General features: G+C 71.4%; 56 protein-coding genes (1 of these 56 cut by a window edge). 22 read left to right on the top strand and 34 right to left on the bottom strand.

Going from position 1 to position 55717, the window contains the following annotated elements; genetic code table 11:
* Positions 1-241, bottom strand: partial view of an alpha/beta hydrolase gene (locus tag VLK66_RS22675; RefSeq protein WP_325311770.1) — the beginning only. 650 nt of this gene lie to the left of the window's left edge; 241 of the gene's 891 nt are visible here — the first part of the coding sequence; its start codon is at positions 239-241; its stop codon lies beyond the left edge, outside the window.
* Positions 242-400: 159 nt separating this feature from the next.
* On the opposite strand from VLK66_RS22675, the gene VLK66_RS22670 reads away from it, so the two are divergent.
* Positions 401-982, top strand: coding sequence for a DsbA family oxidoreductase (locus tag VLK66_RS22670; RefSeq protein WP_325311769.1), 582 nt, complete (start codon positions 401-403; stop codon positions 980-982).
* A 46-nt stretch (positions 983-1028) separates the two neighbouring features.
* Positions 1029-1313 (top strand): hypothetical protein, encoded by a 285-nt coding sequence (locus VLK66_RS22665; protein WP_325311768.1) that lies wholly within the window; start codon positions 1029-1031, stop codon positions 1311-1313.
* Positions 1314-1388: 75 nt separating this feature from the next.
* On the opposite strand, the gene VLK66_RS22660 is transcribed toward VLK66_RS22665, so the two are convergent.
* Together VLK66_RS22660 and VLK66_RS22655 are read right to left on the bottom strand one after the other, a co-directional pair.
* Positions 1389-1766, bottom strand: coding sequence for a type II toxin-antitoxin system VapC family toxin (locus VLK66_RS22660; RefSeq protein ID WP_325311767.1), 378 nt, complete (start codon positions 1764-1766; stop codon positions 1389-1391).
* A complete protein-coding gene (locus VLK66_RS22655) occupies positions 1759-2337 on the bottom strand; it encodes a hypothetical protein (protein WP_325311766.1) in 579 nt (192 codons plus the stop codon). The genes VLK66_RS22660 and VLK66_RS22655 overlap by 8 nt, the downstream gene beginning before the upstream one ends.
* Before the next feature lie 219 nt (positions 2338-2556).
* Between VLK66_RS22655 and VLK66_RS22650 the strand changes: the two genes are divergently transcribed.
* Positions 2557-3555: a DUF6929 family protein gene (locus tag VLK66_RS22650; protein ID WP_325311765.1), complete on the top strand. Its 999-nt coding sequence runs from the start codon at positions 2557-2559 to the stop codon at positions 3553-3555.
* Positions 3556-3585: 30 nt separating this feature from the next.
* On the opposite strand, the gene VLK66_RS22645 is transcribed toward VLK66_RS22650, so the two are convergent.
* Genes VLK66_RS22645 through VLK66_RS22635 form a run of 4 tightly spaced genes read right to left on the bottom strand, consistent with a single transcriptional unit; the run spans position 3586 to position 5373 of the window.
* Entirely contained in the window at positions 3586-3819 is a 234-nt protein-coding gene (locus tag VLK66_RS22645) for a hypothetical protein (protein WP_325311764.1), read from the bottom strand.
* Positions 3816-4013: a BrnT family toxin gene (locus tag VLK66_RS28655; RefSeq protein ID WP_349260534.1), complete on the bottom strand. Its 198-nt coding sequence runs from the start codon at positions 4011-4013 to the stop codon at positions 3816-3818. The genes VLK66_RS22645 and VLK66_RS28655 overlap by 4 nt, the downstream gene beginning before the upstream one ends.
* A 6-nt stretch (positions 4014-4019) precedes the next feature.
* Positions 4020-4997 carry a slipin family protein gene (locus tag VLK66_RS22640; protein ID WP_325311763.1) on the bottom strand — a complete coding sequence of 326 codons (978 nt, stop codon included), beginning with the start codon at positions 4995-4997 and terminating at the stop codon, positions 4020-4022.
* Complete coding sequence (locus VLK66_RS22635) at positions 4987-5373, bottom strand: GntR family transcriptional regulator (RefSeq protein WP_325311762.1); 387 nt, start codon at positions 5371-5373, stop codon at positions 4987-4989. The genes VLK66_RS22640 and VLK66_RS22635 overlap by 11 nt, the downstream gene beginning before the upstream one ends.
* A 9-nt stretch (positions 5374-5382) precedes the next feature.
* Here VLK66_RS22635 and VLK66_RS22630 point away from each other — a divergent pair, with 9 nt between their 5' ends.
* Complete coding sequence (locus tag VLK66_RS22630) at positions 5383-6135, top strand: YdcF family protein (RefSeq protein ID WP_325311761.1); 753 nt, start codon at positions 5383-5385, stop codon at positions 6133-6135.
* Positions 6136-6254: 119 nt separating this feature from the next.
* Here the strand turns inward: VLK66_RS22630 and VLK66_RS22625 are convergent, their stop codons facing one another.
* From VLK66_RS22625 to glgX, 3 genes are read right to left on the bottom strand one after another with little or no spacing between them, the layout of a single operon-like run.
* Complete coding sequence (locus VLK66_RS22625; protein ID WP_325311760.1) at positions 6255-6737, bottom strand: metallophosphoesterase family protein; 483 nt, start codon at positions 6735-6737, stop codon at positions 6255-6257.
* Entirely contained in the window at positions 6734-8623 is a 1890-nt protein-coding gene (gene treZ, locus VLK66_RS22620) for a malto-oligosyltrehalose trehalohydrolase (protein ID WP_325311759.1), read from the bottom strand. The genes VLK66_RS22625 and treZ overlap by 4 nt, the downstream gene beginning before the upstream one ends.
* Positions 8623-10830, bottom strand: coding sequence for a glycogen debranching protein GlgX (gene glgX, locus VLK66_RS22615; protein WP_325311758.1), 2208 nt, complete (start codon positions 10828-10830; stop codon positions 8623-8625). Before glgX ends, treZ begins: the two co-directional genes overlap by 1 nt.
* A gap of 344 nt (positions 10831-11174) precedes the next feature.
* Here glgX and treY point away from each other — a divergent pair, with 344 nt between their 5' ends.
* Positions 11175-14072 (top strand): malto-oligosyltrehalose synthase, encoded by a 2898-nt coding sequence (gene treY / locus VLK66_RS22610; protein WP_325311757.1) that lies wholly within the window; start codon positions 11175-11177, stop codon positions 14070-14072.
* A gap of 11 nt (positions 14073-14083) precedes the next feature.
* Here the strand turns inward: treY and VLK66_RS22605 are convergent, their stop codons facing one another.
* The 17 genes from VLK66_RS22605 to VLK66_RS22525 all read right to left on the bottom strand — a co-directional run bounded on the left by VLK66_RS22605 (position 14084) and on the right by VLK66_RS22525 (position 28663).
* Positions 14084-14734: a hypothetical protein gene (locus VLK66_RS22605; RefSeq protein WP_325311756.1), complete on the bottom strand. Its 651-nt coding sequence runs from the start codon at positions 14732-14734 to the stop codon at positions 14084-14086.
* A 155-nt stretch (positions 14735-14889) separates the two neighbouring features.
* The gene (locus tag VLK66_RS22600; protein ID WP_325311755.1) at positions 14890-15063 is read right to left on the bottom strand and encodes a hypothetical protein; all 174 of its coding nucleotides are present in this window, start codon (positions 15061-15063) and stop codon (positions 14890-14892) included.
* A 125-nt stretch (positions 15064-15188) separates the two neighbouring features.
* On the bottom strand, positions 15189-16097 hold the full coding sequence (locus VLK66_RS22595) for an anti-sigma factor (RefSeq protein WP_325311754.1): 909 nt from the start codon (positions 16095-16097) through the stop codon (positions 15189-15191).
* Entirely contained in the window at positions 16094-16690 is a 597-nt protein-coding gene (locus VLK66_RS22590) for a sigma-70 family RNA polymerase sigma factor (RefSeq protein WP_325311753.1), read from the bottom strand. Before VLK66_RS22590 ends, VLK66_RS22595 begins: the two co-directional genes overlap by 4 nt.
* Before the next feature lie 387 nt (positions 16691-17077).
* Complete coding sequence (locus VLK66_RS22585; protein WP_325311752.1) at positions 17078-17479, bottom strand: DUF6702 family protein; 402 nt, start codon at positions 17477-17479, stop codon at positions 17078-17080.
* Between the two features lie 441 nt (positions 17480-17920).
* Positions 17921-18526, bottom strand: a complete 606-nt coding sequence (locus VLK66_RS22580; RefSeq protein ID WP_325311751.1) for a HupE/UreJ family protein — start codon at positions 18524-18526, stop codon at positions 17921-17923.
* Positions 18527-18535: 9 nt separating this feature from the next.
* Entirely contained in the window at positions 18536-19876 is a 1341-nt protein-coding gene (locus tag VLK66_RS22575) for a tetratricopeptide repeat protein (protein ID WP_325311750.1), read from the bottom strand.
* A 71-nt stretch (positions 19877-19947) separates the two neighbouring features.
* Positions 19948-21144: a hypothetical protein gene (locus VLK66_RS22570; protein ID WP_325311749.1), complete on the bottom strand. Its 1197-nt coding sequence runs from the start codon at positions 21142-21144 to the stop codon at positions 19948-19950.
* A gap of 219 nt (positions 21145-21363) precedes the next feature.
* Complete coding sequence (locus VLK66_RS22565; RefSeq protein ID WP_325311748.1) at positions 21364-21978, bottom strand: DUF4331 family protein; 615 nt, start codon at positions 21976-21978, stop codon at positions 21364-21366.
* A 29-nt stretch (positions 21979-22007) separates the two neighbouring features.
* Positions 22008-22796 (bottom strand): DUF4331 family protein, encoded by a 789-nt coding sequence (locus tag VLK66_RS22560; RefSeq protein WP_325311747.1) that lies wholly within the window; start codon positions 22794-22796, stop codon positions 22008-22010.
* A 505-nt stretch (positions 22797-23301) separates the two neighbouring features.
* Positions 23302-23616, bottom strand: a complete 315-nt coding sequence (locus VLK66_RS22555; protein WP_325311746.1) for a hypothetical protein — start codon at positions 23614-23616, stop codon at positions 23302-23304.
* The gene (cax, locus tag VLK66_RS22550) at positions 23613-24710 is read right to left on the bottom strand and encodes a calcium/proton exchanger (RefSeq protein ID WP_325311745.1); all 1098 of its coding nucleotides are present in this window, start codon (positions 24708-24710) and stop codon (positions 23613-23615) included. The genes VLK66_RS22555 and cax overlap by 4 nt, the downstream gene beginning before the upstream one ends.
* Positions 24711-25118: 408 nt before the next feature.
* Positions 25119-25526 carry a copper resistance CopC family protein gene (locus VLK66_RS22545; protein WP_325311744.1) on the bottom strand — a complete coding sequence of 136 codons (408 nt, stop codon included), beginning with the start codon at positions 25524-25526 and terminating at the stop codon, positions 25119-25121.
* Between the two features lie 64 nt (positions 25527-25590).
* On the bottom strand, positions 25591-25989 hold the full coding sequence (locus VLK66_RS22540) for a nuclear transport factor 2 family protein (RefSeq protein ID WP_325311743.1): 399 nt from the start codon (positions 25987-25989) through the stop codon (positions 25591-25593).
* A gap of 14 nt (positions 25990-26003) precedes the next feature.
* Positions 26004-27134 carry a DNA replication/repair protein RecF gene (gene recF / locus VLK66_RS22535; RefSeq protein ID WP_325311742.1) on the bottom strand — a complete coding sequence of 377 codons (1131 nt, stop codon included), beginning with the start codon at positions 27132-27134 and terminating at the stop codon, positions 26004-26006.
* A 43-nt stretch (positions 27135-27177) separates the two neighbouring features.
* Positions 27178-27780, bottom strand: coding sequence for a methylated-DNA--[protein]-cysteine S-methyltransferase (locus VLK66_RS22530; protein WP_325311741.1), 603 nt, complete (start codon positions 27778-27780; stop codon positions 27178-27180).
* A 97-nt stretch (positions 27781-27877) separates the two neighbouring features.
* Complete coding sequence (locus tag VLK66_RS22525) at positions 27878-28663, bottom strand: enoyl-CoA hydratase-related protein (RefSeq protein ID WP_325311740.1); 786 nt, start codon at positions 28661-28663, stop codon at positions 27878-27880.
* A gap of 199 nt (positions 28664-28862) precedes the next feature.
* Between VLK66_RS22525 and VLK66_RS22520 the strand changes: the two genes are divergently transcribed.
* Positions 28863-29087: a hypothetical protein gene (locus VLK66_RS22520; protein ID WP_325311739.1), complete on the top strand. Its 225-nt coding sequence runs from the start codon at positions 28863-28865 to the stop codon at positions 29085-29087.
* 116 nt (positions 29088-29203) lie between these two features.
* On the opposite strand, the gene VLK66_RS22515 is transcribed toward VLK66_RS22520, so the two are convergent.
* The 5 genes from VLK66_RS22515 to VLK66_RS22495 form a co-directional block, all read right to left on the bottom strand.
* Positions 29204-30109 (bottom strand): dihydrodipicolinate synthase family protein, encoded by a 906-nt coding sequence (locus VLK66_RS22515; protein ID WP_325311738.1) that lies wholly within the window; start codon positions 30107-30109, stop codon positions 29204-29206.
* Between the two features lie 167 nt (positions 30110-30276).
* A complete protein-coding gene (locus VLK66_RS22510) occupies positions 30277-31131 on the bottom strand; it encodes a HAMP domain-containing sensor histidine kinase (RefSeq protein WP_325311737.1) in 855 nt (284 codons plus the stop codon).
* 58 nt (positions 31132-31189) lie between these two features.
* A complete protein-coding gene (locus VLK66_RS22505; RefSeq protein WP_325311736.1) occupies positions 31190-31546 on the bottom strand; it encodes a hypothetical protein in 357 nt (118 codons plus the stop codon).
* Positions 31547-31920: 374 nt separating this feature from the next.
* Complete coding sequence (locus VLK66_RS22500; protein WP_325311735.1) at positions 31921-33723, bottom strand: stage II sporulation protein M; 1803 nt, start codon at positions 33721-33723, stop codon at positions 31921-31923.
* A gap of 79 nt (positions 33724-33802) precedes the next feature.
* On the bottom strand, positions 33803-35086 hold the full coding sequence (locus tag VLK66_RS22495) for an APC family permease (RefSeq protein ID WP_325311734.1): 1284 nt from the start codon (positions 35084-35086) through the stop codon (positions 33803-33805).
* 88 nt (positions 35087-35174) lie between these two features.
* Here VLK66_RS22495 and VLK66_RS22490 point away from each other — a divergent pair, with 88 nt between their 5' ends.
* The 9 genes from VLK66_RS22490 to VLK66_RS22450 all read left to right on the top strand — a co-directional run bounded on the left by VLK66_RS22490 (position 35175) and on the right by VLK66_RS22450 (position 44242).
* Positions 35175-36110: an MBL fold metallo-hydrolase gene (locus VLK66_RS22490; RefSeq protein ID WP_325311733.1), complete on the top strand. Its 936-nt coding sequence runs from the start codon at positions 35175-35177 to the stop codon at positions 36108-36110.
* A gap of 760 nt (positions 36111-36870) precedes the next feature.
* Positions 36871-37623 carry a TonB family protein gene (locus VLK66_RS22485; RefSeq protein ID WP_325311732.1) on the top strand — a complete coding sequence of 251 codons (753 nt, stop codon included), beginning with the start codon at positions 36871-36873 and terminating at the stop codon, positions 37621-37623.
* Between the two features lie 139 nt (positions 37624-37762).
* A complete protein-coding gene (locus tag VLK66_RS22480) occupies positions 37763-38467 on the top strand; it encodes a MotA/TolQ/ExbB proton channel family protein (RefSeq protein ID WP_325311731.1) in 705 nt (234 codons plus the stop codon).
* A 4-nt stretch (positions 38468-38471) separates the two neighbouring features.
* Complete coding sequence (locus VLK66_RS22475; RefSeq protein ID WP_325311730.1) at positions 38472-38951, top strand: biopolymer transporter ExbD; 480 nt, start codon at positions 38472-38474, stop codon at positions 38949-38951.
* Between the two features lie 12 nt (positions 38952-38963).
* Positions 38964-39422, top strand: coding sequence for a biopolymer transporter ExbD (locus tag VLK66_RS22470; protein ID WP_325311729.1), 459 nt, complete (start codon positions 38964-38966; stop codon positions 39420-39422).
* A gap of 179 nt (positions 39423-39601) precedes the next feature.
* On the top strand, positions 39602-40030 hold the full coding sequence (locus VLK66_RS22465; protein WP_325311728.1) for an ExbD/TolR family protein: 429 nt from the start codon (positions 39602-39604) through the stop codon (positions 40028-40030).
* 35 nt (positions 40031-40065) lie between these two features.
* Positions 40066-40479 carry a biopolymer transporter ExbD gene (locus VLK66_RS22460; RefSeq protein ID WP_325311727.1) on the top strand — a complete coding sequence of 138 codons (414 nt, stop codon included), beginning with the start codon at positions 40066-40068 and terminating at the stop codon, positions 40477-40479.
* A gap of 564 nt (positions 40480-41043) precedes the next feature.
* The gene (locus tag VLK66_RS22455) at positions 41044-42402 is read left to right on the top strand and encodes a dicarboxylate/amino acid:cation symporter (RefSeq protein ID WP_325311726.1); all 1359 of its coding nucleotides are present in this window, start codon (positions 41044-41046) and stop codon (positions 42400-42402) included.
* Between the two features lie 304 nt (positions 42403-42706).
* Positions 42707-44242: an amino acid permease gene (locus VLK66_RS22450; protein ID WP_325311725.1), complete on the top strand. Its 1536-nt coding sequence runs from the start codon at positions 42707-42709 to the stop codon at positions 44240-44242.
* 202 nt (positions 44243-44444) lie between these two features.
* On the opposite strand, the gene VLK66_RS22445 is transcribed toward VLK66_RS22450, so the two are convergent.
* The gene (locus tag VLK66_RS22445) at positions 44445-44597 is read right to left on the bottom strand and encodes a hypothetical protein (RefSeq protein ID WP_325311724.1); all 153 of its coding nucleotides are present in this window, start codon (positions 44595-44597) and stop codon (positions 44445-44447) included.
* A gap of 575 nt (positions 44598-45172) precedes the next feature.
* Here VLK66_RS22445 and VLK66_RS22440 point away from each other — a divergent pair.
* The 7 genes from VLK66_RS22440 to VLK66_RS22410 all read left to right on the top strand — a co-directional run bounded on the left by VLK66_RS22440 (position 45173) and on the right by VLK66_RS22410 (position 54208).
* Complete coding sequence (locus tag VLK66_RS22440; RefSeq protein ID WP_325311723.1) at positions 45173-45919, top strand: hypothetical protein; 747 nt, start codon at positions 45173-45175, stop codon at positions 45917-45919.
* Positions 45846-47273, top strand: a complete 1428-nt coding sequence (locus tag VLK66_RS22435; protein WP_325311722.1) for a hypothetical protein — start codon at positions 45846-45848, stop codon at positions 47271-47273. Before VLK66_RS22440 ends, VLK66_RS22435 begins: the two co-directional genes overlap by 74 nt.
* 60 nt (positions 47274-47333) lie before the next feature.
* Positions 47334-50666 carry an error-prone DNA polymerase gene (locus VLK66_RS22430; protein ID WP_325311721.1) on the top strand — a complete coding sequence of 1111 codons (3333 nt, stop codon included), beginning with the start codon at positions 47334-47336 and terminating at the stop codon, positions 50664-50666.
* A gap of 366 nt (positions 50667-51032) precedes the next feature.
* Positions 51033-51488 (top strand): hypothetical protein, encoded by a 456-nt coding sequence (locus VLK66_RS22425; RefSeq protein ID WP_325311720.1) that lies wholly within the window; start codon positions 51033-51035, stop codon positions 51486-51488.
* Complete coding sequence (locus VLK66_RS22420; protein WP_325311719.1) at positions 51472-51888, top strand: hypothetical protein; 417 nt, start codon at positions 51472-51474, stop codon at positions 51886-51888. Before VLK66_RS22425 ends, VLK66_RS22420 begins: the two co-directional genes overlap by 17 nt.
* A 99-nt stretch (positions 51889-51987) precedes the next feature.
* Positions 51988-53286 (top strand): amidohydrolase family protein, encoded by a 1299-nt coding sequence (locus tag VLK66_RS22415; RefSeq protein ID WP_325311718.1) that lies wholly within the window; start codon positions 51988-51990, stop codon positions 53284-53286.
* Positions 53287-53566: 280 nt separating this feature from the next.
* Positions 53567-54208 (top strand): hypothetical protein, encoded by a 642-nt coding sequence (locus VLK66_RS22410; RefSeq protein ID WP_325311717.1) that lies wholly within the window; start codon positions 53567-53569, stop codon positions 54206-54208.
* Between the two features lie 118 nt (positions 54209-54326).
* On the opposite strand, the gene VLK66_RS22405 is transcribed toward VLK66_RS22410, so the two are convergent.
* Positions 54327-55115, bottom strand: coding sequence for a double zinc ribbon domain-containing protein (locus VLK66_RS22405; protein WP_325311716.1), 789 nt, complete (start codon positions 55113-55115; stop codon positions 54327-54329).
* Positions 55116-55717 lie beyond the last annotated feature (602 nt).

Genomic DNA, 55717 nt, shown 5'->3' with positions numbered 1-55717 from the left:
CCAGGATGCTGACGCGGTAGCTGGCGGTGCCCTTCGGCTTTTCGGAGAGGTTGTACCCGCGCAGGTCCGGCGCGACCACGCGGAAGCCCGCCGCCGCCAGCGCGGGAATCTGCCGCCGCCACCCGTACCAGAACTCGGGGAAGCCGTGGAGCAGGATGACGAGCGGCCCGCTCCCCTGCTCCACCCAGTGCAGCCGCACGTTGTTGACCACCGCCTCGCGGTGCTCCCAGCTCTCCACCATCTCCCACCTCGCCCCGCAACGGATCCGCATAGCCCCGGAATGATACCGCGCGACGGGCAAGTGCGGGGCCGCGGCGTGCGCTTGCGTGCCCCGGCGCGGGGGGACAGATTGGGCGCGCCCGCTGACCCGACGAGTTCTCGAGCCTTTGTGACGTGGCGCATGGCGGCCGTGCCGGTGCTGGTGTTCTCGGACTTCACCTGTCCGTTCTGCCACGTCACCGAGGCCGCGCTCCGGCGCCTGGAAGCCGAGGGACTGGCCGCGCCGCGCTACGCCGCGTTCGAGCTGTACCCGGCCGACACCGCGCTCCCCGCCGCCCCGTCCGCTGACGACTGGGCCGCGGCGCGCCCGCTGGCGGAGGAACTGGGCGTGGGAATGGAAATGCCGCCCGCGGTGCCGCGCACGCGCAAGGCGCACGAGGCCGCGAAGCTCGCGGCGGAGAAGGGCGTGGGATGGGAAATGCGCGAGGCGATCTTCGCCGCGTACTTCCGCGACGGACGCGACGTGGGCCGCATCGACGTGCTGGTGGAGCTGGCCGCCGCGCTGGGGCTGGACGCCACGGAGACGAAGGTGGTGCTCGACGTGGATTCGCTGAGCGGCGCCGTGGCGGCCGACGAGGCGCTGGCGCGGCGGCTGGGGATCGCCGCGGTCCCTGCGCTGATCGTGGGCGGAGGCGCGGACGCGGAGCTGCTCACCGGCGCGCAGGCGTACGACGACCTGCGCGCGCTGCTGCAACGCAAGTGAAGCGGGGGCCGCGCGCCCTCCTGCCGAACGAGAGGAACGAAGAGCGATGTCCGACTACGAGCGGAGCACCGTGCTCCCCACCCGCGAGATCTTCGCGAAGGCCAGCCAGATCTTCACCGAGCGCGCCGAGCTGCAGCGCACCGAGGAGACCGCGCACCGCGTGACCTACACCGGCGGCGAGGGCACCGTGACGCTGGAGGCGCATCGCCACGGCCCCTCCACGGTCGTCACCGTACGCACCGACCGCCTGCGCACCTCGAAGGTGGACGGCGTCGTGCGCTACCTGCTGAACCAGCTCCCCTACCAGTGGGGCGACCCGCCGCGCGAGTGATCACCTGCGCGCCACCCAGGCGAACGGGGCGAGACCACCGCGGTCTCGCCCCGTTTTGTGTCGAAAGATCTTCGTTCACCGCTTCGTATACGGCGCGACTACATCAACGGCCGGGAAGTGCTTGCGATTGAGCGTCGCCAGCTTCAGGCCATGTTCCTGAGCGGTCGCCGCGATCAGCGCGTCCGGCACCTCGATGCGGATCGCCTTGCCGTGCTGCCGTCGGAACAGCCCACCGCGCACGGCAATCTCCTCCGTCACGGGAAGGTGCGGGAACGTTGCGAGAAGCGCGCGGAGCTTCTCCATCTCAGCATCGCGCGCACCCGAGTAAAGCTCCGCCACCGTAACGACGGACACCTGCGCGTTCATGCGTGTATCCACCCACGAGACTGCGTCGGGGTGGCCGCGCATGTAGTCGATCAAAACGTCCGTATCGATCAGGATCGGTTCACTCATCCGGCATCACTCGACGCAAGCGTCTGCGCCACCCCCGACGCAACTCTCTCACGTCCGGCACGTCGGAGCGGTCCTTCCACATTCCTACCGCAGCCTTTCTCGCGGCTGCGACCTCCTCGGGATCCGTGATGGTCGCCGGCACGACGGCAGGTGCTGCAAGGTACCCGCGGAGCGCGCAGGTGACGATCTCGTGCTCGGGTACCCCCCGCGTTACCGCGGCATCCCTCACCGCTTCCTCCAGTTGCGTCGGGATCACAGCTGTCCTGTGGTCCACGTCGTTTCTCCGGGCCGCCGAATCCGGCAGATCTTCGCGATCCTTCCACATTCCCCGCCCTGCCCGAAGCAGCGTCAAGCGATCCGGATCAGTGCGGCCCGTCCACATCCCCGCGGTTGACGCGACGATCTCGGCGACCTCGTCCGGGTCGGTGATCTCGGCGGGCTCGATGCCGTCCTCGAGGTAGCTCTCGATGGCGCGCGCGATGATGTCGGCCTCGGATTCGCCGAGCGCGGCCGCGTAGCTCGCCAGGGCGTCATCGAGCTGCTGGGGGATCTCGATCACTCGTTTGGCCATGGAATCCTCCGGGTTGCTTCCGAAATGTACAGAAGCACCCCGGATCGGAGAAGCGGGATGCGCCGCATCGCCACAACTCCGCCAGCGGGAGGACGATGTGATCGCGGCTGTCCCATCCGGCGCTGCGGGCCGCGGTGCTCGGCGTGCGGGACTCGCGCGCTCGTGCGATCTTCGATGCTCGTCACGACCGATCGCCATCTCCATTGCCCCGAACCGCTGATGACGACGCAGCCCACCGTCCGCGCGATTCTTGATCCAACGCTTGGTGCGCGGGTGGTGCGCTCGGTGCCGCTGCTGTATGCGGAGGGGGCGGACGCGGCGCTGGACCGCCCCGCGCACGTCCGCGCGGCGTCGGGGATGGCGCTCGTCGCGGGCCGGGTCGCCGTGGTGCAGGACGATGCCAACTTCGTCGCGCTGGTCGATCCGGAGACGGGGCGGGCGTCGGCGCTGACCCTGCCCGCCGGCGAGGGCGGCGCGCGGCAGTTCGACGACGAGCGCGGCAACAAGCGCTGGAAGCTGGACCTGGAATGCTGCGCGGTGCTGCGGGATGGAGATGGGCGCGAGGTGCTGGCCGCCTTCGGCTCCGGCTCCAGCCCCGAGCGCGAGCGGATCGTCCTCGTCCGCGGGATCGGATCGGGGGATGCGGAGATCGCGGTGGCCGGCGCGTCCGCGCTCTACGGCCGCCTCCGCGCGGAGACGGCGTTCGCCGGGAGCGAGCTGAACGTCGAGGGCGTGGCGCTCGCGGGCGGCGTGCTGCGCCTGTTCAACCGCGGCAACGGCGCGCCGCATGGAGATCTCCGGCCCGTCAACGCCACGTGCGAGATCGGCGCGGCCGCGCTCCTCGCCTTTCTCCGCGACCCCGCGCTCCCGCCGCCCGAGCCGCGCAACGTGACGCAGTACGAGCTGGGCGAGATCGGCGGCTTTCCGCTGACGTTCACGGACGCGGCCGCGTTCGGCGATGCCATCCTCTTCACCGCCGCCGCCGAGGACTCGCCGGACGCGACGCGCGACGGGCCGGTCGCCGGCAGCGCCATCGGCATCATCCGTGGCGGCGAGGCGCGCCTGTGCGTGGTGCGGAACGCGGACGGCAGCCGCTACGCCGGCAAGATCGAGGGCATCCTGCCGCACGCCCCGGGCCGCCTGTGGGCCGTCATCGACCGCGACGAGCCCGGCACCCCGTCGGAGCTGTCGGAGGTGGTGCTGGAGGGGGATTGGTAACTCAGAATGGAGAAAGCGCCTGCAGACCGATTATCCGACCGGAACCTGAGCCCGCTCACGGATGATTCCCGAGAGTGCCCGTAGCGCGGAATTGACGGACGTGGCATCGGGAAACACATCCGCGACGTCAGGGTCCAGGACCACGACTTTCGTATCCGCGGTGAAGTACCTGGCGTACTTGCCGCGGACGGCACCCTTCAGACTGTACTCCGGGAGGATCTCGTCGTCCGGGATCTCCTCGGGTTCAGAACCGGAAGTCTTCATAGAACTCTCTCCGTTCCGCGCCCGTCCGACGTACCGAACAGCACGAACCGTTCTTCCGCGAACGAGTGACGCGTATCGTCCACCGTCGCGGAGAGCGGATCGCGGAAAGCGGTCTCGGCCTCGGGAAACGAGACTCGGTGCTTTCGCAGGTTCGCCTCGGCCTTCTCCGGATCCCACTCGAATCCAAGCGACACCGACGATCACCCCTCGCCGAAGCCGTCGTCGCCGGGGGGGAGGGCGGCGGGGGCTTCGGGCTGCGTCTGCTGCTGGCGGGCGAGCGCGGCGGTGGCCATCACCCCGCTGGGGCCCATCGAATCGACGATGCTGCTGGGGATCACCATCATCCCCCCCTTCTGCTTCAGCCCCTCGTACAGGATGTTCATCTGCCGCAGCTGCAGCGCCACCGGGTTCTGCTCGTACGCGTGCGACGCCTCGGCGAACAGCTGCGCGATCTCCACCTCGGCCTGGCCCAGGATGATGCGCGCCTGCTTCTCGCGCGCGGCCTGCGCCTCGCGGCTCATGGCGTCCTGCAGCGCGGCCGGAATCACCACGTCGCGCATCTCCACGCTGTGCACCGTGACCCCCCACGGCGTGGAGCGCTGGTCGATGAGCGCCTGCAGCTCGGCCTCGATGCGCTCGCGGCCTCGCAGCAGCTCGGTCAGGCTGGTGCGCCCGATGATGTCGCGCAGCGCCGTCTGCGCCGCCCAGCTCACCGCCTGCACGTAGTCCTGCACCTCGAGCGCCGCCTTCTCGGGGTCGTGCACGGTCCAGAACAGCACCGCGTCCACATTCACCGGCACCGTGTCGGCGGTCAGCGTCTGCTCGGCGCTGAAGCTGGTGGTGATGGTGCGCTGGTCGATCCACGCGGCGATGTTGTCGACGAAGGGGACGATGGTGAAGACGCCGGGGCCGCGCAGCCCCACGTAGCGCCCCATCCGCAGCACCACCGCGCGCTCCCACTGCCGCCCGATCTTGGGGGCCATGCTGGCGAAGAGCCCCACCACGGCACCGGCGATGAGCCCCGCGGGGCTGTGCACGACCGCGGTGGCCGCCGCGCCCATGGCGGTGGGGATGAGCAGCGCCAGGGTGGAGAGGAAGTTCAGCCCCCCGCCCGCCGCGCGCTGCGTGGGGAGCGAGGCCTGGGTGGAGGTCACGGTCAGGTCGGTTCTAGGCGGCATCGGAGGATCGGCTCCTGCGTCGGCTGTCCAGGTGGATGATCACGTCGTCGAGCGAGAACCCCAGCGCGCTGGCCTGGCGCAGGAAGGTGTCCTCGAGCGCAGCGAGCTCGGCCAGCAGCTCCTCGCCGCGGATCTCGCCGGGCGACGCCTTCACTACGGCGCCCACCCCGGGGCGGGTTGCAAGCACCCCCTGCCGCTCCAGCTCGGCGTAGGCGCGGGCCACCGAGTTGGCGCCCACCTTCAGCTCCACGGCCAGCTGCCGCACCGTGGGCAGCGCCTCGCCCGCGTCCAGCAGCCCCGCGCCGATGGCGGAGCGGATCGTGCGGACGAGCTGCACCTCGGGCGGCGTGGGATCCGACGGATCGAAGTGGAACATCGGGATCGGGTGAGGGAAGTCCAACCACAGGTGTACATGCGCGTCCCCTGGCCTGTCAAGCAGAACCGCCGTCGGCCGCCCCCGGCCGATGCCGCTCCCGCATCGGCCGGAGACGCGTTCCCCCCGCGTCCCCGGCGGCGCGGGCGGAGGCTGCTCATCTCCCTCGCCGTCTTCTTCACCGTCGTCCTGCTCGCGTGGGTGCTGCGGGCGTGGATCCTCACCGGCGTGGGCCGCTTCCTGACCGTGCACGACCGGCTGGAGCGCGCGGACGCGATCTTCGTGTTTGGCGGAGATCCCGCCATCCGCCCGTTCGCCGCGGCCGAGCTCTACCGCCGCGGGTGGGCGCCGCGCGTGCTGGTGCCGGGGATGGAGACGGGGCGGCTGGCGGACATCGGGATGGTTCCGTCGCAGACGCAGCTCTTCACCGGCGTGCTGCGCCACGAGGGCGTTCCCGACTCCGTCGTGGCCGTGCTGGCGATGCCGGGCGGAACGACGAGCACGACCGACGACGTGGCCGTGCTGCGCGCGTGGCTGAAGCGGACGGGCGCGCGCCGGGTGATCGCCGTGACCACCGACTACCACACCCGCCGCGCGCGGTGGGCGCTCCGCCGCGGGCTGAAGGGAATGGACGTGCGGGTGATGATGGCCGGCGTCCCCGCCCGCGGCTTCGACGAGACCAGCTGGTGGCGCTCCGAGGCCGGGCTGGTGACGTACGTGAACGAGTACCTGAAGTTCGCGCGCTACGTGGTGGCGGGAGCCTGATCCCGAGCCGTCGGAACCGCAGGAAAAGATGGGGTCGCGGAGAGAAGCAGAGGAGCGGAGAGAGGTTCCTCCGTTACTCTGCTTCGCTGCGTGCTTCTTCGTTGGATGCGGCAGCCCGGCTACTTCCGCGGCGGATCGAGATCGACCAGGCGCGCCGTCACCTTGCCGCCGCCGATCTCCGCCAGGGCGACGGAGACGGGGTCGCGGAAGCGCTGGCGGCCGGCGCTGCCGGGGTTCACGGCCAGCGTGGCGCCCACCTGCTGGATGACCGGCCGGTGCGAGTGGCCGAAGACGGCGAGCGCGGCATCGGGATAGGCCGCGGCGACCCGCTCCGGCGTGGGCGAGCCGAGCTGCATCCCGTGCACGACCACGACGCGGGCGCCGCCGAGCTCGATCTCCGCCACCTCCGTCGTGCGCTTCCGCACGTCGAACCCGTCCACGTTCCCCCACACCGCGGTCACCGGCGCGATCGCCGCCAGCTCGTCGAGGATGCCGGGATCGCCGACGTCGCCCGCGTGGAGGATGTGCCCGACGCCCGCGAACACCTCGAAGACCTCGGCGCGCAGGAGGCCGTGCGTGTCGGAGATGATGCCGATCTTCATCGCTCCCCCACCAGCACCACCGCGCCCGGGCCGCGCATCTCCAGCCGTCCGCCGGACGAGAGGGTGGCGAGACCGCCCTCCATCTCCCCCCCGAAGCGCCCTTCCTCCGTTGCCAGATGGACATCCCACGCGGCACCGTCCGGCGCGCGCGTCTCCTCCCGCGAGGTGAGGTCGATGCTGACATCACCTTCGAACGCCGCGACCAGGAGGAGCGCGCTTCCGTCATCCCCCGTCCGCCGCAGGATGAGCGCGCCGTCCCCGACCGCGGCTGCGGCGAAGGACCGGCGGTCGCGGCGACGGAGGGCGGGGTGCGTGCGGCGGAGATGCAGGAGCGCGCGGTGCAGCGCCAGCATCCCCGTGTGCGGCATCCGGCCGCGCTCGTTCCAGTCCAGCTTGCTGCGCAGGAAGGTCTCCTCCGCCTGCGGGTCGGGGATGCGCTCGCGCACCGCGGGGTCGGCGAAGGCGGAGAACTTCCCGAACTCCTGCCGCCGCCCCTCCGTCACCCGCTTCCCCAGCTCCTCGGGATGGTCGGTGAAGTACTGGAACGGCGCGGAGGCGGCCCACTCCTGCCCCATCCACAGCATCGGCGTGTAGGGCGAGAGGAGGAGGACGGCGGCGGCGGCGCGCGTGGCGGCGAGCGGCGCGGCATCGTGCAGCCGGTCGCCCATGGCGCGGTTGCCCACCTGGTCGTGGTTCTGGATGCAGTGCACGAACGCCGTCGGCGGCAGCCCGTCCGCGGGTGTGCCGCGCGGCGTGCCGTGGTTGCGCGAGCGCTGGCCCTCGTACAGCCATCCCTTCCGCAGCGCGGTCGCCACCTCCTTCACCGTCCCGTCGTAGTCGGCGAAGTAGGCCTCGCGGTCGCCCGCGATCAGCCGGCGCACGGCGTGGTGGAAGTCGTCGGCCCACACGCCGGTGAACCCCCATCCCCCGTCCGCCCGCGGGGTGACCACGCGCCGCTCGTTGCGCTCGTCCTCGGCGATGAATTCGAAGCAGCGGCCGGGGGGAAGCGATTCGCGCACCCGCGTGACCATCTCCGCCAGCACGTGCACGGGGCTGTCGTCCACGATGGCGTGCGTGGCGTCCAGCCGCAGCCCGTCCACGTGGTACTCGTACGCCCAGTGCAGCGCGTTCTGGATCACGAACTCGCGCACCGGCGCGCTGCCGGGGCCGTCGAAGTTCACCGCGTCGCCCCACGGCGTCTTGTGGCGATCGGTGAAGTAGCGGCCGCTGGTAAAGGCGGGAAGGTAGTTCCCCTCGGGCCCCAGGTGGTTGTAGACCACGTCCAGGATCACCCCCAGCCCGCGCGCGTGCGCCGCGTCCACCAGCCGCCGCAGCCCCTCCGGCCCGCCGTAGCTGGCCTGCGGGGCGAACAGGTCCACCCCGTCGTACCCCCAGTTGCGCGCGCCGGGGAAGGAGGCCACGGGCATCAGCTCGATCGCCGTCACCCCCAGCTCCGCCAGATCGGCGAGCCGGGAGATGGCGGCGTCGAAGGTCCCCTCGGGGGTGAACGTCCCCACGTGCAGCTCGTAGATGACAAGATCTTCCGCCTCTACCCCCTGCCACCCCTCGTCCGTCCACGCGAACGCCGAGGGATCGACCACCTCGGACGGGTCGTGCACACCGCCGGGCTGCGCGCGCGAGGCGGGGTCGGGAAAGGCGTCGCCGCCGTCCAGGCGGTAGCGGTAGCGCGCGCCCGCGCCGGCGCCGCCCAGGGTGCACCCGAACCACCCGCCGTCCTCCGCCTCCAGCGGGTGCACGGCCTCCGCGTCCGGTCCGTAGAGGACGACATCGACGCGCTCGTGCCCCGGCGCCCAGACGCGGAATCCGGTTCCCGCATCGCTCACGTTGGCGCCGAACGGCAGGCGCCAGCGGGTGCCCTCTCCCATCAGCCCTCCCCCTGCATGGCCTGCAGCACCACCATCGAGCGTCCCTCCATGGTCAGCGACTCGCCGGGGGCGTAGCGGCGCGCCCCCTCCTCCATCTCCGGCTCGCCGGTGTCCAGCACCACCCGCCACCACTTCGCCCGTCCGAAGCCGGGGATGGTGAAGTCCATCGTCCCGCCGTCGGCGTTGAAGAGGAGGATGAAGTCGTCGTCGGTGATCTGCTCGCCGCGCTCGTTCCACTCCTCCATCGACCGCCCGCCCATCGCCATCCCGAAGCAGCGCACGAATCCGGCGTTCCACTCCTGGTCGGTCATCTCCTTGCCGTCGGGGCGGATCCAGGCCAGGTCCTTCACCTCGCTCCCGCGGATCTCGCGGCCGCGGAAGAACTTGCGGCGGCGGAAGGTGGGGTGGTCGCGGCGGATGCGGGCCACCTTGCGGGTGAACTCCAGCAGCGAGCGGTCGTCGTCGGACAGGTCCCAACCGGTCCAGGAGATCTCGTTGTCCTGGCAGTAGCCGTTGTTGTTGCCGAACTGCGTGCGCCCCAGCTCGTCGCCGCCGCAGATCATGGGCACCCCCTGCGACAGGAGGAGGGTGGCGATGAAGTTGCGCTTCTGCCGCTCGCGCTGGCGCAGGATGTCGGCGCGGTCGGTGGGGCCCTCCACGCCGAAGTTGTACGACAGGTTGTCGTCGCTCCCGTCGCGGTTCTCCTCGCCGTTGGCTTCGTTGTGCTTGTGGTTGTAGCTGACCAGGTCGTGCAGCGTGAACCCGTCGTGCGCGGTGATGAAGTTGATGCTGGCGTGCGGCCGCCGCCCGTCTTCCTCGTACAGGTCGCTGCTCCCGGTGAGCCGGTAGCCCAGCTCGCCCAGCGTGCCGGGGTCGCCCCGCCAGTACCCGCGCACGGTGTCGCGGTAGCGGCCGTTCCACTCCGCCCAGAGCACGGGAAAGTTGCCCACCTGGTATCCCCCCTCGCCCACGTCCCACGGCTCGGCGATCAGCTTCACCTGGCTGATGACCGGGTCCTGGTGGATGACGTCGAAGAAGGACGAGAGCCGGTCCACCTCGTGAAGCTCGCGCGCCAGCGTGGCCGCCAGGTCGAAGCGGAACCCGTCGACGTGCATCTCCTGGATCCAGTAGCGCAGGCTGTCCATCACCAGCTGCAGCGTCTGCGGGTGGCGCAGGTTCATGGAGTTGCCGGTGCCGGTGTAGTCCATGTACAGGCGCGGGTTGTCGCCCATCAGCCGGTAGTAGGTGGGGTTGTCGATCCCCTTGAACGACAGGGTGGGCCCCAGGTGGTTCCCCTCGGCGGTGTGGTTGTAGACCACGTCGAGGATGACCTCGATCCCCGCCTGGTGGAGGGTGCGCACCATCTCCTTGAACTCGCGCACCTGCTCGCCGTAGTCGCGGGCGCGGGCGTAGCGGCCGTCGGGGGAGAAGAAGTTCAGCGTGCTGTATCCCCAGTAGTTGCGCAGCCCCCGGTGGAGGAGAAAGGGCTCGTCGGCGATCTCGTGCACCGGCAGCAGCTCGATGGCGGTCACGCCGATGGACTTCAGGTGCTGCACGATCAGCGGGTGCCCCACGCCGCGGTAGGTGCCCCGCATCTCGGCGGGGATGCCGGGGTGGAGCTGCGTGAGCCCCTTCACGTGCGCCTCGTAGATCACCGTCTCGGCCCAGGGGATGTTGGGCGGCGCGTCGTCGCCCCAGTCGAACGCGTTGTCGACCACCACGCCCTTGGGCACGCCCCAGTCGTCGTGCTCGTCGTCCAGCACCCAGTCCTCGCCGGGCTGGTCGAACGGGTAGGCGTAGGGATGCGCCTCGAGCTGCACCGTTCCCGCCAGCGCGCGGGCGTAGGGGTCCACCAGGAGCTTGAAGGGGTTGCAGCGCTTTCCCCGCCCCACCTCGTACGGCCCGTTCACGCGGTAGCCGTAGAAGGTGCCCGGCCCGATCCCGGCCACGAACCCGTGCCACACGTACCCCGTGCGCTCGCGCAGCCGGAAGGTGCGCGTCGGCTCGCGGTCGTCGGGCCGCGCGTAGATGCAGAGCTCCACCTCCCACGCGAGCTCGGAGTACACGGCGAAGTTGGTTCCCTCGCCGTCCCACGTGGCGCCGAGGGGATACGGCTTCCCGGGCCACGCCGTGGCGGCGGACTCCAGGAAGCCCGGGACCTGAGGGTGCGACGGCTTTCTGCTGGTTCCGAAGGCTCCGAAATCCATCCGTGCGAGGGGCGAGAGGTGCGAAAGTGCGAAAGTGCGTGAGTGCGTGAGTGTGCGTCGGTCGCCGTGAGCCTCCGGCCTCGTGCCAGAGGTCTGCCGCCCCGGTTGCAGTTCTCCCCTCCCCCCGCGGAGCGGGCGGAGGGGCCGGGGGAGGGGGCCGGCTTGGCGGTCAGGATGCCGTCGCTCCGCGCCGAAGCCTCTTCTCGGGCCGAGGTCTCCCGATTCCCCCGTTCGGTTTGGGGGATGCGACGGCCGTGCGATCTGCCGCGCGGTGCGCCCGCTTCTTGCTCCCTCGCGCGGCGCCCGCGACCACCCGCGGGGCTAATCCACGGACGGAAATCCACGTGACGACACGCGAGAATACCGGGGGCCACGCCGCGCCTGCAAGCGCAGCCGGCCGCATCCCCCGCTCCACCTACCGGGTGCAGCTGAACCACGGCTTCACCTTCCGCCAGGCCGCCGAGGTCGTTCCCTACCTGCGCGAGCTGGGGATCGGCGACCTGTACGCGTCGCCGTACCTGCAGGCGCGCCCGGGAAGCGTGCACGGATACGACATCACCGACCACGCGTCGCTGAACGCGGAGATCGGGACGGACGAGGACCATGTGCGGCTGGCGGGCGTGCTGCGTGAGCATGGAATGGGCCACCTGCTCGACATCGTTCCCAACCACATGGGCATCGCCGGGCACACCAATCCGTGGTGGTGGGACGTGCTGGAAGGCGGCCCCGACTCGCCCCACGCGGCGTACTTCGACATCGACTGGGACCCGCGCCAGCCGGAGCTGGGCGGCAAGATCCTCCTCCCCATCCTGGGCGACCAGTACGGGTGCGTGCTGGAGCGCGGCGAGCTGAAGCTGGTGTACGCCGGCGGCCTGTTCCGCATCGAGTACTTCGAGAACCGCTTCCCGGTCGCCCCGGCCTCGACCGCGGCGGTGCTGCGCGAGGCGCTGGCGCGGCTGGACGGGGTGCTGGACGAGGAGCACCCCGACCGCATGGAGCTGGAGTCCATCGCCACCGCGCTGGAGCGCCTTCCCGCGCGGCGGCGCACCGACCGGCAGAGCGTGGTGGAGCGCCGCCGCGAGAAGATCGTCACCCAGCGCCGCCTTTCCGGCCTGTACGGCATGTCGGGCGACGTGGCGGTGGCGGTGGACCAGGCCGTGGCCGCCTTCAACGGCACGCCGGGGGATGCGGCCTCGTTCGACCGGCTGCACGAGCTGCTCGAGGCGCAGGCTTACCGGCTGGCTTTCTGGCGCGTGGCGGCCGAGGAGATCAACTACCGGCGCTTCTTCGACGTGAACGAGCTGGCCGGCGTGCGCGTCGAAGTCCCCCAGGTTTTCCAGGACACGCACCGCCTCATCCTCCGCCTGGTCCGCGAGGGAAAGGTCACGGGGCTGCGCATCGACCACCCCGACGGGCTGTTCCACCCGCGCGACTACCTGCGCGACCTGCAGGCCGAGACCGCGGGGGTCGATGCCCGCGAGCGCTTCTACGTGGTCGTGGAGAAGATCCTCACCGGCGACGAGAAGCTGCCCGAGGACTGGCCGGTGGCGGGAACGGTGGGATACGAGTTCCTGAACCGGGTGAACGGCATCTTCGTCGCCGGCGCCAACCTGCAGGCGATGGACGAGACCTACCGCCGCTTCACCGGCATCCGCGCCAGGTTCCGCGACCTGGTCTACGAGAAGAAGGCGCAGATCCTCCGCTTCGCGCTGGTCAGCGAGCTCACGGTGCTCACCACCATGCTGGACCGCATCAGCGAGAAGAACCGCCTGTACCGCGACTTCACCTGGGGGGCGCTGCGCGACGCGCTGCGCGAGGTGGTGGCCTGCTTCCCCGTCTACCGCACCTACATCGACGCCTTCGCGGGCGAGGTGAGCGACCGCGACCGGCGCTACGTGGACCAGGCGGTGCGGCTGGCCGGGCGCCGCAACCCCAGCGTCAGCGGGTCGATCTTCGACTTCGTGCGCGACGTGCTCCTGCTGCACTGGCCCGATTCGCTCACCGAGGACGACCGGCAGCAGCACGCGCGCTTCGTGATGAAGTTCCAGCAGCTCACCGGGCCGGTGATGGCCAAGGGGGTGGAAGACACGGCCTTCTACGTCTTCAACCGCCTGGTCTCGCTGAACGAGGTGGGGGGCGAGCCGGACCGCTTCGGGGTAAGCGTGGACGAGTTCCACGCCTTCATGGCGGAGCGCGCGGAGCGGTGGCCGGGCGCGCTCTCGGCCAGCAGCACGCACGACACCAAGCGCAGCGAGGACGTGCGCGCCCGCATCGACGTGCTGAGCGAGATCCCCGAGGCGTGGGGCCGGGCGGTGAACCGCTGGGCCGGGATGAACGCCGCGCACCGCCGCGACGAGGACGGCGAGCCCATCCCCGACCGCAACGACGAGTACCTCCTGTACCAGACGCTGGTCGGCGCGTGGCCGCTGGGGGAGATGGACGCGGAGGCGCACGGCGAGTTCATCTCGCGCATCCAGCAGTACATGGACAAGGCCACCCGCGAGGCCAAGGTCCACACCAGCTGGATCAACCCCAACGAGGCGTACGACGCGGGCCTGCGCGACTTCATCGCGGCGATCCTGCGGCGCGAGGGCGACAACCCCTTCCTGGCCGACCTGGCGGCGTTCCACCGGCCGATCGCGCGGCTGGGGATGGTGAACGCGCTGGCGCAGACGCTGGTGAAGCTCACCGCTCCCGGCGTTCCCGACGTCTACCAGGGGCAGGAGATCTGGGACCTGTCGCTGGTGGACCCCGACAACCGCCGCCCGGTGGACTACGCGCTCCGCCGCACCCTCCTCGCCGGCGTGCGCGAGCGGATGCGGGGGGATCGAGGCGCGCTCTGCCGCGAGCTGGTGGAGCGGTGGGAGGATGGGCGCATCAAGCTGTTCGTGACGCACGTGGCCCTCTGCGCCCGCGAGGACAACGCGGACGCCTTCACCGCGGGCGAGTACCTCCCGCTCGCCGTCACCGGCGCCAGGGCCGAGCACGCCGCCGCCTTCGCGCGCCGCGGCGGCGGCAGCACGCTGCTCACCATCGTCCCCCGCCTCGTCGCCACGCTCACCGGCGGCGACGTGCCCGGCGCCGAGGCGTGGGCCGACACGGCGGTGGCCGGCGACGAGACCCGCGGCCGCTGGCGCAACCTCTTCACCGGCGCCGAGATCGACGCGGGGAACGGTGGGCTGCCGCTGGCGGACGCGCTGGGCGATTTCCCCGTCGCGCTGCTGGAGAAGGTGGAGGGGTAGGCAAAACCGGATCAGAGCCCGAAATGAAGAATGAGGGCCGATTCCACCTGTCCCATCAACTCCGGCTCGACGATGATGTCCAGATAGCGCAAGACGGAACTGGGCTGATGCACGGTTGCCACCATCGTGGCGGCAAGCAACGTGTGCAACAGCGGCGGGTGCACATGGGCGAGTGCCGAGCTGGGCGAAATAATCACGTCGAGGGGCCGCGGTTCGCATTCGTCCGGGAGCAGGGGAACCACGGTCTGCTGGAATCCGGTGCGTGAGTACCGGGGCGCGGTTACCACGAGCGCGTACCGGACCTCCCATTCCTCGACGACTACCGGGACGAGTTCCACGAGGCGCCCTCGCCGGTTGGCACCGGGAACGTTGCGTTCACCAGTAACCCCAGTGCCCAGGCCGAGAGCTCGCCTCAGCGATTCGCGGACGAGGGGCATCTCGTCGATGATCACCCCCGCCGGCGCGCCGAGCGCATCGGCGGGGAACGTCACCAGGCGCGACGGATAGAGGTAGGTAGGGTAGACAAGGCCGGTGCCGCGATACGATGTCCCACCGGGTTCCACCAGAACGGCTTCCGCCCCATGCCGGGCGTCGGTCGTCCTCGTGCTTCCATACGCGAGGGTTGCGATCTCCGCCCCGGGTGGGCAGAGGCTCAGCAGCACGTGTGGACGATCGCCCTTGTTTGGCTCCTCCCCTCGTTCGGGTGGGAGGTAGAAGACCTGGCCGGGATGAGGCATCGGGACACCGCAGGCGGAAATGAAGCGCGGGCCAGAGAGGAGGTCACTGGCCCGCGGAGATTTCACTGCAGTCGGTCGCGTTACGGCTTCGGCTTCTTACGCTTGCGCACCAGTTCGCCCACGCCTTTGATGCCGGCGCGGAACGATTCGTCGAAGAACTTCTGGTCCTCGGATGGGAGCGGCGGGAGAACGCCGCTGCCGGGATCAGGCAGAGGCGTCCCGATCGTCCCAGCCACCTCGTCGACGTGCTTCATGGTACCTCCAGTGGAACTGGCTTCGCTCCCCGAACATCTCACATCCTGAACAGAGTGTCAAGACCGTGGGTGCAATCGATCACGACATTTCGCCGGGGCGCTTTGTCATCCATCTCTCAGTCCTTCTACTCCGTCGTCCCGTACGTGCCAACGATCAGCGGGGTGCCGCTGGGCTTCGGCAGGCCGCCCGCGGGCTCCTCGGTGACGGCGATGGCCTTCAGCTGGTCGCGGGGGAGCGGGTAGGTGGCCTGCACCACCGCGCCACCGTCGGGCGACGGCCTGAAGGTGCCCGCGCTCACCGGGCCCGCGGGGGTGATGAGCCAGAGCTGGTAGTCGCGCCCGGCCTTCAGCGCGGGCATGTCGTGCGCGAAGAAGGTCCAGCGCGCGGTGGCCGGGTCCCAGAACATCCGCCCGTTCGGCGCCCGCCGCTGGGTGGACGCCAGCTCGATCACCTGCACCCCCGCCCCGGAGAGCGACGCCAGCGTCGAGTCGCGCCGCGCCACCGACCGCACCAGCCGCGTGCGCTCGTCGTCGAGCGACGCATAGCGCTCGCTCAGCGCGTCGTAGCGTCCCTTCATCCGCGCGGCGTAGGCGCCCACGCCGATCAGCAGCAGCACCGCCGCCGCGGCCGCCAGCCATCCTCCCATCCCCCCCCGCCGCTCCCGCGCGCGGGCGATCGGGATCACGCCGCCGCGGTCGTCCGGCACCGATAGCGGCGGCGCGACGGCCTTCAGCGCCGGCCCGGTCGAAAACGCGTCCGGATTCGCGTCGTGTGCGCCGCCCGCGCGGTCGGCGGCGGCGCGGGCGACCAGGCGAGCGCGCAGGCGGGCGGAGCGATCCGCGTCCATCGGCGCCGGCGGGGCGGCGTGCGCGAGCGCGGCCGCCGCCTCGCGCAGCTCCTCCAGCTCGCTCCGGCACTCGGCGCAGTCCGCCAGGTGCGCGCGGACCGCTTCCGCCTCGTCGCCGTCCAGCGCGCCCAGCGCCTCGGCGGCCAGCGCGGTCCGCACGTCGTCGTGTCCCATCTCCGGGCTCATCGGGCGTCCTCCCTCAGCACCGCCAGCGCGTCCCGCAGCTTGGTCAGCGCCAGCCGTGCCCGCGTCTTCACCGTACCCAGGGGCTGCCCGGTGGCCTCCGCGATCTCCGTCTGGCTCATCCCCCGGAAATAGGCCAGCTCCACCGTCTGCCGCTGCTCGGGCGGCAGCCTGGCCACCGCGCTGGCGACCACGCGCCGCACCTCGTCCGCCTGCGCCGACTCCAGCGGCGAGGGCACGTCGCCGCTTCCGCCCGCCTCCACGTACGACGGCTCGGGAAGCTCTTCCCAGCGCTCCTCGCGCACGCGCCGGCGGCTGCGGATGCGGTCCAGCGCGCGGCTGCGGGCCATCATCACCAGCCAGGTGCTCAGCCCGCCGCGCCCTTCCTCGTAGCGCCCGGCCTGCCGCCACGCCTGCCAGAAGGTCTCCTCCAGCACCTCCTCGGCGTCGTCGGGATCGCCCACGATGCGGATGACCAGCGAGTGCAGGAGCGTGGCGTAGCGGTCGTGCAGCGCACCCAGCGCGGCCTCGTCTCCCGCGGCCATGCGCCGCACCAGCTCGCGGTCCGCCTGTGCCGGAACGAGCGTGTCGGGCACCGCCAAATCGTCGCTCCTTGTGGGATGATGCGCCGCGGGGCGCCGTGCGGGTTCCGGGCGCGCCAGGTGGGGCCGGGGAACCCCGCGGAATGTACCCGCCCGGGTGGCCGGCAACAACTGCATAAGGTTTGCCGCGAGATTTCCGGCAAGGACGGGCCCGCGCGCCGCGTGTGTCATGGAAGGAGGTACGAGCCCGGCGTTCGTGGTGGATGTATCTCCGGGGACTGCAGGAAGATGGGGTCCTGGACAGGGGACAGGGGACAGGGGACAGGGGATCATAGTTCCCGATCCTGTCGCAGCAAGGTCTCTCCTGAGTGTGGAGGCCTCCTCATCCCGCCGAGCCGTCGTTGGGGGTGTGGCGATCACGGCGAGTCGGGGGACACGGGCCTACGGCAGCCGCTTCGCCTCGTCGCCGGGGACGAAGAGGAGGCTGGTGCTGCGCCCGCCGTACGCGGCCTGGACCACGTTCACCTGGTCGTCGTAGACGGAGAACTGCATCCGGTTCAGCACGCGCGCGCCGCTCAGGCCGCCCGGCGTCTGCGCGCGCAGGCAGTACCAGAGCAGGTCGCCCGAGCGGCGAGTGCCGCACGGGACCAGCGCCGCGCGCCGCCCCGCGCGGTCCCACACGGCGATCGATGCCGCCAGGTACGCCTGCGCCGCGTCCGCGCCGGCGGGCGCGCGCACCGGCGCCACGCCGCGCGCGAAGTCGTCCGCGAACGCGCGCACCCAGATCGTCGCGCGCCCGGGCCCGGCGGTGATCTGCGTCAGCGTCGTGTGCAGCGGATGCATCCTCCCCGGCGCCGCGCCCATCGAGGCGAGGATCGCTATCCCTGCGCATGCCAACCGCGCGAACCGCGTCGTCATCATCCCCAGAATCCCTGCGGTTGAAGTCCGGCCTGAATCGATAGAAAGTTCCGCGCGCAGCCGGTCACCGGCGACTGAAGTCGCAGCAACAACTACGGGAAGCCTCGCAAACTGCGCGAGGCTGTTCGGCTCGTCGGCGGCTACGGCTCGTCCTTTCATCCTCCCCTGGACGCGCGCAGCGCGGAGACGACTCTGGATGACGCCTGGTCGTGCGTGCGGAAATGTACATGCGTCACGGGCCGCACTCTCGCACTCTCGCACTCTCGCACTCTCGCACTCTCGCACTCTCGCACTCTCGCACTCTCGCACTCTCGCACTCTCGCACTCTCGCACTCTCGCACTCTCGCACTCTCGCACTCTCGCACTTCACCACGGCTTGCGCTGGGCGGCCCAGACGGTGGCGACCACGGCCACCATCCCCGACACCATCACCACCCGCGCGCGGAGGGGCGACGCGGAAATGCGGGGGACGGGGGCCGCGCGGAACACCGCATCCATCGCCGCGAAGACGGCCGCCGCGGCGAGCAGGACGACGATCTGCCCCGCCTCGATGCCGACGTTGAAGCCCAGCAGCGGCACGGCGACGCGGTCCACGAACAGGTCGTGCAGGTAGTTGGCGAAGCCCGCGCCGTGCACCAGCCCGAACACCGCCGCGAACACCGGCCGGTAGCGCCCGCCCCACGGCGCCCGCGTGCGGTCGGTGACGGCCAGGTTCTCGGCGCAGGTCAGCACGATGGTGACGGGGATCAGGAACTCGATCAGCCGCGTGGGCAGCCGCACCGCACCGGTGACGGCCAGCGCCAGCGTCACCGAGTGGCCCGCGGTGAAGGCCGAGACCACCCAGAGCGCGTCGCGCCAGTCGCGGGCGTGGTAGACGGCGGCCAGCACCAGCAGGAACAGGATGTGGTCGAGTGCGTTGGCGCTCACGATGTGCCGGAACCCCACCTGGAAGTACGCCAGCAGCTCGGACATTCTCCCTCCTCAGCCGCGGATGGAGTCCAGCACCGCGCGCGCTGCCCGGACCTGCAGCGGATGGAACTCCGGCGCGATCGCCAGCGCATCCCGGAGATGGCGCTCCGCCGCGGCATCGTCGCCCAGCGCGTGCTCGATCATCCCCGCGTGGTAGAGGAGCTGCGCGTCGCGGGTGCCCAGCCGGAGCGCCTGCGCCATCGCGGCGCGCGCCTCGGCGTCGCGGCCCTGGCGGTGGCGCGCCCAGGCCAGCAGGTCCCATCCGTACACGTCGCGGCGGGCGCGGAGGTCGGCCTGCGCCTGCGCGGCCACCGCGTCGATGCGGCGGCCGCGGTCCAGCAGGAACAATCCCCAGCCGCGGTGCAGCGCCCTCGTCTGGCCGCGCACCGAGACCTCCATCACCCGCGCGTACTCCTCGCTTTTCGCGGTATCGCCGCTGGCCAGGGCGGCGTCGCTCATCACCGCCAGCGTGGCCGGGTCCAGCACCTGGCCGATGGCGCGCTCGCCCAGCGCCAGCGCCGCCGCCCACTCGCCGCGCGCGGCCGCCAGCTTCGCCATCTCGCCCAGCAGCCGGTAGTCCTCGGGGTGGATGGCGAGGCCGGCCCTGAACGCCGCCTCGGCCGCGTCCAGCCGGCCGTTGCGCAGCTCCAGGTCGCCCACGCGCATGCGGAACCACGCTACCTGCTCGGCCGGCAGGTCGCCGCGCGCGGCCGCGTCGTGCGCGGCCTGGTAGAGGAGGGTGCGCGCGTCGTTGGTGCGGCCCGTCATCTCCATCCACCGCGCCAGCCGCGGGGCGACGCCCAGGTTGCCGCGCTCGGAGAGGAGCGAGCCGAAGGTGGCGCGCGCGGCGTCGTAATCCCCCAGCTCCATCTGCAGCTCGCCCAGCAGCGAGCGGTACGATGCGCGCTCCGGCTCGCCGGCGACCAGCGAGTCCGCCACCGAGCGCGCCTCGGCGAACCGGTGCCGGGCCATCAGCGCGCCGGCCAGCGCCACGCGGGCGGCGGCGTTGCGCTCCCCCCGCGCGCCGAGCGAGGCGCGGGCGGCGGCCTCGGCGCGCAGGTAGCCGTCGTACTCGCCGGTTTCCCGCGCGCGCTGGAGATAGAGGCCCGCCAGCCGCGCCCGGTCCGCCGCGCCGAACGGGTCCTGCGCCACGCGCGCCTCGAAGAAGCGCACGTCGGCATCCCGCCGCGCCGCCTCGGCCGCGCGGACCTCCGCCGCCGCGCGCACCGCGTCGGCCGTGCGCCGCATCCGCGCCGCGTTCGCGTGGGCCATCGCCGAGCGCGCCGTCGCCGCCCCGCCGCCCGCGATCAGCATCACCCCGGCGATGACGGCGGCCGGTCTGCGCATCTTCATCTCCATCCCCCGTATGCGTGGTTCCCTCCGGGCCGGGGCACCCTGCGGCGCCCCGGCCCGCCCTCGGTCGATCAGCCGCGGACCGCGCCGGCCTTCACTTCCACCTGGTACGCCTGGAACTCGCACCGCGGGCTGGTGGGCAGGTAGATCACCTCCGGCCGCATCCGGTCCGCCGAAGGCTCGGCGAAGACCGACACGCCCCGGTAGCTCCCCACGCTCGCGACGTCCGATGCGCCCAGCACGCGCGGCAGCCCGTACTTCACGTAGCGGCGGCCGTTGAAGGTCACCGGCTCGCTGTTCACGAACCAGGTCTCACCCCCGGCGGCCATCCCGACGTTCACCGCGCAGGCGGCGGCCGGAGCCTCGGGCGGCGCCGGGGGCGGGGAAGGCGGCTGAGGCGGCGGGATCGTGCCCGGCCCCAGCGATGCGATAGGCGGCGGAGGCGGTGGAACCAGTGCCGGAAGCAGGTCGCCCAGCTGCAGCTTCAGCCCCAGCACCAGCCGCCCGGTGACCGTCGTGCGGTCGTCGGCGATGGGAACGACGCTGCCGCGGATGGCGGTCACCGGCCCCACCCACTCGTCGCCCACGTGCACGGGGGAATCATAGACGTGCGCCGCCAGCTCGCCGAAGAGCGCCAGCGAGCGGCCGAAGCGGAGCAGGTCCATCCCCACCCCGCCCGTCCCCTGCCCCACCGTGGCCAGCCTCGGCTCCAGCGGGAGGCAGGCGCCCAGCGCGAGCAGGCTCGCCTGGCAGGCGCGCCGGTTGGTTCCGGCCACGTTCACCGTCATCCCCCCGCCACCGGCGAACAGGTAGACCGAGCGCCACATCCCCGCGCCCTCGCGCATGGCAAAGGGGCGCAGCACCAGGTCCAGGTCGTAGAAGTACGTGTTCAGCACGTAGCGCTGGCGGTCGGTGGCGCCGTTGCCGAAGGCACCGCCGGTGTAGGGCAGCCGCATGGGCGTGTAGCTGCCGTGCGCGCGCACCCCGAACGCGGGCGAGAGCCAGAGCGTGGCCGTGGCGCCGAACACCGGCGCGTAGCCGGGGAGGAACCCCTGCGCGTCGCCGTTGTCCGCGCCCGTCTCGGTGCCGTCCAGCGTGATGGTGCGGGCGGAGAACCAGTCGCTGGTCACCGACCCGCCCGCGTAGATCCCCAGGTCGAAGCGGCCGGCGCGGAACCCTCCGCCGCCCCCCATCTCCTGCCCCCACGCGCCGCCGGCCGTGCCCGCCAGCAGCGCGGCCGCCGCGGCGGCGGTCCATTTGTGCTTCATCGCGTCCTCGCTCCCGGATCGGATGGAAGGGAACCGTGACCCTCCGCCCGCCCTCCCGGAGAGGACGGGGTAGGGGGGCATCGGGCCACGGCCCCTGTCTGCTTCTTGATCTACCGTACGACGCACTCACGCACTCACGCACTCACGCACTCACGCACTCACGCACTCACGCACTCACGCACTTCCGCACTTCCGCACTTCCGCACTTCCGCACTTCGATCAGTTCGGCGGCGCCAGATACGGAAACGCCGCCCCGTGCGCGTGGTCGTTCGCGTCCACGTTGTCGGTCACCAGCCCGGGGCTCACGTTGTTGTTGTTCCCCAGCGCGTTGCCGAAGATCACCGCCAGTCCCTTGTCCACCACGTCGTCGCCCTGGAGCTTGCGGCCGCCGTAGCCGTTGGCCGGGTCCAGCACGTAGGTCAGCCACCCCACGTTGGGCCCGTACGGCCCGCCGCCCACCTTGTCGGTGCGGACGACGAGCATGTCGGGCGTGAGCGCCGCGGCCACCGCGTTGGCGTAGGCCGGGTCGCGCCCGGCCACGCCGGTGATGAAGCGGGCGATGTCGTCGCGGAACTGCGCCACGTCCTCGCCGGGCTGGCTGGCGTTGAAGTGGCCGTGCTCGCGCTTCTCCACGAACACCTCGCTCACCAGCGGGTTGCCCAGCCGCTCCATCTGGTCGAAGGTCACGCTGGTGTTGCCGATGCGGATGGTGTCGTGCACGGTCACCGTGTCGGGCTTCTGTACCTCCACGATGCTGCGGGTGGCGTCGCCGGTGCAGGCGGCGGCAATCGCGGCCGCGGCGATCGCCGGCAGGGCCGCATGGATCATCCTCATGGTTCGTCTCCTTTGCGGTATGCGCGCGGTCAGCGGCTCACGGTGGCCCAGATTCCCACGTTGTTCCCGGCGCCCTTGATCAGCGCCTCCGGCAGCTCCACCACGATGGCCATGCCGTTGAAGGTGCGGAGGAAGTCCGCCGCGCACCCGTGCGTCTGGTCGAACTGCGCCTGCCCCGGGTTGGGCACGCCGCCGGTGCACTTCGGGCGGAAGGCGCTGGCCTCGGGCGCGGGCCCGATCTGCGACAGCGGCCCGCGCGAGGGGCGCCGGTCGGGGATGATGCGGAAGAACTGGTCGAGGTCGATGTAGAACGGGTCGTCGCGCGGCCCGGCGAAGAGCTGGACCAGGGTGTTCCCCGCGCCGGTGGTCAGCACGGTGTTGATGTTCCCCAGCAGGTCGGGCGTGGCCTTCGCGACGCGATTGAACTTGCCGGTGGTGGCAGGCGCCACGGGGCCGAACAGCGCCACCCGCTGGGCGCCGCCGCCCAGGTCGTCGAACTGGAACTGCAGCACCAGGTCTTCCACGGCGTCGCCGGTGTTGTCGATCTTGATCTGGTACAGCGCGTTGGCGTCGAAGCGCGCCGCCGCCGTCCCCGCCGGGGTGATGGGCGACTGCGTGGTCATCACCAGCACGATCCGGGTCTCGTCCGAGCCGGGGAAGGCGTACACGTCGTTGATGTCCAGCCGCGGGCTGAGCTCCACCTCGGGGGTGTCCTGGTGGTCCGAGCCCCACCCCTGGCGCACCGCCAGCACCCCGGCGCACACCGCCGCGAGCACGGGCACCGCGAGCCGGGCCCGCCGGAACCGTGGGATCCTCATACGTCCTCCGTTCTCCTGAGTCTGTGGACCGCGTGACCGCATGAGTGGGGAGTACGCACCGGACCGCCGGACCGGATCTCCCGGCGGAAGACGAAAGACATGTCTCGCGCAGAGAAGCGGAGGAGCGGAGGACTCTCTCCGCTGGCAATCACCTCTGCATTGCAAACGCACCGGGAGACGTCATCCTTGAGGCCGGCCACACCGTCTCTGCCCAGCACGAGTGGTTGCAGGCCGAAGGATCCATAGGCGAGGTCGCACGTGAGCTGCCGGATTGCACGATCGATCCCCCGAAGCCGGAGGAAGACTCGACGTGCTTCCTCGGCGGACGTGCTGGACGGGCTATGGATCCTTCGGCCTGCAACCACTTGCACGAAACAGGTTGTGGCGTGGTCGGCCTCAGGATGACGTCGGGGGGATGGGCGCAGGATCGGGAGATGAGGAGCACGAAAGCGGGCCGGGGAGCGATGTCCCCGGCCCGCCTTCTCGATCGATTTCGCCGCCGTGCTTACCGCGTCCCGTCATCCCCCGTGGCGTCGCCGGAGCACTCTTCCACGCCCGGCTCGGCGATGACGTAGCCGTAGCCCTGCGGCGCGCGGACCTCGTAGACCATGAAGTCCTTCTTCATCTCCCGGCCGCGCAGCTCGTACCGGCCCGGCTGCAGCGTCGCGAGCACCCGGTTGGGCAGCTTGCGCGTGGTGGTGTAGCCCACCGGGTACGGCCGTTCGAGCAGCGCGGCGGGGTGGGCGACGCGCAGGCACCCCGGCTTGCCGCACGCCGCCGCCAGCACCAGCGCCGCGGCGGCGGCGAGTCTCGGCGTCAATGCGGGACGGGGAGGAAGAAGAAGGCGATGCCGAGGATGGTGTACACCGCCAGCAGCTGCACCCCCTCCATCCAGTGGCTTTCGCCGTCCGCGGCCACGTACCCCATGATCAGCACCGAGACGGCGATCGCCATCACCTCCAGCCGCGTGAAGATCAGGTCCATCGGGCGCGGGGCCAGCGCGTAGCTCAGCAGGACGAGCACGGGGGCCACGAAGAGCGCCACCTGGATCGACGAGCCCACCGCGATGTTGATGGCGATGTCCATCTTGTTCTTCAGCGCCATGATCACCGCGGTCGAGTGCTCGGCCGCGTTGCCGATGATGGCCACGACGATGACGCCCACGAACACCTCGCTCCACCCCAGCGACTCGGCCGTCTCCGCCGCGGCGCCCACCAGGAACTCGGCCATGAACGCGATCCCCACCGTCGCCAGCAGCAGCGTCAGCACGGGGCGCCACATCGGCGGCGGGTGGTGGTCTTCCGGCTCGAAGTCCTCCTTCCCGATGTCGCCCACGTACAGGTGCCGGTGCGTCTTCAGCGTGAAGACCAGCGACAGCGCGTAGGTGACGATGAGGACGATCGCGATCTCCAGGCTGAGGTTGTGCTCCTGCTTGATCGCGGTGTTCCCCACGATCGCGTGGAACACGGCGGGAACGAGCAGGCCGACCGCGGAGAGGACGAGGAGCGTGGTTCCCGCCGCCGCCGCGGTGGCGTTGAACTTCTGCGTCTGGAAGCGGAGGCCGCCGGCCAGGGTGCTGAGCCCGAAGACCAGCAGGATGTTGCCGATGATGGAGCCGGTGATCGACGCCTTCACCAGGTCGAAGTACCCGGCCCGCAGCGCGATGATGGCGATGATGAGCTCGGCCGCGTTGCCGAAGGTGGCGTTCAGCAGGCCGCCCACGCCTTCGCCCATCTGCTCCGCCAGCGCCTCGGTGGCGTGGCCCATCATCCCGGCCAGCGGGATCACGGCCAGGCACGACAGGATGAAGATGAGCACGGGGTGCGCGTGCAGCGCGTACTCCGCCACGAACGCCACCGGCACGAACACCAGCAGGGTGTTCAGCCAGTTGCCGCCGAACAGGCGCTTGATCACTCTGGGTTTCCTCTGGGTTCAGGGGGGTGGGCCCCCGGACGTGTGGGAGGTGAGCAGATTACCCGCAGGAGGCGGCCGACGCAACGTCGCGCATCCCTGCGACGCGGGTGAGACGGGATAGCTGGGCGAGGCTTGCGCTTCGGCCGCACCCTGCCCGCCTTGCGACACTACCCGCCGCATCAGCCGGTTGCGTCGCGGGATGCGAGGTGTCAGCGCTCCACCGGGATGCATGACAGCAGTCCCGAAGGGGCTTGGTGCTGTTGTTGCCCCCGAATTCCATTCGGGGTGAGCGGAGGCACCAACAGCATCGAAGGGGCCCCGGATCCCTCCGGCGCCCCTTCGATTTTCCATCTGCCGGGTGCGCCCGTCAGCAGGCGCTTGCCCCGGTCACGTTCGCGCCTCCGGCTCCTACCGCGCCGCGACGGTGAAGTTGATCGTGCCGCGCATCACGTGGCCGTCGTGGGCCATGGTGCGCCAGGCCAGCGCGTAGCGGCCGGGCGTCAGGCGCCCGCGCGTGTTCGCCGCCACCGACGGGTTCTCGCCGCGCGGATGGTGGGCGCTGAGCGCGGTCAGCGGTACCTGCCGGCCGTTGGCGCCGGTGAGGTGCAGCGAGGTGACGCGCAGCTCCGGCGCCTCGGTGAACCACAGCTCGATGTGGCACGGCCCGGGGGGCAGCGCCGCGTCCTCGGCCGGGGTGGACCGCACCAGCCGCAGGTGGAACGCCGCCTCGGCCTCGGCGCGCGTCGCCAGCGGACGCGCCGCCACGGCGCCCGCCGCGATCACCGCCGCCGCCACGAACATCGAGATCCTTCGCACACCACGCATCATCTTCACGCTCTCCTTCGCAGGTTCATCTCCGCCGTCCGGCATCTTCCATCTCTCACGACCCGCCGTCGCCGGCCGCATCGGCCTCGGACAATCCGGCCGCCGCGAGCGCCGCCGGAAGATCGCCGTAGCGCTCCATCTCCGCCACCCTGCCCGCTTCGACGCGGAAGCGGGTGGCGACGTCCGCCTCGCCCTTCACCGCGCCCGTCTCCGCGTCGCGCCACACGCCGTGCTGCGCGACGACGACGCAGTCGCCGTGGACGTACACCGCGCGGGTGGCGAAGGTGGCGCCGGCGTGGGCCAGCCAGGCGCGCAGCACGGCGTGCCCCCGCGCCGTCCCCCGCGGCCCGACGATCGCCACGTCGGGAGAGGTCACCACCACCGCGGCGTCGGCATCGCCCGCGTTCACGGCGGTGATCCACGCGTGCACCGTATCGACGGTTGAAGACGTCATCGCCCTGAGTGGTGTTAAGAGAGCGGCGTCACCACGCCGTCGCGGATGGTCCAGCGCGGCAGCCCGCCGCCGTGGATCTGCACGTCCGTCTCCTTGGGCGAGGTCAGGATCACCTGCCCCGAGCCGGACTGGTCGATCCACTCGATGATGCGCCGCGAGCGCCCGGGGTCCAGCTCCGCGAACACGTCGTCCAGCAGGATCACGCTTTCGCGGCCGCGGGTGGCGCGGATCGTCTCGGCCTCCACCATCCGCAGCGCGATGGCGGCCGTGCGCTGCTGCCCGCCCGAGCCGTAGGTGCGCAGGTCCAGCGCCTGCCCGTCGCCGCCGGTGGTGGTGAAGCGCAGGTCGTCGCGGTGCGGTCCGGCCAGCGTCATCCCCCGCGCCGCCTCGCGGTCGGCCACGCGCTCCAGCTGGTCGCGGAAGGCGCGCGCGACGTCATCGGCCGGCGGGGTGGCCTCGGGGAGGTCGACGGAGGGGACGAAGGAGACGAAGCCCGGCTGCCCGCCCGCCACCCGCGCGTAGTGCTCGGCGAAGCCGGCCGCGCGCTCCGCCACCCACCGCGCCCGCGCCGCCAGCACGCGGCTCCCGGCGGCGACGAGCGAGTCGTCGAACGCCTGCACCAGCGCGCGCTGCGCGTTCTGCCGCAGCAGGGTGTTGCGCTGGAAGAGCGCATGGCGATAGCGCTGCAGCGCCGGGAGATACCCGGGCTCCGCGAGCGAAAGGACGATGTCCAGGAAGCGCCGTCGCTCCCCCGGCCCGCCGGCGACGAGCTCAACATCCGAGGGCGAGAAGATGACCGCGCCGACCAGGCCCAGCGCGTCGCCCAGCCGCTCGGGCTCGGCGCCGTTCACCGTCACCTTCTTCTTCCGCCGCCGCCGCTCGAACGCCGCGGCGATGGTGCGGTCGGTGCCGCCGGGGTCGCGCAGCGTGCCCTCCACGCGGAACACCTCCTCGCCGAAGCGCACCAGCTGCTCGTCGGGCGCGCCGCGGAAGGAGCGGAAGATCTCCAGGTAGTAGACGGCCTCGAGCAGGTTCGTCTTCCCCTGCCCGTTGTCGCCGATGATGGCCACGCCCTCGGGCGGGATCTCCACCACCTGCTCGGAGAAGTTGCGCCAGTTCCGGAGGTGGAGGCGGGAGAGATACACGGGAGAGGTCGGGAAGATGAAGGAAAGTCCTGAGTGCCAAGTCCTAAGTCCCAAGTGGAAGACGCAGGATGACGTCGTCCGCATCCGTTCCACTTAGGACCTGGGACTCAGGACTCAGGACTTCGGTTTCCACTCCTTCATGCCGCAGCAGCCACCGCTTCGTATCCAGCTCCTTCCCCTCCCCGTCCGCTCCCGAGTACCCGCCGATGCCGTCGACGGCGACCACGCGATGGCAAGGGATGACGATGGGGATGGGATTGTGGCGGTTTGCCTGCCCGATGGCCTGCATCCCCTTCGGCTGGCCGACCTGGGCGGCGATGTCACGGTAGGTTCGTGTCTCACCGAAGGGAATCGCCCGGAGCGCGCTCCAGACACGCTCCCGGAACTCGGTTCCCTTCGGCGCGAGCGGCAGGTCGAAATCGCGCCGCGTGCCGGCGAAGTACTCGCGCAGCTGCTCGGCGATGCGCCACCCCAGCGCGTCGTCGCGCGTCGGCTCGACCCGCGTCCCCGCCGGGGGATGCGCGCCTTGCGGCCAGTAGTGGATCGCCGTCACCGCCGCGCCGTCGTGCTCCACCATCAGCGGCCCCACGGGCGACGGCAGGAGAAGGCGATGGACGGCGCGGGACGGCTGGAGGCGCGGCTTCATGGGCAGAATCTCACGGTCGAAGACGACGTACGAGAGCAGCCCCGCATCAACCACTCTCGCACTTTCGCACTCTCGCACTTTCGCACCTGTCGGCGCCTCAGCGGCCGGTGAACTCCGCCTTCCGCTTCTCCAGGAACGCCTGCATCCCCTCGCGCATGTCGCTGGTCGCCGCCAGCAGGCCGAAGAGGTTGCTCTCCAGCGCCAGCCCGTCGTCCACCGACATCTCCATCCCCCGCGTGGCGCACTCGATCGCCAGCCCCACGGCGATGGGGCCGTTGGCGAGGATGGTGGAGAGCGTCTTCCGCGCGGTATCCATCAGTTCCGCCTGCGGGACGACCCTGTTCGCCAGGCCGATGCGGTACGCCTCGTCGGCCTTGATGAACTGCGCGGTCAGCATCAGCTCCAGCGCGCGCCCCTTCCCCACGATGCGCGGCAGGCGCAGGGTGCCACCGTAGCCGGGGATGATGCCGAGCTTCACTTCGGGGAGGCCGAACTGCGCGTTCTCGCTGGCGATGCGGAGGTGGCAGGCCAGCGCCAGCTCGCACCCGCCGCCCAGCGCGAACCCGTTCACCGCGGCGATCACCGGCTTGCGCGACAGCTCGATGCGGCGGAACACCTGCTGCCCCAGCCGGCTCACCTCGATCCCGTCCACCGGGCCCATCTTCGACAGCTCGGCGATGTCGGCGCCGGCCACGAACGCCTTCTCGCCCACGCCGGTCAGGATCACGCCGCCCACGTCGTCGCGCCCGGCGATCTCCTCGAACGCCTGGCCCAGCTCGCGGATGGTCTGCTCGTTCAGCGCGTTCAGCTTGTCCGGCCGGTTCACCGACAGCACGGCGATCCGGTCCTGCACCTCGAGCGTCAGGTTGCTGTATTCGGGCATGGTCGTAAGCGTCTTCGGAGCGGTGGAATCCCGGGAATCGAGCGGCGACAACCTAGCGGCCGCACAAAGGTGGGGCAACGATGGCGGAATACAAGCGCGACACGTTCGGGCCCTTGTATGTCACCGCGAAAGCGTACAGATTAGCGGCGTCCAGCACGTTCCCTCATCCCAATGCCAAGCCGAGAATGGAGGGGGAGAGATGCCCAGTAGTCGTGAACACTTCGAGCGAGCGCGAGAGATCATCGAGAAGTACCGCCCCGATCCCGTCAAGACGGAGGCGTTGCGCAAGAAGACGCTGCTGGCGCTGCTCACGGTGAACGACATCTACGTGCCGAACGCCGAGCAGCTGGACAGCGCCGCGCTCCGGCAGGTGCTCGACGCGGCGACGGGAGCGACGTCGGAGATGCATCCGAACGGCCGCTGATCGGCTGAGAGTCGAGAGCTCGCGTGCACAACAAGCAGAGCCGCGGAGGAGATGATCATCCTCCGCGGCTCTGCGTGTCTGCGTGAACCTGCCGTTCGTCCCTTACCGCGGCGCCGTCACGCGGCCACGGCGCCCGCCAGCCCGGCGGCGGCCAGCGCCTCGCGCACCTTCGGCAGCTCCTTCGCGCGGAGCGGCTTCACCGGGGAGCGCGGCGCGCCGCCGTGCATCCCCAGCTCGTCCAGCGCGGCCTTGATCCCCGCGTTCCCCAGCTCGGCCACGACCGCGCGGTGCAGCGGCGCCAGCCGCTCCTGCAGCCGCCCCGCCTCCGCGAAGCGCTCCTCGGCGAAGGCGCGGCAGAGCGCGGCGCACTCGTGCGGCGCCAGCAGCGCGATTGCCAGGATGCCGCCGACGGCGCCCGCCTCCAGCGCGCCGTACAGCACCGCGCCGCTCCCCGCCAGCACCTGCGCGTTCGCGCCGCACGCGTCGACGAGCGTCGCCGTCGCCTTCAGGTCGCCGTGCGAGTCCTTGATGCCCATGATGTTGGGATGCCGCGCCAGCTCGCCCACCAGCCCCGCGGGAAGCTCCACCGTGCTGAAGCGCGGCGGCACCTGGTACAGGATGACGGGGATGGGCGACGCGTCCGCGACCGCGGTGTAGTGGTCGCGCAGCGCCTCGGGCGTCATCGCCGGGCGGAAGTACGCGGGCGGCTGCACCAGCACCGCGTCGGCCCCCGCCTCGGCCACGGACTGCGTGACGCGGATGGTGGCGCGGGTGGATTCGGCGCCGGTGCCGGCCAGCAGCAGGCGCCCGCCGTCGATCACGTCGCGGCTGGCGGCGGTCAGGCGCGCCTTCTCGTCCTCGTCCAGCAGCGGCCCCTCGCCGGTGGAGCCGAACAGCACCACGCCGGCCAGCGGCGCCTCCAGCCAGCGGCGCAGGTTGGCGCGCATCGAGACCACGTCCGCGTCGCCGGTGACGGGGTCGAACGGGGTGGTGGCGGGCGCGAAAACTCCTCGCAGGTCCATCGTCGTCACTTCACGGAAGATGGGGAGATCGGGATCGCGCCCAATCTACCCCGCCGCCCATCGCCCCGACAGCGCCACACACAGACGCACGGAGACAACGAGGCGAGACGACCCGCATCGTCCCGCCTCCTTTGATCCACCGGCCAATCCACCGGCTGATTGCGCTGCTACGCGGCGGTGAGCGCGGGCGATTCGCTGTGCAGCGGGAGGGTGACGAGGAAGGTGGTGCCCTCGCCGGGGGTGGAGTCCACGTCCATCCGCCCGCCGTGCCCCTCCACGATCTCGCGGCAGATGGCCAGCCCCAGCCCCATCCCCTTTCCCTTGGTGGAGACGAAGGGCTGGAAGATGCGCTGCAGGTCGTCCGGGGCGATGCCCGGGCCGTTGTCGGTCACGCGCACCTCGGCGTTCCCCGCCAGCCGCTCCACCGAGACCTCCACGCGCGGCGGCTTCTCCTGCCCCTCCATGGCCTCGCGGGCGTTCCGCACCAGGTTCTCGAACACCTGGCGCAGGTAGTACGCGTCGCCGTTCACCGTGGCCTCGCCGATGCGGCGCGAGTCCACCGCCAGTCCGGTCTCGGCGCTCTCGCGCGCCTCCACGTCGGCCACCTGCCGCACCAGGTCGTCCAGCCGCACCGGCCGGCGGTTCAGCGTGCGCCGCGAGCCGCTGGCGTACACCGACAGCTCGTCCAGCATGGCCACCAGGCGCTGGCTCTCGCCCACGATGGCCTCGCACACCTCGCGGCGCTGGTGCTGCTCGCTCACGATGCGCTCGTCCTGCAGGATGTCGGCGTGCAGGACGATGGTCTGCAGCGGGTTCTTGATCTGGTGCAGGATGCGCGCGGTGGCGGTGCCGATGGCGGCCAGCTTCTCCTCTTCCGCGCGGCGGCGGTCGCTGCGCCGGAGGAGCGTGATGATGACCGCCGTGGTGAACACCACGACGCTCAGGATCACCAGGATCCCCACGATGAACAGCACCTTCGTGGGGGCGCCGGAGGGAGCCCCCTGCGCGGCTTGGAGCAGCATGGAGCGAGGGGAGATGGAAGGGGATCGGGGCCGCGCAGGGTGGGGTGCGCGGCCGGGGTCAGTCGTCGCCGGTGTGGTCTTCGGTGCGCGACACGGAGAAGGCGATCACCTCGCCCGCCTCGTCGCCGTCGGGCACCACCGTTTCCACGATGATGCGGCGCACCACGTGGCGCGGGTCGTCCAGGCTGACCTCGAAGTCCAGCCCCAGCTCCGGGGCGGCCACGTGCGTGCGCACGCGGCGGCCGGGCTCCTGCTCCGGCGGCTCGGGGTTGCGCACCAGCGTTTTGGTGGACTGGCGCCCCGAATCCAGCCCCCGCGTCACCTTCACCTGCCTGAACCAGTCCGGCTGGTAGCCGATGATGTACGTGCGCCCGCGCTGGTCCTCTCCCCGCCCTTCCCGGTTGTGGCGTGCCATGGGTCTCTCCTCCGGCTCGCTCGAGGGGTGCCCGTACGGCGGCGTAATTCGGAAATGTCCCGCGTGGAGGGGTTCTTTGTCAAGGAGCGGACCGCCGCGCCGGAGCGCCCGCCTGCCGCGCTTCGCGCGCGCGTAACCGCATGGGAATTCTGCGCTTTTCCGTCCACCGGGCGTGCGCGGGCCCGCATCCCCTCTGCCGCGCGCCGCCCCATCCCTGTCTCATCCTGGGGCACGCGCGCATCACGGGAGCCTCCATCCGGCATCGCGCGGACGGGAGCTCCCGCATCCCGGCCACCGCGTGGTGACGCGGAGAATCACCGGTCCCGCATCCCCCGACGTCCTCGCATCTCCATCTACCGCAGATCCCGCGACGCTCACGCCGCGGATGCGTCGGGCGCCGGCTGGTCGCGCCCCGCCAGCGTCAGGTACGTCACCAGCAGCGTGGCGAAGAGCGCGGCCAGCGACAGCTTCACCGCGTTCGGCAGGTGCGAGGGGGAGATGAAGCCTTCGATGATGCCGGCGATCACCAACATCAGCAGCGTGCCCATGAACAGCTGCACCGATTCGCGCCCGCGCTCCACCAGCGCCCGGCCGCGCGTCTGGCGGCCGGGAAGGAGGATGGCCGAGGCCAGCAGCAGCCCCGCCCCGCCCGCGATGCAGATGGCGGTCAGCTCGAACACGCCGTGCGGGAGGATGAAGGCCCAGAGGTGCAGGTTCTGGTGGTAGTTGGCGAAGATCCCGGCCACCACGCCCAGCGGAATGCCGTTGAAGACCAGCGCCAGCACCGTTCCCACCCCCGCCAGCATCCCCCCGGCGTACGCCTTGATGGTGACCACGATGTTGTTGACCATGATCTCGCTGGACATGATCACCATCCCGCCCTGCTCCTCGGCGTTCACGTACCCCTTCCCCTGCGCGCGGCGCTCGGCAGCCAGCTCGGCGCGGGCCATCATCTGCGGCGGCATCAGGTCGCGTCCCACCGCCGGGTCGCGCCGCACCGCCGCGAAGGTGAAGAGCGCGGGAAGGTAGAAGAGCGCGCTGGCTACGGCGATGGGCACCCGGTGGCGCCGCACCAGCACCGCGAAGCCGCCCGTCACGAAGCGGCGCACGCCCGCCCACCCCTGCGACGGCGCGCGGTAGAGCAGGTTGTGCCCCGCGCCCACGGCGCGCTCCAGCGCGAACAGCAGCTCCGGCGAGCCGCCGTAGGTGCGCGCCCGCGCCAGGTCCGCCGAGAGCTCGCGGTACATCGCCGCGAAGCGCGACACCCGCGCCTCGCCCATGGCCGCCAGCCCGCCGCGGCGCGCCTCCTCCAGCATCCGCCCGTACGCGTCCCACGCCGGGCGCTGGCGGCGGAAGAGCGCGGTCGCCTGCCCCGACCCCGCGCGCCCGCCGGCGCCCGACGCGCGGCGGCGCAGCCCTTCCTCCTCGTACAGCATTCCCAGGTAGTGGTCCACCGGCATCTGCGCCTGGCGCGGGTCGTTCCCCAGCCGGTGCGCCAGCCGCTGCATCAGCGTGCCCGCCAGCCGCGCGCGCACGGGGTACTCCAGCGAGGCGCGCCGCTCCACGTACATCGACAGCGCGGCGAACTCCTGCTCGGCCAGCCGCGGCGGCCCCAGCGCCGGGGCGTTGCGCGGCACGTGCTCCTCGGGAATGGGCTGCCCGGAGCGGTCGCGCACCACCACCGTTCCCGCGGCGATGTCGCCCAGGCGCTTGGTGCGGGGATGCAGCATCATCGACAGTCCCGCCACGCCGCAGCTGATCACGGGCTGCAGGTCCACGATGCGCAGCAGGTTGCGCAGCACCGCGGCCTGCACGCCCAGCGGGTAGCCGCCGTCCTGCACCACGCGGATGCGCATCACCTTCTTCCCCGGCGTCTGGCCGTCGCGGAAGCACTCGAAGAACATCGAGTAGCCGAACGCCACCACCAGCTGGACGATCAGCAGCCCGCCGAAGAGCACGGCCACGCCCGTCTCGCCCGCCATGGCCACCGCGGGGAGCATGTACATGCTGACGATGAAGAGGATGATCCAGAACACCAGCAGGATCAGCCAGTCGATCAGCCGGGCCAGGAAGCGCGAGCCCATGTCCGCCAGCTCGTAGCCCACCGAAACGTGCTCGGGCGTCTCGATGTCCACCTGGCGGTCGTTCAGCACGTACGCCGCTGCGGCCTGTGCCATGGCTGTTTTTCGGGGGTGATGCGGAAGAAGGTGCTGCCGGAGACGGGGCCGCGCCGCGGCGGACGCGGAGGAAACGAATCTAATCGCCCCCCGCGGGCCCTGCGAGTGTGCGCGCCGCCGCCCGGACGATGAACCCGGCGGCGAGCACGGCGATGCCGACCCCCATCGTCCGCGGCGGGATGGACGCGGCCAGCAGCGCGCAGGCGGCCAGCCCCACGGCGGGGACGGCGTCCGGGTACAGCCTGCCTTCGCGCGGCATCCGCAGCGCGGCCAGGTTCGCCAGCGCGTAGTAGAGCAGGATGGCGAAGCTCGCCGCCGGCGCGATGGCGCGCAGGGTTCCGAACGCCGCCGCCAGCGCCGCGCCCGCGCCCACCAGCACCACCGCGCGCCGCGGCGCCCCGCTTCGCGCGTCCACCTTCGCCAGCGGCCGCGGCAGGTCTCCCCGCCGCGCCATCGCGAACACCATCCGGCTCAAACCCAGCAGCTGGGAGAGGAGGACGCCCAGCATGGCGCACACCGCGCCCGCGGAGACGATCACCTCCAGCTCCGGCATCCCCATCGCCCGCGCGGCCTCGGCCAGCGGCGCGTCCGTGCGCGCCAGCACCTCCGCCCCCACCGACCCCACCGCCGCCGCCGTCACCAGCAGGTAGAGAACGGAGACGCCCGCGACGGTGATCAGGATCGCGCGGGGGATGGTGCGCCGCGGCTCGCGCACCTCCTCGCCCAGCGTGGCCACGCGCGCGTAGCCCGTGTACGCGAAGAACAGCAGCGCCGCCGCCCGGAGCACCCCGCCCGCGCCCGACGGCGGCATCAGGGGATGGAGATGCGAGGCGTCGAAGCGCGCCACCCCCACCGCGCTGAACGCCAGCAGCACCGCGGTGGCGACGGCGACGATCCCCAGGTTCACCGCGCTGGACTTGCGGATCCCCAACGCATTCACGGCGGTGAAGAGGACGACGGCGACGACCGCCACCGCGCGCCCGGGAAGCCCCGGCGCGATCCGCTCCAGGTACGCGGCGATCGCCAGCCCCACGGTCCCTGCCGCGGCCGTCTTGCTCGCCAGGAACATCCACCCGGCCGCGAACCCGGCCCACGGGTGCAGCACGCGGTAGCCGTACTCGTACGTCCCCCCGGCCTGCGGATACGACGCCGCCAGCTCGGCCGAGCTCAGCGCGTTGGCGGTCGCCGCCACCCCCGCCAGCGGCAGCGCGAGCAGCACCGCCGGCCCTGCGACGCCGGCCGCGATCCCCGTGACCGCGAAGATCCCCGCGCCCACGATGGCGCCGAAGCCGATCCCCACCGCGTCGCTCAGCCCCAGCTCGCGCCGCAGCCCGGGCGCCTTGTCCCGCTCCCCCTCTGCCATAGCTTACCCGCTCCCGTGAGTCGTGCCGCGCCCCAATCTCGCACCGCGGCGGCCACTCTCGCACCTTCGCACTTTCGGCCCGAAGTCGATGACGCTGCCGTTCGAAGAATCCCCCGGCGTCCACCGCGTGGACCTGAACTGGGCCGGGCACCCCGGCCAGGTCGCCGCGTACCTGGTGGACGGCGGGGACGCCCTCGCCGTCGTGGAGAGCGGCCCGACGAGCACCCTCCCCGCCGTGCTCGGCGCCGTCCGCGCGCTGGGCCGCGCGCCGGAGGAGATCACGCACGTACTGGTGACGCACGTGCACCTGGACCACGCGGGCGGCGCCGGCACCCTCCTGCGCCACGCGCCCCGCGCGAAGGTGCACGTCCACCCGCGCGGCGCCAGGCACCTGGCCGATCCGTCCCGCCTCCTGGCCAGCGCGGCGATGCTGTACGGCGGGGAGATGGACCGGCTGTGGGGGGAGATGGCTCCCGTTCCCGCGGACCGTCTCGTCGTCCTGGAAGATGGGGACGAGGTGCGGATCGGCACCCGGCGCCTGCGCGCGGTCGACACGCCGGGGCACGCCTGGCACCACCACGCGTACCACGATTCCGACGCGCGCCTCGTCTTCACCGGCGACGTCGGGGGGATCCGGCTGCGGCACGCGCCGTACGTCTGCGCGCCCACCCCGCCGCCGGACATCGACCTGGACGCCTGGCAGGAAAGCCTGCGCCGCCTCCGCGCGCTGGATGCGGCGATGCTGCTGCCGACGCACTTCGGCGGCATCTCCGACCCCGGGTGGCACCTGGACGACCTCGCCGCGCGTCTCCGTGGCTGGGCCGCGTGGACAGAGGAGCAGGCCCGCGCGGGTGCGGATTCCGCCGGCATGGCCGCCGCCCTCCGCGACCGCGCCACCGCCGACATCGTCGCCGCCACGGGGAGCGAGGAGATGGCGCGCGCCTACGAGACCGCCGTCCCCTACCCCATGATGGCCGCCGGCCTGGAGCGCTGGTGGAAGAAGGCGCGCGCGGCCAGCCGGTAAGCGCCGGAGAACAGTGGAGATGCGACGGCGTGAAGCGCGCGGAAACAGCCGGTGTGGAGACCTCCCGCGCTACGGCTGGCGAACATCCGGCCGGGGGAAATTTGAGAGATTCACGGGGAAGTGGGACGCGGATGCTCGTTTCAATGCCTTGCGGCAGGCGGAAGCGGCCTATCTCCGGAAGCACCGGCTTGCCTCTGCCGGTGCCGGAATTCGCCGCAACTCATTTCGCCTCGGCGGCAGCGGCTGGCGGCGTGAGGAAACAGGAGTAATGGAAATTTAGTTCTGGTAATGAGATGCGGACCGGGTGCGCCGAAATCAGGGTAGACAAGCACGTTCCCACGAACGTATAGTTATGCACTGGCATAGCTGATTTATACCTCCGTGCTCCCGCAGCGTGCTCACGCGCGCGGGAGTACGAAACCTGCAGTACGCATGCGTGGACAGCCGGTGCTCGGGGCGTGCGCGCAAGTGCTTGACAGGTGCGGGGGCGGTCCTCAACTTGGGGCGCCGCACAAGCTCGCGGCACGCTTTCCCGCCAGATCTCCGGGAACGACCGCCCCTCCGTCACGCCTCTCTGCCGGCGCGTGGCGGAGTTTCGATCTAACGTTCGATACGGGCGCGGCGTGGACGGAGCTCCGGCGGGGCTGCGGAGCGGGTCAGAATCGGAAGCGGACGAGCGTTTCAGGGGCGGAACCGGCGGAGCCGGGCCGCCGCGCCCGCGCGGGGCGTCACCAGCAGTCAACACACCGGGGGATACGGCATGTTCAACAAGCTGGACCGGAAGAAGAAGAGCTTCTGGTCGCCATGGAGCATCGGGGCCGCCCTCCTCGTCGAGGCGGGGATCGCGCTCCTGATCATGCGCTCGGGGATGAGCGGACCGCTCAACAAGAAGAGCGACGAGCTGGTCGACTACGTGGAGGTCGAGCAGAACAAGCCCAAGGCTCCCGAGCCGCCGCCTCCGCCCCCGCCGCCTCCGCCGCCCGAGACGCCCGACGCGCCTCCCCCGGTGGCCAAGGGCTTCCAGGAGCTGGTGCCGCCCGTGGAGCCGCCCCGGGAGATCCCCAAGGTCGACCCCAACCAGGTGGCGGTGAACGCCAACGACTTCTCGGGCGTGGGCAAGGCCGGCGGCTCCGCCACCGGCTCGGAGAACGGCGTGCAGCAGTCCACCGAGCAGCGCACCGCGGCCCCCGACGAGGGGACGTACGAGCTCTCGGCGGTGGAGGAGCAGCCCTCGCTCTCCAACAGCTCCGAGGTGCAGCGGCAGCTGGCGCGCAACTACCCGCCCCTGCTGCGCGACGCCGGCGTGATCGGCACGGTGACCCTGCGCATGCGCGTGCTGGAAGACGGCCACGTGGACCCCGAGAGCATCTCGGTGGAGAACACCACCCACGACGCGTTCGCCGACGCGGCCAAGCGGGTGGTCGAAAAGATGCGGTTCCGGCCCGCCAAGGTGGGCGGCCACCCGGTGAAGGTATGGGTCACGCTTCCCGTGACCTTCCAGCTCCAGACCTGACGGGCGGAGCGCTTGGCACCCCCGCCGGCCGCGGACGCGGCCCGGCGGGGATCATTCGGCGGAGGCGGGCGCCGCAGGGCGCCGGCCGGCCGGCAACCCCTTGAGGATCGCGCGGACGAGCGCAAAGGAGACCAAAGCAATGGATTTCGCCAAGATCTGGCACAACACCGGCCTGTTCAACAGGGGGATCGTGATCTTCCTGGCGCTCATGAGCGTGGTGTCGCTTTCCGTGGCCGTGACCAAGTGGATCCGGTTCCGCAAGATGGCGCGCGCCACCCGTGCGTTCGCCCCGGTGTTCTCGCAGGCGCTGGAAAACGACAACATCCCCGAGGCGCTGGCCGCCGCCGACCAGTACCCCGGCAGCCACGTGGCCCGCGTGCTGGGCGAGTCGCTGCGCGAGGTGGCCCCGCTGCTCGAGGATCCGCGCGCCGCGGGCGCCGCGATCGTCTCCTGCGAGCGGTCGGTGGAGCGTGAGCAGATCCTGCTGGCCAACGACCTGAAGAGCGGGATGGGGCTGCTGGCCACCATCGGCGCCACCGCGCCCTTCGTGGGGCTGCTGGGCACCACGCTCGGCATCGTGCGCTCGTTCATGGGCATGGGCGAGACCGGCGCCGGCCTCGAGGCGGTGTCGGCCGGTATCGCCGAGGCGCTGATCGCCACGGCCATCGGCCTGGTGGCGGCCATCCCGGCGGTGTGGCTGTACAACTACTTCACCGCGCGCCTCGACACGCTGTTCTCGGAGCTGGCCTACGCCGGCCGCGAGATGATCGACTGGATGATGACGCGCCAGGCCCGCCGCGAGCTGGCCGGCGGCGGCAACCCCACCTTCCACCACGGGGACTGACCCCATGGCCGGAGGAGGACACCTCGGCGGAGCCGCCAGCTTCGGCGGCTCTCCCCTGCCGAAGGTTGCCGGGATGGAGTCGGACGTGAACGCCGACATCAACGTCACGCCCATGATCGACGTGATGCTGGTGCTGCTGATCATCTTCATGATCACGGTGCCGTCGCTGGCGGGGTACACGGCCATCCTCCCCAAGGCGAAGACCGCCGCTCCCGAGAAGGAGAAGCGCGTCACGCTGGGCATCGACCGCCAGGGGAACTTCTACATCGAAGGGAAGCAGACCAAGAAGGTGGCGCCCGACCAGCTTTCCGAGCAGCTGAAGCAGGCGTACGCCTCGCGTCCCGACGATCACGTGCTGTACATGAAGGCCGACAACCAGGCCGGCTACGACAAGGTGCTGACCGCCATCGACGCGGCCCGGATCGCGGGGGTCCGCCGCATCGGCGCCATCACCGAGCTGCCCCAGGCCAAGGCCAAGGAATAAGGAGACTGCCCGATGGCAATGGGAGTTGGCGGGAACAAGGGCGGTCCGGCGTCGGACATCAACGTGACGCCCATGATCGACGTGCTGCTGGTGCTGCTCATCATCTTCATGGTGGTGCAGCAGGGGCTGCAGCGCGGCGTGGCCATGCAGGTGCCGCCGCCCAAGGACAAGGACGAGGTGGCGCAGAAGTCCAACCCCGAGGACCAGATCGTGCTCGAGGTGAACCCCGGGCCGGCGTACGCCATCAACCGGCAGCCGGTGGCCTACGACGCGCTGGAGTCCACGCTGCGCGACCTGTACGCGCAGCGGCCGCGCAAGATCATCTTCGTGAAGGGCGCGGAGAACATGACCTACGGCGACATCGTGCATGCGGTGGACGCCAGCCGCGCCGCCGGCGTGGAGATCGTGGGTCTCGTGCCACGCCCCGAGGTGGGCCCCACGGCTCCGGCCGCCGCACCCGCGGCTCCCTGAGCGCCTGACGCGGCTCCATCCGGTCCAGCGCCGGCCGTCCCCTCACGGGGCGGCCGGCGCTTTTTTCGTCACAGGGGACAGGGGATAGGGGATAGGGAGGCCGGCGCGGCAGAAACGCCGGGGCTGGCGCGTTTCCCCGGAAAGGCGGCAGGCGGGAACCGCGGACGATGGAGGCGCGCATGCGGGGCACCCTTCCGGCGGCGAGCTTCGAGGTCGCGGCTGAGATCAACGTCACGCCGATGATCGACGTGATGCTGGTGCTGCTCATCATCTTCATGGTCGTCACGCCGGCGATGTCCATCGCTGCGCTTCCCCGGGCCCGCCACACCGAGTACCAGCGCGACAGGCACCCCACCCTGCTCGTGGACGCGCGCGGCGCCTTCGCCATCGACTTCGCGGGGCGGACGGAGCGGGTGGCGCCGGGGCGGCTGCGGGCGCGGCTGGCGGAGATCTACGCCCGCACGCCCGAGGATCACGTCATCTACCTGAAGGCGGACCGCGACGTAGGGTACGGGAGCGTGCTGACGGCGCTGGACGCGGCCCGGGCGGCGGGGGTGCGCCGGGTCGCGGCGATCACCGAGATGCCGCGGCGCGACGAGCGCCGCTGAGAGCGTCACCATCCACCGGAAAGCGGGAGGCGCGCATGGGCATGGCCGCGGCGAAGCGGGGCGGAGCGGTGGCGGAGATCAACGTGACGCCGATGATCGACGTGCTGCTGGTGCTGCTGATCATCTTCATGGTGGTGCAGCAGGGGCTGCGGCGCGGGATGGCGGTGCAGGTCCCGCCGCCGAAGACCGACCCGGCCGCCCCGAGCCGGCCGGACGGCCAGATCGTGCTGGAGGTGCTCCCCGGCGGCCGCTACGCCATCAACACGCAGCCGGTGGGCGCGGAGGGGCTGCAGAGCGCGGTGGAGCGGACCTTCGCCGGGCGGCCGCGGAAGGTGCTGTTCGTGAAGGGCGGCGAGAACCTGACCTACGGCGACGTGGTGACGGCGGTGGACGCGACGCGCGCCGCCGGCGTGGAGGTGATCGGGCTGGTGCCGCGCGCCGGAAGCTGAGCGGAACGCGGGCCGGGGCGAGGCGTCCGGGGCCGGCTGCGCGGCTGCGATGCGCAGACGGCCTCCTCCCCCGGCCCAGCGCTGCTTGGCGAGGCGAGCATCCGTGCGGGACGAGGAAGTCCAGGACGGTGCTGGTCGAAAGTGCGGTGGCCGGCCGCAGCATCGCGCCCTCTCCGGCCGGCCGAGGCCGTCCACCTCTCCCGTACCGGGAGAGGTAGCTCGACGAGATGGGTGCGGGTCCGAGGCATTGTGCCCGCCCGGCTCGCACGGATGCTGGAGAGCCACCCTCTCCCGGGACGGGAGAGGGTCGCGCCCTCCGGCGGGGGGTGAGGGCGGCGCGAGGTTGCGGACGCGCAGCCCGGTTTGGCGCCTCGGCGCCAAACACGCCCAAACCGCCCGTCGTCCCTTCCCGAAGAGCGTAAGACCTTGCGGGACAGCGGGTCCGGCGGCATACTACCCGCCCGGTTTGTGGGGGCCGCCGCTCCGTGAGCCTCACGGGGCGGCGGCCTTCGTTTCCGGGTGCGCCCGCGCCCGCTCCGCCCCCACCGGCTACCCGCTCACACGATGCTGAAGCTCTTCCGCCGCGTCTCGCTGACCCAGTGGATCCTGATCGGCATGGCCACCGGCGTGCTGCTCGGCTTCCTCTTCCCCGTGGGGAACGGGGGGTTCGAGGCCACGTCGCTGAAGCCGCTGTCGACCATCTTCCTGCGGATGATCAAGTCGATCATCGTGCCGATCATCTTCAGCACGCTGGTGATCGGGATCGCGGGGCACGGCGACGACATGAAGCGCGTGGGCCGCCTGGCGCTGAAGTCGCTCATCTACTTCGAGCTGGTGACCACCGTCGCGCTGTTCATCGGGCTGGGCGCGGTGAACCTAGTGAAGCCGGGCGTGGGCGTGCAGCTGCAGGCGCCCGCCACCACCGGCGCGGAGCTGGCGGCCAAGGGGCACGACCTGACGCTGGGCTCGTTCCTGGAGCACCTGGTGCCGCAGAGCTTTGCCGAGGCGGCGGTGCACAACGAGGTGCTGCAGATCGTCTTCTGGTCGGTGCTGTTCGCGGTGGCGCTGTCGCAGGTGCGCGGGCGGCCCAAGGAGCTGATGATCGGCTTCTGCGAGGCGCTGGCGGAGATCATGTTCAAGTTCACCGCCATCATCATGCGCTTCGCGCCCATCGGCATCGGCGCGGCCATCGGGGTGACGGTGAGCCACAGCGGGCTGGGCGTGCTGGTGAACCTGGGGAAGCTGATCCTGACGCTGTACGGCGCGCTGGTGGTCTTCATCCTCTGCGTCCTCCTTCCCATCGCCCTCGCCGCGCGGGTGCCGATCCGCAAGTTCCTGCAGGCGGTGCGGCAGCCGGCGCTGATCGCGTTCTCGACCACCTCGAGCGAGGCGGCGCTGCCGCGGGCCATGCAGGCGATGGAGGGGATCGGGGTGCCGCGGCGGATCGTGGCGTTCGTGATGCCCACCGGATACTCGTTCAACCTGGACGGTACCACGCTGTACCTGGCGCTGGCGTCGATCTTCGTGGCGCAGGCGGCCGGGCACCCGCTGACGTTCTGGCACCAGCTCACGATGATGCTGACGCTGATGATCACCTCCAAGGGCGTCGCCGCAGTGCCGCGCGCCTCGCTGGTGATCCTCTCGGGCACCCTGGCGACCTTCGGGCTGCCGCTGGAGGGCGTGGCCGTGATCCTGGGCGTCGACGAGCTGATGGACATGGCGCGGACCACGGTGAACCTGGTGGGCAACTGCCTGGCGACGGTGGTGATGGCGCGCTGGGAGGGCGAGTTCGACCCGAACGCCCCCGTGATCCCACCGGAGGAGTCGCCCCGCCAGCTGGGCGTGGAGCAGGAGCCCGGCGTGGGCCGCATCCCCGACCACCGCCCCATCGCCGGCGACATGGACCCGGCGTCGGCGGACTGACGCGGGCCGGGCGAATCGATCGAACGAGAAGGGCGAGACCTGGGTGTCTCGCCCTTTTTCGTGCTCGCACGGGCATCGCTGGATCTCACGCGGGAGACGCGGAGGCGCGGAGAACGGCGGTTTTCCCCGCGTCTCCGCGTCTCCGCGTGAGATGCATCTTTCGCCGAATCCTTGATCGGAAACGCGAATCCGTTGCGCGAGGGCTCGCGGGGCGCATAGTTTCGCGGCGTCCCAGCAACACACCGGGCCCGCCACGGGTATCCAGGGGGTCCCCTCCCCCGCCGCCCCCTTCTCCATCCAGCCCATGAACGCACTGTTCCGCAGGAAGCCCATCAGCGAGATCCGCGACGAGCACGTGGACCCGCAGACGGAGGTGGAGCACGGTCTGCGGCGCTCCCTGGGCGTCTGGCAGCTCACCGCGCTGGGGATCGGCGCCATCATCGGCGCGGGGATCTTCTCGGGCGCGGGCACGGCCGTGTCGGGCGGGCCCAACCACCCCGGCGCCGGACCCGGGCTGGTGGTGTCGTACGTGCTGGTGGCCATCGCCTGCGGCTTCGCGGCGCTGTGCTACGCCGAGTTCGCGTCGCTGATCCCGCAGGCCGGGAGCGCCTACACCTACGCGTACGCCACGCTGGGCGAGCTGATCGCCTGGATCATCGGGTGGGACCTGATCATCGAGTACGCGGTGGGGAACATCGCCGTGGCGGTGAGCTGGTCGGCGTACTTCACCACGCTGCTCTCGGGGTTCGGCATCCACATGCCGTCGTGGCTGGCCACCGACCCGCGGACGGCGTTCCAGGGGTTCACGGCAGTACACGCGGCGACGCCGAGCACGGATCCGACGATGATCGAGGCCGCGCATGCGTGGACCACGGCGCCGCACATCCTGGGCTTTCCCGTGATCATCAACCTGCCGGCGGTGCTGATCGTGGCGCTGATCACCTGGATCCTGGTCATCGGCATCCGCGAGAGCGCGTGGGCCAACACGGTGATGGTGATCCTGAAGCTGGCGATCCTCTTCTTCTTCATCGCCATGGGCTCGTTCTGGGTGAAGCCGGCCAACTGGCACCCGTTCATGCCCAACGGCTGGAACGGCGTGTTCGCGGGCGCGGCGCTCATCTTCTTCGCCTACATCGGCTTCGACGCGGTGTCGACGGCGGCCGAGGAGGCCAAGGACCCGCAGCGCGACATGCCGAAGGCGATGATCCTGTCGCTGATCGCCACCTCCATCATCTACATCGTGGTGACGCTGGTGATGACCGGTCTGGTGCCGTGGAACTCGCACGGCAGCGCCGACCCGCTGGCGGCGGCGTTCACCGAGCGCGGCTACAACTGGGCGGCGGGGATCATCTCCTTCGGCGCCGTGATCGCCATGGCTTCGGTGCTGCTGGTGTTCCAGATGGGGCAGCCGCGCATCTTCTTCTCCATGGCGCGCGACGGGCTGCTGCCGCCGTTCGCCGCGAAGCTGCACCCCAAGTACCGCACGCCGCACGTGACGACCATCCTGACGGGCGCGTTCGTGGCCTTCTTCGCGGCGTTCGCGAACATCAACGAGGTGATCGAGCTCACCAACATCGGCACCCTGTTCGCCTTCGTGCTGGTGGCGGTCGGGGTGATGGCGCTGCGCCTGCGCGAGCCGGAGCGCCACCGGCCGTTCCGCACGCCGGCGGTGTGGTTCGTGGCCCCGGCGGCGATCCTGTCGTGCGGCTTCCTGATGTACCAGCTGCCGCTGATCACCTGGAAGCGCTTCGTGATCTGGCTGGTCGTGGGGCTGGTGTTCTACTTCCTGTACGGCTACTGGAAGAGCAACCTGCGCGACCGCCCCGCAGCGGGGAGCTGAGCGCCACCGGCAGTCGTCTCCCGCATCCGACGGCGGCGCTCCTTTCGCGAGGGGCGCCGCCTTTTTGCGCTCCCTCCGCGCCTCGGGAACAGCAATCTCACGCGGAGACGCGGAGACGCAGAGAACTCAGCACATGCTGTGAGTTCTCCGTGTCTCCGCGTCTCCGCGTGAGCGTCTTTCTTTCAGCAGATAGACTTTGGCGTCAGGGCGTGCAGCAGGTGCCGTTGATGGTCGGGCACGTCCTGCAGGTGGGATACGCGCCGGAGATGACGTGCGCCTGCAACGCGTCCTTGGACTCGGTTTCGAACGTCGTTACCGCGAGCTCCTCCAGGGCCAGCCTGATCCGCTTCTCCATCGTCCTCTTCTCGTTTCTGGGGTAGATGCGTGCACGTCGGGAGCGCTCCCATCGTAGCACGCACGGAAGCGGAAAAGAAGTGATTCGATCTGGAGACGGAGTCCGCGCCGCGCCTCCGGCAACGGCAATCTCACGCGGAGACGCGGAGGAGACCGCTCATGCACCTCCGCGTCTCCGCGTCTCCGCGTGAGGCCTTTTTTTCATGGGAGGTGACGATCGCGCCCATGTCTGCAATGTCGTGCATGTGAACGACGCAATGGTTTACGTCGTCAACACACTCCCCGCTCTCCCTCCCCTTATGATCTTCCCGTGTTCCACGTGCACTTCCCGACCCTCTCCTGCCCTGCCGTCAAGGTGGACGGCGTTCCCGGCGTGAGCGGCAAAAACTTTGACGATGTATACACCTGATCCTCATTTTTGACATCACGTAAACTTCCGTCTGGCATCGGCTTGCAAAGTGATACGGAGTTGCCGCGCCCTGTGGGTTGCTTCGGAAATTATTCGGTATTACTCTTGCTTCAGACGCGCGTCATTGAGGCCGCCGCTGGAACAGGTAACGATACCGAGACGCCACCGTGAGCACAGCCGCAGCCCGGGACCTGAGCCAGCTTCGCGTGGAGCTGGAAAAGCGCTTCGGCACCGCCATCCGCCCGCTTCCCGGGCTGGAGGGGGCGCCGGAGCGCGCGGGGTTCCGCACGGGGGTGCGCGCGCTGGACCAGCTCCTTCCCGCCGGCGTTCCCCGCGGCGCGGCCACGCTGTGGAGCGGCCAGGGGACATCGGGGCGCACCGCCGCCGTGCGCGCGCTGGTGGAGACGGCCACGCGCGAGACCCTCGTCGCCCTGGTCGATGCCACGCACACGCTGGACCCCGCGGCGTGGTGCGGCCCGGACGGGCACTCCGCGCCGGGGCTGTGGGTGGCCCGTCCCCCCACGGCGGACCGGGAGATGGAAGGCGCGTGGGTGGCCGAGCAGCTGGTGCGCACCGGCGCCTTCGGGCTCGTGGTCCTCGACGGCCCCGCGCCCGACCCCACCGAGGCGCACCGCCTCCGCGCGCTGGCGCGGGAGACGGACACGGCGCTGCTGGTGTCGACGGAGGACGAAAACCCCGGGTGGCGCGCCGACGTGCGGCTGGAGTTCCGCCGCGCGGGCGAGGGCACGGGGCTGCGCACGGGCGGGCGCTTCCGCCGGCGCTCGGGGGTGCGGATGGCCCGGTCCGCGAGCGCGCGCACGGGGGAACGCGAGGTGGAGCTTGTCCACGAACCGACGAATCGCCTGCATACGGCTTCCCGCGCCGCCGACCGGCGAGCCGGCGCCCGGCGCTGAGGCGCGCGCCGCGCTGGCCGGCGCCCTGCTGCGCGCCGCCCCGCGCGTGACCCCCGTGCGCGAGCACCCGCGCGCGCTGTGGGCCGACGCGTGCGGGATGGAGCGCCGCGGCGGCGACGTGGCGGTGGCGCGCGCGCTCCTGGCCGCCGCGCGCCGCGCCGGCTTCGACGCGCGTGTGGGGATCGCCTCCACCTGCATCGCCGCGGCGGCGGCCACCCGCGAGCGGGGGACGGACTACCGCGTGGTCCCCGCCGGCGCCGACGCGCGCTATCTCCGCCGCCGCTCGCTGGCCCTCCTTCCCATCCCCGCCGACCTGCGCGAGACGCTGGGGCTGCTGGGCGTGGCCACCTGCGGCCATCTCGCGGAATTGTCGCCGTCCGACGTGGAGCTGCGCTTCGGCTCGGCCGGGCTGGCGGCGTGGCGGCTGGCCGGCGCCGTCGACCCGCGCTGGCCCTTCCGCCCGGCGGATCCCGAGATCCCCGCGGCGGAAGCCGAGTTCGAGCCGGCGATCGAATCCACCGAGCCGCTGCGCTTCGTCCTTCCCGGGCTGATCGACGCGGTCTGCCGGCAGCTGGACGAGCGCCAGCGCATTCCCGCGCGGCTCCGGCTGGTGCTGACCGTCGACGGCGCGACCCGCACCGAGGACGCGCGCGAGGTGCGCCCTGCGCGCCCCACGGCCGAGGCGCGGGTGCTGGCCGACCTCTGCCGCCGCGCCGCCGAGGAGCCGCCGGCGGGCGGGCCCATCGCCGCCATCCGGCTCGAGGCGGTCGGCGACGCGGCGCCGCGGGCCGACCAGCTGGACGCCTTCCGCGCGCCGGCGCCCGACCCCGGCGCGCTGCACGCCGCGCTCCTCTCCGTGTTCGCGCGCTGGGGCGAGGGGGCGCTGAGCGGCGCGGTGCGCCACGGGGCGCATCTCCCCGGCGAGCACGCGGCGTGGGACGCGCGCGGAAGCGGCGGGATCGCGGCCTTCACCACCGCCCATCCCCCCGGGTCCGATCTCCCCGTCCCCGACCTCCCCCAGCTGGGGCGCGGGTGCCTGGACCTGTGCCTGCGGCGCCTTCCCGAGCCCCGCGCGATCCGCGTCCGCGAGGGCCCCGAGCGGCGCCCGCTGGGAGTGGATCTCCAAGCCGTGGACGGAGGCCGACTTGGGCTTTTCGCGGGGTCTGTCAAGGGGAGTTTTCCACCGGGTCTGTGGAAAACTCGCTGCGAGGGGCCGGAGCGGATTTCGGGGGGATGGTGGAGCGGCGGAACCGCGCGGGAATACTGGCGGGTCGAGTCGCCCGACGGGTGGCTGGGGCTGCTCTTCCGCGACGCGGCATCGGGGGGGTGGTATCTGGAGGGGTGGTACGACTGATACCAACCCGATGCACTTCAGCGGCACGGCGCAATGGGCGCGGATTTCGGCTAAATGGCGATGGAATCAGGGACTTACGCGGAGCTGCACTGTCACAGCGCGTTTTCGCTGGGTGACGGCGCGTCCACGCCCGAGTCGCTGGCCGCCCGCGCCGCCGAGCTCGGCTACCGGGCGCTGGCGCTGACCGACCACGACGATCTGGGCGGCGCCGTGCGCTTCCACAAGGCGTGCGAAAGCTCTGGAATTTTTCCGATTTCGGGAGCGGAAATCACGCTGCGGGACGGCTCCCACGCCACCCTTCTTGTGGAAAACCCCGATGGCTGGGGGAACCTGTGCACCCTGCTCACTAGCGGGCGGATGGACAGCCCCCGCGGCGCCCCGGGAATCTCCTTCGACGACCTCGCTTCGCACGCTGCCGGAATCATCGCGCTGACCGGCTGCCCGCGCGGCCGCATCCCCCGGCTGCTGGCGGCGGAGCGGTGGGACGAAGCGCGCGCGGAGGCGGGCCGCTGGCGCGACGCCTTCGGAGACCGGCTCTATCTCGAGCTCTGGGACCACCGCACCCACGCCGAGGCCGCGCTCGGTGCCGACCTGCTGGACCTGGCGCGGGAGATGGAGATCCCGTGGACGGTGACGCACGACGTGCACTACGCCACCCCCGACGCGCGCGCGGTGCACGACGCGCTCACCTGCGTCACCCAGCAGCTGACGCTGGAGCAGGCGCACCGCCGCGGGGCCCTGCGCGCGTCCGCCGAATGGTGCCTGCAGAAGCCGGAGGAGATGGCGCGGCGGTGGCGCGCGGAGCCGGGCGGCGTCCGCCGCACCCTGGAGATCGCCGAGCGCTGCCAGGGGTTCCGCCTCGCGAAGGTGGGCCCCGTCCACCCCGCCTTCCCGCTCCCCTCGCAGTGGTCCAGCGCGGACGCGTACCTGGAGCGCCTCTCCCGCGTGGGACTGGCCGAGCGCCTCCCCGACGCGTCGGACGCGCACCGGCGGCAGCTGGAGCACGAGCTGCGCACCATCCGCACGCTGGGGCTGGCCGACCACTTCCTGGTCTGCTGGGACATCTGCCGCTTCGCGCGCGACCAGGGCATCCTCTGCCAGGGACGCGGATCGGCGGCCAACTCCATCGTCTGCTACGCCCTGCGGGTGACGGCGGTCGATCCGGTGGCCCACTCGCTCCTCTTCGAGCGCTTCCTTTCGCTGGAGCGCCCGGAGCCGCCCGACATCGACATCGACTTCGCCGCGATGGACGCCCGCGAGCGCGTGCTCCAGTACGTCTACGAGAAGTACGGGCGCGCGCACGCGGCGATGGTGTGCACGCACGTGGAGTATCGCGGGCGATCGGCGATCCGCGACGCCATGCGCGTCCTCGGCTTCCCCGCCACGCAGGCGGACTGGCTGGCGAAGCGGGTGGACGGATACACCTCCGCGAAGACCGCGGCGGAGTGGCTGGAGATGTCGGAGGGGAAGGCGCTGCAGGCGATCGGCCTCGATCCGGCGGAGCCGCGGGCGCGCGCCCTCGTCCGCATCGTCGCGGGGCTGGACGGCCTCCCGCGCCACCGGGGGATCCACAGCGGCGGCTTCGTCATCTCCGCGAAGCCGCTGTCGTCCGTCGTGCCCATCGAGCCCGCGTCGATGAGCGCGCGCACGGTGATCCAGTGGGACAAGGACGACTGCGCGGACGCCGGTCTGCCGAAATTCGATCTTCTCGGGCTGGGGATGCTGCGCCTGCTGGGCGAGTGCGTGCAGCTGATCCGCCGCTGGCGCGGGGTGGAGATCGACATCGGGCGGCTGCCGCTGGACGACCCCGCGGTGTACCGCCAGATCGGCGCGGCCGACACCATCGGGCTGTTCCAGATCGAGAGCCGCGCGCAGGCCAACTTCCTCCCGAGGCTCCGCCCCACCTGCTTCTACGACGTGGTGATCAGCGTGGGCGCCATCCGCCCGGGGCCCATGCTGGGCGGGCAGGTGAAGGAGATGCTGGCGCGGCGGCGCGGCAGGGTGCCGACCGAGTATCCGCACCCCGACCTGGAGCCGGTGCTGGCGCGGACGCACGGGCTGGCGCTGTTCCAGGAGCAGCTGATGCGCTGCGCCATCGTGGTCAGCGGCTGCAGCCCGGGCGAGGCCGACGCGCTGCGCCGGGCGATGAGCCGGAAGCGCTCTTCGGCCGAGATGCTGAAGGCCACGGAGCGCATCCGCGCGGGGATGGCGGAGCGCGGCGTGTCGAGCGAGGCGGCGGAGAAGGTGCTCGGCTGGCTGGAGGCGTGCGCCAGCTACACCTTCCCCGAGAGCCACGCCATCTCCTTTGCGCTGCTGGCGTACGCGAGCGCGTGGCTGCGGCTGTACTACCCGGCCGAGTACCTGTGCGCGATCCTGAACGCCCAGCCGATGGGCTTCTACCCCGTCTCCACGCTGATCCACGACGCGAAGGCGCACGGAGTGGTGGTGATGCCGGTGGATCTGGCGCGGAGCGGGTGGGATTGCTCGCTGGAGGAGATGTGCGAAAGTGCGAGAGTACGAGAGTGCGAGAGTGAACCGAAGTGCGGAAGTGAACCACAGTGCGGGAGTGCGGAAGTGCGGGAGTGCGCGGGCCCGGAGCGCGAACGGGCGCCGGCCCGCGCCGATGGCGATCACTCTCGCACTCTCGCACCTTCGCACTCTCGCACGTCCCCGCCCGCCGTGCGCATCGGGCTGAGATACGTCCGCGGCCTCGGCTCCGTGACCGGCGCGCGGCTGAAGGCGGAGCTGGAGCGCGGGGCGTTCGCCTCGGCGGCGGACGTGGTGACGCGCTTCGACAGCGAGCCGGGGCTGCGCGCGCTGGCGGCGGCGGGGGCGTTCCGCACCTGGATTCCCGAGGGGCCGCGGCAGGCGCTGTGGACGGTGCTGGGCGAGCTGCGCGCGCGGCGCAGCGGCGGGCCGCTGGCGCCCGCGCGGGTGGCGTTCGAGGAGCGCATCCCCGCGCTGGCGCCCAGCGAGCGCACGCTGATGGCGCACCACACCACCGGCTTCGACCTGGACGGCCACCCCATGCGCCACCTGCGCCCGTGGCTGGAGACGATGGAGGTGCGCACCCTGGCCGAGCTGCGCGACGACCCGCGCCTGGCCCACGGCGAGCGCGTGACCACCGCCGGCGTGGTGATCGTCCGCCAGCGCCCGGGGACCGCCAAGGGCTTCGTGTTCGTGGGGCTGGAGGACGAGACCGGGCGGATCGACGTGATCGTGAACCCCAGGGTCTACGCCGAGCAGCGCGAGACCATCAACGGCAACGGCATCCTGGCCGTGCGCGGCAAGCTGGGGAAGGAGGACGGCGTCACCAACCTGAAGGCCGAGCAGTTCTACGCCCTGAAGCTCGACGAAGCGGCCGCCGTAGTCGCCTCGCACGACTACCACTGACGGCGCGAGCGCCTGCGCGCGCCGGGCGATTTGTCTCCCGGCGTACGGGCGGTGTCGCTTCCGGTGCGGTGCTCATTGTCTCTGTTCATCCCTCATCCGGATGCGTTCCGACCTCGCGCTCCGCTTCCGCATCTCCATACATCCGCTCCGCTTCCGTCGTCTCCCCCCTCTCCATCCTTCCGGCGCGGATCGGTAACCGAGCCGGATCGTCGCCGCCGCGCATCTGGCTCATGCGTCCAGCACGTTCCTACGCTGGCGCGTAAGTAGCGGTGTTGCAGCAGGTTGGACGATGGCGGAAGGCTTGACAGATCCGTCGGCCCGCAGCACACTTCGGCCTCCAATCGTCCACTCCGCACGGGAGGCAGCTTGGCCACGCTGGCGCACCCGACCGCGAACGAATTCAGCAAGCCGAGGGACACGTCCGCCATGCGCGCGGCTCTGGAGCGTGCCGTGGACGCGGCGCCCCGCCACGTCCGCCCACCACGCGGGCGGCTGCGGCGCCTGTTCGCGCGCGACCGCTCCGCCCGCGCGCTGATCGGGCGCTACCGCCTGTGGTCCGCGATCGAGCACGCCTGGGCCCGCGTCACGCGCGAATACGGCCCCATGCGCGTGGAGATCAGCGCGGACAGTGATGGAGACGACACCTACGTCGTGGTCAACTTCTTCGGAAGCGTGCCGATAAACGACGAACTGCACGAGTTCGAATCGGCCGTATTCCACGAGATCATGGGGCTCCTGCCGGGAAAGCGCTTCCGGCACCTTCACGTGGAGGTGTGGCCCGAACGGGAACCCAGGCGAGAGCCCAATGAGCTTCGATCCTGAATCGTGGGTACAGGTTGCCAGCATCTGCTGCAGCAACATCCCGGGAGTCAGCCGCGAAGCGCTGCTGAGGACGGCGGTGAACCGGGCCTACTACGCCGCGCTGCTCGCGCTGAAAGATCGGATAGAAGGCGCTCAGGGCCCTGGAAGTGTACCGCGGTGGGGAACCCACGATGCGTTGAAGCAGGCAGTCCGGAGCGCAGGGGCATCATTCAAGGAGGTCGACAGTCGGCTTTCACTACTACGGCGCGCACGAGAGAAGGCCGACTACGTCCTGGCTTCCGAGGACCTGCAGCGTGAGGACGCATGGAAGCTCGTCGTCAAGGCCCGCTGGCTGATCCGCAACCGCATCAAGGCGCTGCCGGAGGCGGAGTTCCGCAGGCTCCGCGTGCCGCGCGGGTAATCCGTCGTGCCCGCAACCGTCGTCCGCGCTGGCGCGCGAGGAGCGCGCGCGTAGGTTGTCGGCGTCCGAGCATCCGATCCACCGCCACGCCCTGAACGCATGCGCATCCTCCGACTCCTGGCCGCACTCCTTCCGCTCGCGGCGACCGCCGCCGCCGCGCAGCAGGCGCCGGCCGCACCGCAGCGCTGGCTCCTGCGCCCCGCGCGCGTCTTCGACGGCGTCGCCGCCCAGCCGCACGAGGGGTGGGCGGTGCTGGTGGAGGGCGGCCGCATCACCGCGGCGGGGCCGGCCGCCTCGCTGAACGCCGGCGGCGCGCGCGTGGTGGACCTCCCCGGCACCACGCTCATCCCCGGGCTCATCGAGGGCCACTCGCACCTGCTCCTGCACCCCTACAACGAGACGTCGTGGGACGAGCAGGTGCTGTTCGAGCCCCTGGCGCTCCGCATCGCGCGGGCGACCGCTTCGGCGCGGGCGACGCTGCTGGCCGGATTCACGACGACGCGGGACCTGGGGACGGAGGGCGCCGGGTACGCCGACGTGGGGCTGAAGCAGGCGATCGAGGAAGGAATCATCCCCGGCCCGCGCATGATCGTGGTCACCCGCGCCATCGTCGCCACCGGCGCGTACGGCCCGCGCGGCGCGCCCGAGTGGCGCCTTCCGCTCGGCGCCGAGGAGGCCAGCGGCCCCGAGGAAGCCGCCCGCGTCGCCCGCGACCAGATCGGCCACGGCGCCGACTGGGTGAAGGTGTACGCCGACTACCGCTGGGGCACCGACGAGCCATCGCGCGCCACCTTCACCGAGGCCGAGCTGCGCGCCATCGTCGAGGCCGCGAACAGCGCCGGGCGGCCGGTGGCGGCGCACGCGGGCACGCCGGAGGGGATGCGGCGCGCCGTCCTGGCCGGCGTCGCCACCATCGAGCACGGCGACGAGGGGACGCCCGAAGTCTTCCAGCTCATGAAGGCGCGCGGCGTGGCGTACTGCCCCACGCTGGCCGCCACCGACGCCGTCCGGCAGTACCACGGGTGGCGCAAGGGGTTCGAGCCGGAGCCGCCGCAGGTGGTGCAGAAGCGCCGGAGCTTCCGCGCGGCGCTGGACGCCGGCGTCACCATCTGCATGGGCGGCGACGTGGGCGTGTTCCCGCACGGCGACAACGTGCGCGAGATGGAGTTGATGGTGCAGTACGGGATGACGCCGCTGCAGGCGCTGATGGCCGCCACCTCGGTGAACGCGCGCGTCTTCCGCATGGACGACCGCATCGGCAGCATCCGTCCCGGCCTCTTCGCAGACCTCGTGGCCGTCGAAGGTGACCCCACGCGCGACGTCTCGGCGCTGCGCCGCGTGCGCTTCGTGATGAAGAACGGCACCGTCTACCTCGGCCCCGGCGCCGAGCCGCGGTGACGATCTCCCGGGAACTGCTGGATTCGGGCGTGTTCCGCGCCTGAGGCGCGGAACCGGGCTGCGCGCGCCGTAGGGCACGGTACGACTGTGCCCAACGGCGCCGGGCCCCCGGCGGGTTCGTCTCCGCCCAGGGGCCCGTCTCGTCTCCCGAAGCTCCTTCGCGGCCGCCCCGCCGGGTTCCCGGCCCTTCGGGCGCGCATCCCTCACGCATCCCCCCGCCCCGCACGCGAGTTGCACCGGCATCGTCGCCCATCCGGACGACCGCAACGCACCCGGCGCGATGCCAGACGAACCTAATCTACCGGAACCGAACGCGGCCGACGCGAAAGAAGCGGTCGCGCTGGCGCGCACGCAGCTGCTCGATGTGCGCACCGCGCTTGCGCGGGTGACCGGCGGCGCCCCGGCCGGGCTGGTGCTCGCCGAGCTGGCGCAGCAGATGGCGGGCGACTTGGCCGCGTATTTCGACGACCTGCCGATGCACCGGTTCACCGGCCGTGTGGCGCGCTTTCCGGGCGTGTTCGGCGCGGTGATGCCGGGGCGCCGCATCGCCCACCGCGTGGTGCTCGCGCGCTACCTCTCCGCGTCGCCCCCGATGCGCGGAGGCCCAGGATTCGTGCTGCGTTGGGCCGAGTTCGGTCTGGTCGCCCTCGGCTCCGACGGCGTTCTGCGCGCCGGGCGCCGCAGGGAGCTCGTCCGCCTTCCCGAGGACACCTCCATCCCTGACGACCCGCTCTCGTGGGACGACCTGCTCATCCGGCGCGTCCCTTCGCGGGCGGTGCGGCTCGCGCGGTGGCCAAATGCGGCGGTGAGGGTCGCCTCGCCCGCGCAGGTGCTCGACGCGCTGGCCGCCATCGCCGCCTCGCTCGCGAGCACGTCCCGCCGCGACCTCGAACTGCTCCAGCGCCTCCTCTCGCCGGGCTGAAGCCGCGGGTGAGCCAATGAGCTTCGTGCATCGCCGATGAAGACGAATCCCGGCTGCCCTGTCGAGCAGCCGGGATCCGGCGAAATTCCTACCGTACTTCCGTACTTCCGTACTCGTCCTACTTCACCGCCTGCTCCGCCGCGGCCTTCATCGCCGGGAGACCCTGCGCGTGCTCCTCGTACTCGGGAAGCTTCTTCGCCAGCTCGGAGTCGTAGGCGCGCAGGAAGCGCTGGGAGAAGTCCTTCGCGGCGGCGGAGTTGCCGCGGCGCTGCTCCGCCTCGGCGGCGGTGAACAGGCCGAACAGGTGCGTGGGGTTCCGCGCCAGGATGCTGTCCGCCTCCGCGCGCGCCGCGTCGAAGTTTCCGCCCACGATCTGCAGCGCGGCCAGGTGGTAGCGCCCGTCGGCGTCGAGCGAATCCACGCGCTGGTAGGCCATCACCGCCATCGGCAGGAACTGCTTGGCCTGCGTGGTGTCGCCATTGGAGACGGCGGTCATCACGCGGTTGAACAGCCGGTCGGCGGCCTCGCGCGGCGTCATCGACGACAGGTCCACCGCGCCGGGGTTCCCGGACGGCACGCCCGGGGCACCGGCGGCGGGAGGCACGTCTCCCGCGCTGGCGAAGGGCGGCTGCGCGGCCGGTGCTTCCTGGCGTCCGCCCAGCCGCGGGATCACCAGCACCGCAACGAGCGCCGCCAGCGCGACGCCCGCGACGGCCCAGGGGAGCGTGGAGGAGCGGGTGGCGGCGGTGGCCGGCGGAGCCGCGGTGGCCCCGCACATGTTGCAGAACCGCGCCCCTTTGGGGAGCGGGTTGCCGCACTCGCGGCAGGCGGCGCTCAGCGCCACGCCGCAGTGCTCGCAGAAGCGTCCGGACGCCTGGGCGCCGCACGCGGGACAGGTCTCGGTCATTACCGTGCTGGGTGCGTTCGAGAGCGTGGTTCGAGTGGCGCAAAGCTACGGGCGAAGCGGAGCTCGCGGAAGTGCGGCGGACAAGTGCGGGAGTGCGGGAGTGCGCGTACGGCGCATCACGCCCTCTCCGGCCGGCCGAGGCCGTCCACCTCTCCCGTACCGGGAGAAGTAGCTCGCCGGGATCTGCGCCCGATCCGGGCTTCGGCGTGAGCCAGAGTCTCCGGCAGCCCGATGCTGGATGGCCACCCTCTCCCGGGACGGGATAGGGCCGCGTCCTCCGGCTCCGGCGCGGGTGAGGGCGGCGCGAGGCTCGCGGACGCGCACGTGCGTGAGGGATGCGCGCCCGGAGGGCCGGGAAACCGCCGCGCGCGCATCGATGCGGAAGGGACCGCGTGGATGCCCGGCGCGGCGGGGGCCCGGCGCGGTTGGCAACGGTCGTATCGTTGCCTACCGCGCGCGCAGCCCGGTTTGGCGCCCCGTGTCAACGCCGGGTGAAAGTCTGACACTTCTGGCGGCCGAAAATCTGACAGCCGGGAGTGGGTGACGAGCCCGAGTCGTCGCGTCGAAATCAGAGGGTGGAGGTGCTCGCGGTGGGAGTCGGG

The organism is Longimicrobium sp. (genome assembly GCF_035474595.1).
Classification (GTDB): Bacteria; Gemmatimonadota; Gemmatimonadetes; order Longimicrobiales; family Longimicrobiaceae; genus Longimicrobium.
The sequence above is the reverse complement of the archived record's forward strand: the minus strand, read 5'-3'. Positions and strand labels throughout refer to the sequence as shown.

Bases quoted from the DNA above. Each gene is read 5' to 3' on its own strand.
- VLK66_RS22670 (WP_325311769.1), top strand. From the start codon at position 401: ATGGCGGCCGTGCCGGTGCTGGTGTTCTCGGACTTCACCTGTCCGTTC.
- VLK66_RS22665 (WP_325311768.1), top strand. From the start codon at position 1,029: ATGTCCGACTACGAGCGGAGCACCGTGCTCCCCACCCGCGAGATCTTC.
- VLK66_RS22660 (WP_325311767.1), bottom strand. From the start codon at position 1,766: ATGAGTGAACCGATCCTGATCGATACGGACGTTTTGATCGACTACATG.
- VLK66_RS22655 (WP_325311766.1), bottom strand. From the start codon at position 2,337: ATGGCCAAACGAGTGATCGAGATCCCCCAGCAGCTCGATGACGCCCTG.
- VLK66_RS22650 (WP_325311765.1), top strand. From the start codon at position 2,557: ATGACGACGCAGCCCACCGTCCGCGCGATTCTTGATCCAACGCTTGGT.
- VLK66_RS22645 (WP_325311764.1), bottom strand. From the start codon at position 3,819: ATGAAGACTTCCGGTTCTGAACCCGAGGAGATCCCGGACGACGAGATC.
- VLK66_RS22640 (WP_325311763.1), bottom strand. From the start codon at position 4,997: ATGCCGCCTAGAACCGACCTGACCGTGACCTCCACCCAGGCCTCGCTC.
- VLK66_RS22635 (WP_325311762.1), bottom strand. From the start codon at position 5,373: ATGTTCCACTTCGATCCGTCGGATCCCACGCCGCCCGAGGTGCAGCTC.
- VLK66_RS22625 (WP_325311760.1), bottom strand. From the start codon at position 6,737: ATGAAGATCGGCATCATCTCCGACACGCACGGCCTCCTGCGCGCCGAG.
- treZ (WP_325311759.1), bottom strand. From the start codon at position 8,623: ATGGGAGAGGGCACCCGCTGGCGCCTGCCGTTCGGCGCCAACGTGAGC.
- glgX (WP_325311758.1), bottom strand. From the start codon at position 10,830: ATGGATTTCGGAGCCTTCGGAACCAGCAGAAAGCCGTCGCACCCTCAG.
- VLK66_RS22600 (WP_325311755.1), bottom strand. From the start codon at position 15,063: ATGAAGCACGTCGACGAGGTGGCTGGGACGATCGGGACGCCTCTGCCT.
- VLK66_RS22595 (WP_325311754.1), bottom strand. From the start codon at position 16,097: ATGAGCCCGGAGATGGGACACGACGACGTGCGGACCGCGCTGGCCGCC.
- VLK66_RS22585 (WP_325311752.1), bottom strand. From the start codon at position 17,479: ATGCATCCGCTGCACACGACGCTGACGCAGATCACCGCCGGGCCCGGG.
- VLK66_RS22580 (WP_325311751.1), bottom strand. From the start codon at position 18,526: ATGTCCGAGCTGCTGGCGTACTTCCAGGTGGGGTTCCGGCACATCGTG.
- VLK66_RS22575 (WP_325311750.1), bottom strand. From the start codon at position 19,876: ATGAAGATGCGCAGACCGGCCGCCGTCATCGCCGGGGTGATGCTGATC.
- VLK66_RS22570 (WP_325311749.1), bottom strand. From the start codon at position 21,144: ATGAAGCACAAATGGACCGCCGCCGCGGCGGCCGCGCTGCTGGCGGGC.
- VLK66_RS22565 (WP_325311748.1), bottom strand. From the start codon at position 21,978: ATGAGGATGATCCATGCGGCCCTGCCGGCGATCGCCGCGGCCGCGATT.
- VLK66_RS22560 (WP_325311747.1), bottom strand. From the start codon at position 22,796: ATGAGGATCCCACGGTTCCGGCGGGCCCGGCTCGCGGTGCCCGTGCTC.
- VLK66_RS22540 (WP_325311743.1), bottom strand. From the start codon at position 25,989: ATGACGTCTTCAACCGTCGATACGGTGCACGCGTGGATCACCGCCGTG.
- VLK66_RS22530 (WP_325311741.1), bottom strand. From the start codon at position 27,780: ATGAAGCCGCGCCTCCAGCCGTCCCGCGCCGTCCATCGCCTTCTCCTG.
- VLK66_RS22525 (WP_325311740.1), bottom strand. From the start codon at position 28,663: ATGCCCGAATACAGCAACCTGACGCTCGAGGTGCAGGACCGGATCGCC.
- VLK66_RS22520 (WP_325311739.1), top strand. From the start codon at position 28,863: ATGCCCAGTAGTCGTGAACACTTCGAGCGAGCGCGAGAGATCATCGAG.
- VLK66_RS22515 (WP_325311738.1), bottom strand. From the start codon at position 30,109: ATGGACCTGCGAGGAGTTTTCGCGCCCGCCACCACCCCGTTCGACCCC.
- VLK66_RS22510 (WP_325311737.1), bottom strand. From the start codon at position 31,131: ATGCTGCTCCAAGCCGCGCAGGGGGCTCCCTCCGGCGCCCCCACGAAG.
- VLK66_RS22505 (WP_325311736.1), bottom strand. From the start codon at position 31,546: ATGGCACGCCACAACCGGGAAGGGCGGGGAGAGGACCAGCGCGGGCGC.
- VLK66_RS22500 (WP_325311735.1), bottom strand. From the start codon at position 33,723: ATGGCACAGGCCGCAGCGGCGTACGTGCTGAACGACCGCCAGGTGGAC.
- VLK66_RS22495 (WP_325311734.1), bottom strand. From the start codon at position 35,086: ATGGCAGAGGGGGAGCGGGACAAGGCGCCCGGGCTGCGGCGCGAGCTG.
- VLK66_RS22490 (WP_325311733.1), top strand. From the start codon at position 35,175: ATGACGCTGCCGTTCGAAGAATCCCCCGGCGTCCACCGCGTGGACCTG.
- VLK66_RS22485 (WP_325311732.1), top strand. From the start codon at position 36,871: ATGTTCAACAAGCTGGACCGGAAGAAGAAGAGCTTCTGGTCGCCATGG.
- VLK66_RS22480 (WP_325311731.1), top strand. From the start codon at position 37,763: ATGGATTTCGCCAAGATCTGGCACAACACCGGCCTGTTCAACAGGGGG.
- VLK66_RS22475 (WP_325311730.1), top strand. From the start codon at position 38,472: ATGGCCGGAGGAGGACACCTCGGCGGAGCCGCCAGCTTCGGCGGCTCT.
- VLK66_RS22470 (WP_325311729.1), top strand. From the start codon at position 38,964: ATGGCAATGGGAGTTGGCGGGAACAAGGGCGGTCCGGCGTCGGACATC.
- VLK66_RS22465 (WP_325311728.1), top strand. From the start codon at position 39,602: ATGCGGGGCACCCTTCCGGCGGCGAGCTTCGAGGTCGCGGCTGAGATC.
- VLK66_RS22460 (WP_325311727.1), top strand. From the start codon at position 40,066: ATGGGCATGGCCGCGGCGAAGCGGGGCGGAGCGGTGGCGGAGATCAAC.
- VLK66_RS22455 (WP_325311726.1), top strand. From the start codon at position 41,044: ATGCTGAAGCTCTTCCGCCGCGTCTCGCTGACCCAGTGGATCCTGATC.
- VLK66_RS22450 (WP_325311725.1), top strand. From the start codon at position 42,707: ATGAACGCACTGTTCCGCAGGAAGCCCATCAGCGAGATCCGCGACGAG.
- VLK66_RS22445 (WP_325311724.1), bottom strand. From the start codon at position 44,597: ATGGAGAAGCGGATCAGGCTGGCCCTGGAGGAGCTCGCGGTAACGACG.
- VLK66_RS22430 (WP_325311721.1), top strand. From the start codon at position 47,334: ATGGAATCAGGGACTTACGCGGAGCTGCACTGTCACAGCGCGTTTTCG.
- VLK66_RS22420 (WP_325311719.1), top strand. From the start codon at position 51,472: ATGAGCTTCGATCCTGAATCGTGGGTACAGGTTGCCAGCATCTGCTGC.
- VLK66_RS22415 (WP_325311718.1), top strand. From the start codon at position 51,988: ATGCGCATCCTCCGACTCCTGGCCGCACTCCTTCCGCTCGCGGCGACC.
- VLK66_RS22410 (WP_325311717.1), top strand. From the start codon at position 53,567: ATGCCAGACGAACCTAATCTACCGGAACCGAACGCGGCCGACGCGAAA.
- VLK66_RS22405 (WP_325311716.1), bottom strand. From the start codon at position 55,115: ATGACCGAGACCTGTCCCGCGTGCGGCGCCCAGGCGTCCGGACGCTTC.